Annotated in this window: 51 protein-coding genes (1 of these 51 only partly in view); 41 read left to right on the top strand and 10 right to left on the bottom strand. The window is 72.5% G+C overall.

Annotated elements, in window-relative coordinates; genetic code table 11:
* Positions 1–1028: the 5' portion of an alpha/beta hydrolase gene (locus ACFVXG_RS39940; RefSeq protein ID WP_387935134.1), read on the bottom strand. It extends 676 nt beyond the left edge of the window; only the first 1028 of its 1704 coding nucleotides appear in the window; its start codon is at positions 1026–1028; its stop codon lies beyond the left edge, outside the window.
* 3 nt (positions 1029–1031) lie between these two features.
* A complete protein-coding gene (locus ACFVXG_RS39935; protein WP_387935132.1) occupies positions 1032–1439 on the bottom strand; it encodes a hypothetical protein in 408 nt (135 codons plus the stop codon).
* A 188-nt stretch (positions 1440–1627) separates the two neighbouring features.
* Here ACFVXG_RS39935 and ACFVXG_RS39930 point away from each other — a divergent pair, with 188 nt between their 5' ends.
* The 4 genes from ACFVXG_RS39930 to ACFVXG_RS39915 all read left to right on the top strand — a co-directional run bounded on the left by ACFVXG_RS39930 (position 1628) and on the right by ACFVXG_RS39915 (position 6906).
* A complete protein-coding gene (locus ACFVXG_RS39930; RefSeq protein ID WP_387935130.1) occupies positions 1628–2026 on the top strand; it encodes a hypothetical protein in 399 nt (132 codons plus the stop codon).
* 110 nt (positions 2027–2136) lie between these two features.
* A complete protein-coding gene (locus ACFVXG_RS39925) occupies positions 2137–3753 on the top strand; it encodes a multicopper oxidase family protein (RefSeq protein WP_387935128.1) in 1617 nt (538 codons plus the stop codon).
* Between the two features lie 295 nt (positions 3754–4048).
* On the top strand, positions 4049–5983 hold the full coding sequence (locus ACFVXG_RS39920) for an amino acid transporter (RefSeq protein ID WP_387935127.1): 1935 nt from the start codon (positions 4049–4051) through the stop codon (positions 5981–5983).
* A 161-nt stretch (positions 5984–6144) separates the two neighbouring features.
* Entirely contained in the window at positions 6145–6906 is a 762-nt protein-coding gene (locus ACFVXG_RS39915; protein ID WP_387935125.1) for a class I SAM-dependent methyltransferase, read from the top strand.
* 127 nt (positions 6907–7033) lie between these two features.
* On the opposite strand, the gene ACFVXG_RS39910 is transcribed toward ACFVXG_RS39915, so the two are convergent.
* Complete coding sequence (locus ACFVXG_RS39910) at positions 7034–7735, bottom strand: transglycosylase family protein (protein WP_387935124.1); 702 nt, start codon at positions 7733–7735, stop codon at positions 7034–7036.
* A gap of 223 nt (positions 7736–7958) precedes the next feature.
* Between ACFVXG_RS39910 and ACFVXG_RS39905 the strand changes: the two genes are divergently transcribed.
* From ACFVXG_RS39905 to ACFVXG_RS39875, 7 genes are all read left to right on the top strand, one after another.
* Positions 7959–8795, top strand: a complete 837-nt coding sequence (locus ACFVXG_RS39905) for an S-methyl-5'-thioadenosine phosphorylase (protein ID WP_387935122.1) — start codon at positions 7959–7961, stop codon at positions 8793–8795.
* A 116-nt stretch (positions 8796–8911) separates the two neighbouring features.
* Complete coding sequence (locus tag ACFVXG_RS39900) at positions 8912–10534, top strand: purple acid phosphatase family protein (protein ID WP_387935120.1); 1623 nt, start codon at positions 8912–8914, stop codon at positions 10532–10534.
* 218 nt (positions 10535–10752) lie between these two features.
* Positions 10753–13128 carry a penicillin acylase family protein gene (locus ACFVXG_RS39895; protein WP_387935119.1) on the top strand — a complete coding sequence of 792 codons (2376 nt, stop codon included), beginning with the start codon at positions 10753–10755 and terminating at the stop codon, positions 13126–13128.
* A gap of 67 nt (positions 13129–13195) precedes the next feature.
* Positions 13196–13777 carry a CbrC family protein gene (locus ACFVXG_RS39890; RefSeq protein WP_387935117.1) on the top strand — a complete coding sequence of 194 codons (582 nt, stop codon included), beginning with the start codon at positions 13196–13198 and terminating at the stop codon, positions 13775–13777.
* A gap of 29 nt (positions 13778–13806) precedes the next feature.
* Positions 13807–14694: a phosphorothioated DNA-binding restriction endonuclease gene (locus ACFVXG_RS39885; protein WP_387935115.1), complete on the top strand. Its 888-nt coding sequence runs from the start codon at positions 13807–13809 to the stop codon at positions 14692–14694.
* A gap of 109 nt (positions 14695–14803) precedes the next feature.
* Positions 14804–15445, top strand: coding sequence for a ClpP family protease (locus ACFVXG_RS39880; RefSeq protein WP_387935113.1), 642 nt, complete (start codon positions 14804–14806; stop codon positions 15443–15445).
* Between the two features lies 1 nt (position 15446).
* Positions 15447–16037, top strand: a complete 591-nt coding sequence (locus tag ACFVXG_RS39875; protein WP_387935111.1) for a ClpP family protease — start codon at positions 15447–15449, stop codon at positions 16035–16037.
* A 48-nt stretch (positions 16038–16085) separates the two neighbouring features.
* Here the strand turns inward: ACFVXG_RS39875 and ACFVXG_RS39870 are convergent, their stop codons facing one another.
* Both ACFVXG_RS39870 and ACFVXG_RS39865 read right to left on the bottom strand, forming a co-directional pair.
* Complete coding sequence (locus ACFVXG_RS39870) at positions 16086–16454, bottom strand: helix-turn-helix domain-containing protein (protein ID WP_387935109.1); 369 nt, start codon at positions 16452–16454, stop codon at positions 16086–16088.
* An 81-nt stretch (positions 16455–16535) separates the two neighbouring features.
* Positions 16536–17117 (bottom strand): TetR/AcrR family transcriptional regulator, encoded by a 582-nt coding sequence (locus tag ACFVXG_RS39865; RefSeq protein WP_387935107.1) that lies wholly within the window; start codon positions 17115–17117, stop codon positions 16536–16538.
* A 57-nt stretch (positions 17118–17174) separates the two neighbouring features.
* Here ACFVXG_RS39865 and ACFVXG_RS39860 point away from each other — a divergent pair, with 57 nt between their 5' ends.
* Positions 17175–18092 carry an alpha/beta fold hydrolase gene (locus ACFVXG_RS39860; RefSeq protein WP_387935105.1) on the top strand — a complete coding sequence of 306 codons (918 nt, stop codon included), beginning with the start codon at positions 17175–17177 and terminating at the stop codon, positions 18090–18092.
* A 49-nt stretch (positions 18093–18141) separates the two neighbouring features.
* On the opposite strand, the gene ACFVXG_RS39855 is transcribed toward ACFVXG_RS39860, so the two are convergent.
* Together ACFVXG_RS39855 and ACFVXG_RS39850 are read right to left on the bottom strand one after the other, a co-directional pair.
* A complete protein-coding gene (locus ACFVXG_RS39855; protein ID WP_387935103.1) occupies positions 18142–19266 on the bottom strand; it encodes an NADH:flavin oxidoreductase in 1125 nt (374 codons plus the stop codon).
* 147 nt (positions 19267–19413) lie between these two features.
* Positions 19414–20376 (bottom strand): hypothetical protein, encoded by a 963-nt coding sequence (locus ACFVXG_RS39850; RefSeq protein ID WP_387935101.1) that lies wholly within the window; start codon positions 20374–20376, stop codon positions 19414–19416.
* 659 nt (positions 20377–21035) lie between these two features.
* On the opposite strand from ACFVXG_RS39850, the gene ACFVXG_RS39845 reads away from it, so the two are divergent.
* The 25 genes from ACFVXG_RS39845 to ACFVXG_RS39725 all read left to right on the top strand — a co-directional run bounded on the left by ACFVXG_RS39845 (position 21036) and on the right by ACFVXG_RS39725 (position 48387).
* On the top strand, positions 21036–22514 hold the full coding sequence (locus tag ACFVXG_RS39845) for an FAD-dependent monooxygenase (RefSeq protein WP_387935099.1): 1479 nt from the start codon (positions 21036–21038) through the stop codon (positions 22512–22514).
* 19 nt (positions 22515–22533) lie between these two features.
* Positions 22534–22860 carry a TcmI family type II polyketide cyclase gene (locus ACFVXG_RS39840; RefSeq protein WP_387935097.1) on the top strand — a complete coding sequence of 109 codons (327 nt, stop codon included), beginning with the start codon at positions 22534–22536 and terminating at the stop codon, positions 22858–22860.
* Positions 22857–24137, top strand: a complete 1281-nt coding sequence (locus tag ACFVXG_RS39835; RefSeq protein ID WP_350506488.1) for a beta-ketoacyl-[acyl-carrier-protein] synthase family protein — start codon at positions 22857–22859, stop codon at positions 24135–24137. Before ACFVXG_RS39840 ends, ACFVXG_RS39835 begins: the two co-directional genes overlap by 4 nt.
* Positions 24134–25363, top strand: coding sequence for a ketosynthase chain-length factor (locus tag ACFVXG_RS39830; RefSeq protein WP_387935095.1), 1230 nt, complete (start codon positions 24134–24136; stop codon positions 25361–25363). The genes ACFVXG_RS39835 and ACFVXG_RS39830 overlap by 4 nt, the downstream gene beginning before the upstream one ends.
* A gap of 59 nt (positions 25364–25422) precedes the next feature.
* Complete coding sequence (locus tag ACFVXG_RS39825; protein WP_350506486.1) at positions 25423–25692, top strand: acyl carrier protein; 270 nt, start codon at positions 25423–25425, stop codon at positions 25690–25692.
* Between the two features lie 114 nt (positions 25693–25806).
* The gene (gene fabG, locus ACFVXG_RS39820) at positions 25807–26592 is read left to right on the top strand and encodes a 3-oxoacyl-ACP reductase FabG (RefSeq protein WP_387935092.1); all 786 of its coding nucleotides are present in this window, start codon (positions 25807–25809) and stop codon (positions 26590–26592) included.
* A gap of 46 nt (positions 26593–26638) precedes the next feature.
* Positions 26639–27577, top strand: coding sequence for an aromatase/cyclase (locus ACFVXG_RS39815; protein WP_387935090.1), 939 nt, complete (start codon positions 26639–26641; stop codon positions 27575–27577).
* Between the two features lie 3 nt (positions 27578–27580).
* Positions 27581–29659, top strand: a complete 2079-nt coding sequence (locus ACFVXG_RS39810) for an SDR family oxidoreductase (protein WP_387935088.1) — start codon at positions 27581–27583, stop codon at positions 29657–29659.
* Positions 29659–30903, top strand: a complete 1245-nt coding sequence (locus tag ACFVXG_RS39805) for an MFS transporter (RefSeq protein WP_387935087.1) — start codon at positions 29659–29661, stop codon at positions 30901–30903. The genes ACFVXG_RS39810 and ACFVXG_RS39805 overlap by 1 nt, the downstream gene beginning before the upstream one ends.
* 53 nt (positions 30904–30956) lie before the next feature.
* A complete protein-coding gene (locus ACFVXG_RS39800) occupies positions 30957–32276 on the top strand; it encodes a nucleotide disphospho-sugar-binding domain-containing protein (RefSeq protein WP_387935085.1) in 1320 nt (439 codons plus the stop codon).
* Between the two features lie 84 nt (positions 32277–32360).
* On the top strand, positions 32361–33593 hold the full coding sequence (locus ACFVXG_RS39795; RefSeq protein ID WP_387935083.1) for a nucleotide disphospho-sugar-binding domain-containing protein: 1233 nt from the start codon (positions 32361–32363) through the stop codon (positions 33591–33593).
* A 4-nt stretch (positions 33594–33597) separates the two neighbouring features.
* Positions 33598–34170: a dTDP-4-dehydrorhamnose 3,5-epimerase family protein gene (locus tag ACFVXG_RS39790; protein ID WP_387935082.1), complete on the top strand. Its 573-nt coding sequence runs from the start codon at positions 33598–33600 to the stop codon at positions 34168–34170.
* 30 nt (positions 34171–34200) lie between these two features.
* Positions 34201–35343 carry a nucleotide disphospho-sugar-binding domain-containing protein gene (locus ACFVXG_RS39785; protein WP_387935081.1) on the top strand — a complete coding sequence of 381 codons (1143 nt, stop codon included), beginning with the start codon at positions 34201–34203 and terminating at the stop codon, positions 35341–35343.
* A 16-nt stretch (positions 35344–35359) separates the two neighbouring features.
* Positions 35360–36427, top strand: coding sequence for a glucose-1-phosphate thymidylyltransferase (locus ACFVXG_RS39780; protein ID WP_387935079.1), 1068 nt, complete (start codon positions 35360–35362; stop codon positions 36425–36427).
* Positions 36424–37410 (top strand): dTDP-glucose 4,6-dehydratase, encoded by a 987-nt coding sequence (rfbB, locus tag ACFVXG_RS39775; RefSeq protein ID WP_387935077.1) that lies wholly within the window; start codon positions 36424–36426, stop codon positions 37408–37410. The genes ACFVXG_RS39780 and rfbB overlap by 4 nt, the downstream gene beginning before the upstream one ends.
* Positions 37397–38392: an NAD-dependent epimerase/dehydratase family protein gene (locus ACFVXG_RS39770; RefSeq protein WP_387935075.1), complete on the top strand. Its 996-nt coding sequence runs from the start codon at positions 37397–37399 to the stop codon at positions 38390–38392. The genes rfbB and ACFVXG_RS39770 overlap by 14 nt, the downstream gene beginning before the upstream one ends.
* A gap of 2 nt (positions 38393–38394) precedes the next feature.
* The gene (gene rfbH / locus ACFVXG_RS39765; protein ID WP_387935073.1) at positions 38395–39699 is read left to right on the top strand and encodes a lipopolysaccharide biosynthesis protein RfbH; all 1305 of its coding nucleotides are present in this window, start codon (positions 38395–38397) and stop codon (positions 39697–39699) included.
* Positions 39700–39739: 40 nt separating this feature from the next.
* Positions 39740–40489, top strand: a complete 750-nt coding sequence (locus ACFVXG_RS39760) for an NAD-dependent epimerase/dehydratase family protein (RefSeq protein WP_387935071.1) — start codon at positions 39740–39742, stop codon at positions 40487–40489.
* 143 nt (positions 40490–40632) lie between these two features.
* On the top strand, positions 40633–42057 hold the full coding sequence (locus tag ACFVXG_RS39755) for an NDP-hexose 2,3-dehydratase family protein (RefSeq protein WP_387935069.1): 1425 nt from the start codon (positions 40633–40635) through the stop codon (positions 42055–42057).
* The gene (locus ACFVXG_RS39750; RefSeq protein ID WP_387935067.1) at positions 42054–43052 is read left to right on the top strand and encodes a Gfo/Idh/MocA family protein; all 999 of its coding nucleotides are present in this window, start codon (positions 42054–42056) and stop codon (positions 43050–43052) included. The genes ACFVXG_RS39755 and ACFVXG_RS39750 overlap by 4 nt, the downstream gene beginning before the upstream one ends.
* Before the next feature lie 164 nt (positions 43053–43216).
* Positions 43217–44779, top strand: a complete 1563-nt coding sequence (locus ACFVXG_RS39745; protein ID WP_387935065.1) for an MDR family MFS transporter — start codon at positions 43217–43219, stop codon at positions 44777–44779.
* 69 nt (positions 44780–44848) lie between these two features.
* Positions 44849–45493, top strand: a complete 645-nt coding sequence (locus ACFVXG_RS39740; protein WP_387935064.1) for a DsbA family protein — start codon at positions 44849–44851, stop codon at positions 45491–45493.
* A gap of 38 nt (positions 45494–45531) precedes the next feature.
* Complete coding sequence (locus tag ACFVXG_RS39735) at positions 45532–46119, top strand: NAD(P)H-dependent oxidoreductase (RefSeq protein WP_350506468.1); 588 nt, start codon at positions 45532–45534, stop codon at positions 46117–46119.
* 232 nt (positions 46120–46351) lie between these two features.
* On the top strand, positions 46352–47902 hold the full coding sequence (locus tag ACFVXG_RS39730) for an FAD-binding oxidoreductase (RefSeq protein ID WP_387935062.1): 1551 nt from the start codon (positions 46352–46354) through the stop codon (positions 47900–47902).
* A 164-nt stretch (positions 47903–48066) separates the two neighbouring features.
* The gene (locus tag ACFVXG_RS39725) at positions 48067–48387 is read left to right on the top strand and encodes an acyl-CoA carboxylase epsilon subunit (RefSeq protein ID WP_387935060.1); all 321 of its coding nucleotides are present in this window, start codon (positions 48067–48069) and stop codon (positions 48385–48387) included.
* 72 nt (positions 48388–48459) lie between these two features.
* Here ACFVXG_RS39725 and ACFVXG_RS39720 read toward each other — a convergent pair whose 3' ends face one another.
* From ACFVXG_RS39720 to ACFVXG_RS39710, 3 genes are all read right to left on the bottom strand, one after another.
* Complete coding sequence (locus ACFVXG_RS39720) at positions 48460–49113, bottom strand: response regulator transcription factor (RefSeq protein ID WP_387935058.1); 654 nt, start codon at positions 49111–49113, stop codon at positions 48460–48462.
* A gap of 499 nt (positions 49114–49612) precedes the next feature.
* Positions 49613–50416 (bottom strand): sirohydrochlorin chelatase, encoded by an 804-nt coding sequence (locus tag ACFVXG_RS39715; protein ID WP_387935057.1) that lies wholly within the window; start codon positions 50414–50416, stop codon positions 49613–49615.
* Complete coding sequence (locus ACFVXG_RS39710; protein WP_387935055.1) at positions 50416–51585, bottom strand: uroporphyrinogen-III synthase; 1170 nt, start codon at positions 51583–51585, stop codon at positions 50416–50418. Before ACFVXG_RS39710 ends, ACFVXG_RS39715 begins: the two co-directional genes overlap by 1 nt.
* Before the next feature lie 383 nt (positions 51586–51968).
* Between ACFVXG_RS39710 and nirB the strand changes: the two genes are divergently transcribed.
* The 4 genes from nirB to ACFVXG_RS39690 all read left to right on the top strand — a co-directional run bounded on the left by nirB (position 51969) and on the right by ACFVXG_RS39690 (position 56789).
* Positions 51969–54506 (top strand): nitrite reductase large subunit NirB, encoded by a 2538-nt coding sequence (gene nirB, locus ACFVXG_RS39705; protein ID WP_387935172.1) that lies wholly within the window; start codon positions 51969–51971, stop codon positions 54504–54506.
* Complete coding sequence (nirD, locus tag ACFVXG_RS39700) at positions 54503–54874, top strand: nitrite reductase small subunit NirD (RefSeq protein WP_387935053.1); 372 nt, start codon at positions 54503–54505, stop codon at positions 54872–54874. The genes nirB and nirD overlap by 4 nt, the downstream gene beginning before the upstream one ends.
* Entirely contained in the window at positions 54871–56205 is a 1335-nt protein-coding gene (locus ACFVXG_RS39695; RefSeq protein WP_387935051.1) for a nitrate/nitrite transporter, read from the top strand. The genes nirD and ACFVXG_RS39695 overlap by 4 nt, the downstream gene beginning before the upstream one ends.
* 134 nt (positions 56206–56339) lie before the next feature.
* Positions 56340–56789, top strand: a complete 450-nt coding sequence (locus ACFVXG_RS39690; RefSeq protein ID WP_387935050.1) for a hypothetical protein — start codon at positions 56340–56342, stop codon at positions 56787–56789.
* Positions 56790–56847 lie beyond the last annotated feature (58 nt).

The following is a 56847-nucleotide window of genomic DNA, read 5'->3' as shown; positions in this document are numbered from 1 at the left end:
ACGTAGGTCGAGACGTTGTCGGCGGTGTCGGGGTTGTTGACCGCGACGATGGCGTGGCCCTTGCCCTTGGTGTCGAAGCCGAGCAGGAAGGCGGGCGGGTGGTCGGCGTCGACCGGAGTGTTCAGCCGATCTTCGATGGTCTCGATGCCGTGCATCTTGTCCTCGAGGTCGTCGTGCTTTTGCTTCCAGTCGTCATAGTCGGGATTCTTGATCGGCTGACCGTTATAGGTCGCCAGGTTGTGCACCGGCTCGGGGCCGAGGGCATCGAGCTGACGCTGGATGCGCTCCTTGCCGCGCTGGAGGTTGATCAGGTTGGCCTGGTGCCGGGCGGTGGCCGGGATGCCGTCGAGGGCACCGACCTTGTCGTGTTCGGTCTGGATCATGTGCTGCTGCTGGGCGTCGGTGAGGCCGTTCCACCAGGCCTTGACGCTGTTGGGGTCGGTGCCGGCGGCGGGGACCTGGTTGAGGGCGTCGGTGGCGGTCTGGTCGGCCTTGGCGGTGGCGGAGTCGAGGCCGGTGCCGTTGGTGGCGTTGGTGGCGAGGTGGCCGAGCCGGGCGTTGATGGTCTGGTCGGTGTGGTCGGCCTCGGTGAGAGCAGCAGTGATGCGCTTGCCGATCTCCTTGGCGGTGGCCTCGGCCTTGTCCCCGGCGTAGTTGGGGGAGTTGGGGTCCTTGTCCCAGGTGATGCCGCCGTCGGGAGCGACGGTCATCTTGTTCTTCTTGGCGTCGTCCAGCGCGCTGATCAGGTGGGACTGCGCCGCCGCGATGCCCTCGGCGGCGTCGGTGAGTGCCTTGCTGATGAGGCCGAGTTCCTGCTTCGCGGCCTGGAGTTCGTTGCCCAGGAACTGGATCCGGGTGTTGGCGTGCCCGGCGGCCGTCCCGGTCCACTCGGAGTGGCCGAGGCGGTCGACGACGTCGTGCTGCCAGTTCTCGATGTGCTGGCCGAAGGCGCTGTAGAGGGTGTCGTAGGCGTTCTTCGCGACCGTGATGTTGTTGATGTTGGCGTCGTAGAGGGTCTTGATGTCCATCGGTTACTCGGCCGCCTTCGCGCTGCGGGGCTTGACCGGGCCCTGGGTGAAGTTGGTGTCGAAGGGGTCCGGCTCCGGTCCGTTCGAGGCGGGCGCGTTCGGGTTCCGCATGCTGTTGTGGGCGTTCTGCTCGGCCTGGCGGTAGTAGGTGGCCGTGGTGCCGAGCTTGGTGCCGACGTCGCCCATGTCGCTGCCGAGCTTGTCCAGCAGGGTCTTCCAGTTGGCGCTGCAGTTCTTGATGGCGGTCGCCGTCTGCCAGCCCTGGAGGGTGCCGGCGGCCTGGTTGGACGGTTCGGTGATCTTCGTCGTCTCCCCCGGTATGAGACCGCCGATGTGCTGTGCGCTCTGGCCGCAGCCGTCCAGTTCGGCCGGTTTGACCTTGAACTCCAAGCCTGCGTCTTGTGCTGCCATGGTTCCCCCCCATGTATGTGGCCCGGTTGGCGGCAGGGCCATGTGTTCGAAAACTAGTGACGTATGCTAACGGGTTCGATGCGGAGGAAGCTCGGCGGACGTGTGGGGGCGGTGTGGCGACCGTCTGCCCGTTATCCGGGATACCCTGCGGGGGTAAGTGGACGGGCGGGGCGGACGGGAGGCGGGGTATGGCGCAGCGGCGGCCGTGCGGTGTTTCGCTGCCTGGGGCGCTGCGCCTGCTGCTTCTCGCCGGGCTGGTGCTCGGCATCGTGACGATGCACACGCTCGGGCATCCGAGTGGTGGGCACGGTGGGCACGGGGCCCGGGTGACGGCGGTCCAGCAGATGCCGGAACACCATGGGGCGACCGCTGATCCCGCTGTCGCCGATGGGATGGACCCGATGGCGGTCTGCCTTGCCGTGCTGGCCGGCTGGACCGTGGTGCTGCTGGTCGCCGGGACGCTGTTGCGCCGTAGTGGTGATGCCGCTGCCGAGGTGCGGGCGCGGTTGTTGCGGGCCGTGCGGGCGTTGCCGCCGCCCGGGGGTGGGCGGGTCCTCCTCAGCAGATTGTCGGTGCTGCGTCAGTAGGCGCGTGCCGGCCGTTCCGTGCCCGCTCGCGCGCATTCGCGCCCGCGCACGGAGTGGCCGACGCGCCGTCCTGTACGTCCACACCACCCCTGTATGAGGTGCACTCCGTCATGCGCACACCCACCCGTCGTACCGTCCTCGGCGCCGCGCTCGCCGCCGCCGGGACCGGCCTGCTCACCGCCTGTTCCTCCGACTCGATGAAGGGGATGGACCACTCGTCCATGAGCCGGCCGCCGGTGAGCGGCTTCGTCGCCCCGAACGGTCCCGAGGCCGCCGCTGCCGAGGCCCGCCGCAAGCCCGGGCCCGAGCGCAAGGTCGCGCTCACCGCCACAGAGACCACCCTCGACCTGGGCGGACGCACCGTCCGCAGCTGGGCCTACGGCGACCGCCTGCCCGGCCGGGAGGTGCGCGCCACCGTCGGCGACACGCTCGCGGTCACCCTCGCCAACCACCTGCCGCAGCCCACCTCGCTGCACTGGCACGGCCTCGCGCTGCGCAATGACATGGACGGCGTGCCGGGCGTGACCCAGGAGGCGGTCCGGGCGGGCGCCTCCTTCGACTACCGCTTCGCCCTCGCCCACCCCGGCACCTACTGGTTCCACCCGCACTCCGGCGTCCAGCAGGACCGCGGCCTGTACGCCCCGCTGATCGTCGAGGATCCGAAGGAGCCGTTGAGCTACGACAAGGAGTGGGTCGTCGTCCTGGACGACTGGGTGGACGGGGTCGACGGCAGCACCCCGGACGCCGTCCTCGCCGAACTCGCCAAGGGAATGGGTGAGATGGGCGGGACGGGTGGCACGGGCGGCATGGGTGGCATGGACCACTCGGGGCACGGCATGCCCGGCATGGGCGCTGGGAGCGCCCCCAGCGCCCCCAGCGCCTCCGCCGCCCCCACCGGCCCGTCGCGGATGCTGATGGGCGCCGCCAGCCCGCTGCTCGGCGGCGACGCGGGCGACGTCTCCTACCCGTTCCACCTGGTCAACGGCCGCCTGGCGGGCGCCCCCGAGACCTTCGCCGCCAAGCCCGGCGACCGGATCCGGATCCGGCTGATCAACGCCGGCGGCGACACCGCCTACCGGGTCGCCCTCGGCGGGCACGAGCTGACCGTCACCCACACCGACGGCTTCCCGGTCGAACAGGCCACCACCCAGGCGCTGTTGCTCGGCATGGGCGAGCGCTACGACGTGCTGGTCACCGCCAAGGACGGCGCCTTCCCGCTGACCGCCCTGGCCGAGGGCAAGAACGCCACCGCGCTGGCCGTGCTGCGCACCGGCGGCGGCGCGGCGCCGGACGCCTCGACGCGCCCGGCCGAGCTGGACGGCCGGCTGCTGACCGCCGGGCAGTTGAAGGCCGACCGGAGCGTCCGCCTGCCGGACAGGGCGCCGGACCGCACGGTGGCGCTGGAGCTCACCGGCGGCATGGCGAAGGCCGATTGGGCGTTCAACGGCCGCCGGTACGACCCGGCGCAGCGCTACCCGGTCGCGGCGGGGGAGCGGGTGCGGCTGGAGTTCCGCAACAGCACGAGCATGTGGCACCCCGTCCACCTGCACGGACACACCTTCGCGCTGGGCGCGGACGGCCCGCGCAAGGACACCGCGATCGTGCTGCCGGGCACGACCCTGGCGGTGGACTTCGACGCCGACAACCCGGGCCTGTGGATGGTGCACTGCCACAACGTGTACCACGCGGAGACCGGCATGATGACGGTCCTCGGTTACCGGGCGTAACCTCGTCCGGTCCGTGAGACGCCGGGGCGGGTGGATCACCGCCCCGCCCCGGCGGTCGGAACCGCCGATCCCCGCCACCCGCCCCGACCTGCGAAGCCATGACGTTTTCTTAACGCGGGCCGATGACGACTCCTTAACGCATGTCGCATAGCCTGGCGCACTGCCGTCGCCCGACGGCGCTTTTACGGGGTCTTTAAACAAGAGGTGCAAGGTGGTTTCGTCGGGTTCGACGGAGGCGACGACGGAGGACCCGTCGTCGGCGCGAATACGGCTCCGCAGCTGGCTCCTGGAGGACATGTCCCCGGAGAAGGCCGCCAGGGACGCCGCCGCGAAGGCGCAACAGGACGGCGCGGAGCCGGGGGACTCCGCCGCCGAGGCCGGTCACGCTGCGCACACGGGCCAGTCGTGGTGGCGCGTGATGTGCCTGACCGGTCTGGACTACTTCTCGACGCTCGGCTACCAGCCGGGCATCGCCGCCCTCGCGGCCGGCCTGCTCTCGCCGATCGCCACGATCGTGCTGGTGCTGGTCACCCTGCTGGGCGCGCTGCCGGTCTACCGGCGGGTCGCCCAGGAGAGCCCGCGCGGTGAGGGCTCGATCGCGATGCTGGAGCGGCTGCTGTCGTTCTGGAAGGGCAAGCTGTTCGTCCTGGCGCTGCTGGGCTTCGCGGCGACGGACTTCATCATCACGATCACCCTCTCGGCCGCCGACGCCAGCGCCCACCTGGTCGAGAACCCGCACCTCACCGGTGCCCTCGGCGGCAAGCAGATGCTGATCACGCTGATCCTGGTCGCCCTGCTCGGTGCCGTCTTCCTCAAGGGCTTCAGCGAGGCGATCGGCCTGGCCGTCGGGCTGGTCGCGGTCTACCTGGCGCTCAACGTGGTGGTCGTGGCGGTCGGCATCTGGAAGATCATCCAGGCGCCGCACGTGGTCACCGACTGGTCCAACGCGCTGACCACCCAGCACGGCAACGTCTTCGTGATGATCGGCGTCGCGCTCGTCGTCTTCCCGAAGCTCGCGCTCGGCATGTCCGGCTTCGAGACCGGCGTCGCCGTGATGCCGCACATCAAGGGCGACGCCGACGACACCGAGGCGAACCCGGTCGGCCGGATCCGCGGCACCCGCAAGCTGCTCACCACCGCCGCCGTGATCATGAGCACCTTCCTGATCGCGACCAGCTTCATCTGCACCCTGCTCATCCCGGCCAAGGAGTTCGAGAGCGGCGGCCAGGCCAACGGCCGCGCCCTGGCCTTCCTGGCGCACGAGTACCTGGGCGGCGCCTTCGGCAGCGTCTACGACCTGTCGACCATCGCGATCCTGTGGTTCGCCGGCGCCTCCGCCATGGCGGGCATGCTCAACCTGCTGCCCCGCTACCTGCCGCGCTACGGCATGGCCCCGCACTGGGCCCGCGCCGTGCGCCCGATGGTGATCGTCCTGACCATCGTCGGCTTCCTGATCACCTGGCTGTTCGACGCCAACGTCGACGCCCAGGGCGGCGCCTACGCCACCGGCGTCCTGGTCCTGATCAGCTCGGCGGCGATCGCGGTCACCATCGCCGCCTACAAGAAGCGCCAGCGCGGCTGGACCATCGCCTTCGGGATCATCGCGGCGGTGTTCCTGTACACCACCGTGGTGAACACCATGGAGCGCCCGGACGGTGTCAAGATCGGTGCCTGCTTCATCGCCGGCATCATCCTGGTCTCGCTGCTCTCCCGCCTCAAGCGCGCCTTCGAGCTGCGCGTCACGGACGTGGTGCTGGACGACACGGCGGAGCGGTTCATCCGCGACTACGCCCACCGCCCGCTGCGCCTGATCGCCAACGAGCCGACCAACCGGGACGTCGCCGAGTACCGCGACAAGATCCGGCAGATCCGCGCCGACAACGACATCCCCGGCGAGGACGACCTGGTCTTCGTCGAGGTGACCGTCCGGGACGCCTCGGACTTCGAGTCCGAGCTGACCGTCCGCGGCGAGGTGCTGCACGGCCGGTACCGGGTGCTCACCCTGGAGAGCTCCAGCATCCCGAACGCGATCGCCGCGCTGGCGCTCACCGTCCGGGACCGCACCGGGCAGCGGCCGCACCTGTACTTCGAGTGGACCGAGGGCCACCCGTTCGCCCAGTTCCTGCGGTTCATCCTGTTCGGTCAGGGCGAGGTCGCGCCGGTCACCCGCGAGGTGCTGCGCGAGGCGGAGCCGGACCGGACGAAGCGTCCGCGGGTCCACGTCGGCTGACGGCCGCCGCCCGTAGTGCCCCGGCCCGTCCGGTCCACCAGGACCGGGCGGGCCGTCGGCGTTCCGGTGGGCGGCTCCGCCGTTCCACGGCTTTGTAAGCCCCCTCTAGAGTGCGGTCGGACCATCGGACCATCGGATCGTGAGAAGGGGCCCAGCCCGTCATGAGCACCGCACCCGAGCACTACGACCGTCTCCTCGCCGCCCACTACACCTGGATGCTGGGCGGCGACGTCCCCGCCCTGGCCGAGGCGCAGGCCGAACTGCTGGCCGGCCTCGGGGTCGAGCCCGGGGCCGCCGGCCGCACCGCCGTGGACCTCGGCGCCGGCCCCGGCACCCAGACCCTGGCGCTGGCCGCCCTCGGCTTCGACCCCGTCCTCGCCGTGGACACCAGCGCCCCGCTGCTCGCCGAACTGCGCGAGTCCGCCGACAAGGCCGGGTACGCCGGGGCCGTCCGCACCGTCGAGGCCGACCTGCGCGGCGCGCTGCCGCAGCACACCGGGCCGGGCACGGTGGCGGCCGTGCTCTGCATGGGCGACACCCTCACCCACCTGCCCACCCGCGCGGACGTCGCGGCGCTGCTGCACGACGCCGCCGCCGCACTCGCCCCGGGCGGGCGGCTGGTGCTCTCCTTCCGCGACCTCACCCGACCGCTGACCGGCACCGACCGCTTCCTGCCGGTGCGCGCCACCGCGGACCGGATCATGACCTGCTTCCTGGAGTACCCGGACGAGGAGACCGCCCTGGTCCACGACCTGATCCACACCCGCGCCGGCGAGGGCTGGACCCAGCAGGTCAGCAGCTACCCCAAGCTGCGGCTGGCCACCGGGTGGGTCACGGAGCAGGTGCGCGCGGCGGGCCTGGAGGTGAGCCACGACGAGACCGGCGCGCGCGGGCTGCACGTGCTGGCGGCCGTCCGGGCGTAGCCGGCGTCTGGTCGGAGCGGCTCCTGGTGATCCCGGGGTGCACTGCTGCGCCGAGACAGGAGCCGCTGGTGACGGCCGCCGCCCACGCCGGGACGCGGCGTGGGCGGCTGCCGTTCTCGCGGACGGCTCAGGACGGGACGCGCAGGACCAGTCCGGGCTGGATGAGGTCGGGGTCCTCGCCGACGGTGTCGCGGTTGAGCGCGTACAGCGCGGGCCAGCCGCCGGGGACGCGCAGGGTGGCGGCGAGCTGGTCCAGGGTGTCGTCCTCGCGGACGGTCCACCGGCCGTCCCCCGCCGCGCCCGGGGCGGGCGGCGGCAGGACGGCGTCGCGCCCGTGGTCGCGGGTGGCCTCGGCGGCCTCCTGGTCGCGGGTCCGGCCCCGGGCCCCCTCGCGGGCGTCGCCACGGGCCTCGTCGCGGTCCGGGGTGGCCGTCTGGTGGGGGCGGCCGCCGAGGGCGTGGGAGCCGCAGACCGGCCAGGGGGCGAGGCCGCGCCGCTCGGCGAGGTGCTGGGCCACCTTCACCTGCTGCTCGCGGCTGGCGAGGTCGGCGCGCGGGGCGTAGGCCAGGCCGCCGTTCTCCCGCCAGGTCGACTGGTCGAACTGGAGGCCGCCGAAGTAGCCGTTGCCGCTGTTGATGTGCCAGTTGCCGCTGCTCTCGCAGTCCGCCACCCGCTCCCAGTCGTACCGGCCGCCGTCCGACCTCCCGCCGGGGTCGGCCCCGCTGTCGCCGCCCGGGGGTGCGGCGTGGGCCGCGGGGGCGGCGAGGGCCACGGCGAGGGCGCAGAGCGCGGTGGGGACGAGGCGGCGGAGTCGAGCGGTGGGAGGCATGGGCGGCTCTCAGGTCCGGGGACAAGGCGTGCGCCGTCCGGAGGCGGCGCGTTCCAACCCAGGCACGCCGGATGGGGCGCGCCACCGCCGACACGTCCGAGAGGTCACCCGCTCGGCCGTCCCGCACCACCCCCGTGGCCCGCGGCCATCCGGCCGTACCCCCGCGCGGCAGTCCGCTCCTAGAGTGGCCGGGACGCCACTCGACGAAGGGGACGGACGGACGATGACGGTCGATCAGGACACCGCACGGGCCGAGCTGGGAGTGATCGGCGGGTCGGGGCTGTACGCGCTGCTGGACGAGGTGGTGGAGGTGCGGGTGGAGACCCCGTACGGGCCGCCGAGCGATGCGTTGTTCGTGGGGGAGGTGGCGGGGCGTCGGGTGGCGTTCCTGCCGCGGCACGGGCGGGGGCACGGGCTGCCGCCGCACGGGATCAACTACCGGGCGAACCTGTGGGCGCTGCGTTCGCTGGGGGTGCGGCAGGTGCTGGGACCGTGTGCGGTGGGCGGGCTGCGGGCGGAGTTCGGGCCGGGCACGCTGCTGGTGCCGGACCAGTTCGTGGACCGGACCTCCGGGCGGGTGCAGACCTTCTACGACGGGCGGGCGCTGCCCGACGGCACGGCGCCGGGGGTGGTGCACGTGTCGATGGCGGACCCGTACTGCCCGGCCGGGCGCTCGGCGGTGCTGGCGGCGGCCCGCTCGGCGGCCTGGGAGCCGGTGGACGGCGGCACGCTGGTGGTCATCGAGGGCCCGCGCTTCTCCACCCGCGCCGAATCCCGCTGGTTCGCCGCCAACGGCTGGTCCGCCGTCGGCATGACCGGCCACCCCGAAGCCGTCCTCGCCCGCGAACTCGGCCTCTGCTACGCCTCCTTGGCGCTGGTCACCGACCACGACGCGGGCGTGGAGGGCGATGCGGGCGTCACCCACGCGGAGGTGCTGGAGGTCTTCGCGGGCAATGTCGACCGGCTGCGCAGCGTGCTGTTCAAGGCCCTGGAGCGGCTGCCCGCCGAGCGGGACTGCGTCTGCTCGCACGCGCTGGACGGGCTGGACGCCTCGTACTGAACGACTGGTATGGACCAGCGTTCAACTGCCGTTCGCCGTAACCTCGGTTGGCGGTGGTGTGGACGTACCGTCCGACTGGGAACCTCCTGGGCGATCTCGGAGCCCAGGAGGCGGCAGTGGCACATCCCCCGGCACAACCCCCGGCACAACCTTCGCGCAGAACGGTCCTTCGGACGGGTACGGCGGCCGGCGCGCTCGCCGCGCTGCCCGCGTCCACCCTGCTGTGGACCCAGCCGGCCGTCGCCGGCACCCCCGGACCGGAGCAGATCCACCTCCAGTGGGGCAACGAGCCCTCCCGCGAGATGACGGTCTCCTGGGCGACCGGCGCCTCCGTGCAGCGCCCCCGGGTGCGGATCGGCACCCCGCGCGGCGGCGCCGGCCGCAGTGTCGACGCGAGCAGCCGCAGCTACGTCGACGGCCTCAACAAGGTGGAGACCTTCACCCACCACGCCCGCCTGGACGGGCTGCGCCCCGACACCACCTACGTCTACGAGGTGCTGCACGACGGGGCCCAGCCCGTCCGCGGCACCTTCCGCACCGCGCCCGCCCGCGGCCGCGCCGCCTTCCGGTTCACCAGCTTCGGCGACCTCGGCACCGGCGACAACGTGTTCGCGAAGTCCTCCATCCACGGCGCCGCCGCCGTCCGGCAGGTCGAACAGTTCAACCCGCTGTTCCACCTCCTCAACGGCGACCTCGCCTACGCCAACAACAACCCGCAGCTCCAGCCGCAGGCCTGGAACGCGTTCATGAACAACCTGTCCAAGTCCGCCGCCAACCGCCCCTGGATGCCGGCCCCCGGCAACCACGAGGTCGAGGCCGGCGGCGGCGATCTCGGGTACGCCTCCTACCTCACCCGCTTCGAGCTGCCCGACAACGGCACCCGCGACTACTGCGGCAACTGGTACAGCTTCCAGGTCGGTTCGGTGCTGTTCGTCAGCCTGGACGGCAACGAGATCGCGGTCGAGGACGACGCCAGCCTCGACCCGGCCACCGGCCAGTCCGTCTACATCAGCGAGTACAGCGAGGGCGCTCAACTCCGTTGGCTGGAGCGGGTCCTGTCGCGCGCGAGGGGCGGGAGCGCGGTCGACTGGATCGTCGTCAACCTGCACCAGTTCGCGATGTCCTCCTCCGCCGCCAGCCACGGCGGCGACATGGGCATCCGGGAGAAGCTGCTGCCGCTGCTCGACCGCTACTCCGTCGACCTCGTCCTGGCCGGCCACGACCACGACTACGAGCGCACCCACCCCGTCCGCGGCACCGAACCGGGCGGGCTGCTCACCCCCGCCGTCGTCGACGACGACCTGCGGCAGATCGACACCTCCGAGGGCACCGTCCACCTCATCCTCGGCGGCGGCGGCACCGCCGGCCACGACGACGTCTACCTGCCCGCCGACGAGGACGGCGTCCGGCAGGCCAGCGTCCGCACCCAGCGGCTCACCTTCAAGGCCGACCCGGACGCCAAGGAGAAGGCCCACTGGTCCGCCGTCACCGACCCCGACACCAAGTACCCGTACGGTGTCGCCGTCTTCGACGTCGACCCGGGCCGGTACCCCGGTGACCGCACCACCATCACCGTCTCGTACTACCACTCGGTGCCCGCCACCGTTGCCAACCCGCTTCCCACGCCCGTCCTGTACGACCGCTTCACCCTCTACCGCGACCGCAGCGACGGCTGGGGCGAGGACGGTCAGGGCGAGGACGAGAACGCCGACGCACGGGTGGCCGCCGGCCGGCGGTAGTGCGGCGGGCCCTGCACAGGAAGTCGACCCGATCGACTTCCTGTGCGGGGCGGGAAGTCGCCGGGTCATCCGCGGGAGTGTCATCCGTCCTGCGTACGCACTCCGGCCGACGCGGCGGTCCGAGGGCTCGCCCAGCGGGCTGATGTGAGGTCGGCGGTCGGGCTGGAACCGTGGGCCGGGTGAGAGAACTCAGTCAAGTCATGCTTCCGATACGGCGATTGGCGACGGTCGCCGCCGCACTCTGTCTGCTCGCGGTCCCGACCGCCGCCTCGGCTGCGGGCCCGGAGGGGAACCCGGTGGGCGACCACGGGTACACGGCCCGGATCCAGCGGACCGAGTACGGGATCCCGCACATCCGGGCGGCCGACTTCGGCGGTCTGGGCTACGGGTACGGCTACGCGTTCGCCCAGGACAACCTGTGTGCCATGGCCGACCAGGTGCTGACGCTCCGGGGCGAGCGCTCGCGGTACCTCGGCCCGGCCGCCACCTCCAACGACGTGCTGGCGCACGGGACCACCAACCTCGCCAGCGACACCTACCACCAGGGCCTGCGGCAGGCGGGTACCGTCCAGCGGCTGCTCGACCGCCCGGCACCGCTCGGCCCGACGGAGCAGGTGCGCCGACTGGTCGACGGCTATGTGGCGGGCTACAACCGCTATCTGCGCGACACCGGTGTGGCGAAGCTGCCGGACCCGACCTGCCGGGGCAAGGACTGGGTCGGCCCGATCACCGCGCTGGACGTCTGGACCGGCGTGTACGAGTTCGGCCAGGTGGAGGGGGTCACGCCGTTCCGGCAGGACATCGCCACCGCGATCCCGCCGGCGCCGACCAATGGCGCGCATAGTGTCGGGGCGCCGCGCGCGGAGGCCCTCCCGGCCCTCCCAGCTCTCCCGAAGGTGCTCGCGGACGACACCGGCAGCAACGGCTGGGCGATGGGCCGCGACGCGACCCGCGCCCACGACGCGATGCTGCTGGCCAACCCGCACCTTCCGTGGATCGCCAACGCCCGCCTCTACCAAGTGCAGTTGACGATCCCCGGGGTGCTGGACGTCTCCGGTGCTAGCTTCTACGGCTCGCCGGTGGTGGAGCTCGGCCACAACCGGAGCCTGGCCTGGACGCACACCGCCGACCACTCGCAGCACGCCTCCGTCTACCGGCTGTCCCTGGTCCCGGGCGATCCGACCAGCTACCTGGTCGACGGCAAGGCCGTGCCGATGACCCGGCAGACCGTGCCCGTCACCGTCCGGGGAGCCGACGGGAAGCTGTCCACCGTCACCAGCACCCTCTACGCCTCCCGCTACGGCCCGGTGCTCGGCACCCACTGGACGGCCACCACCGCGTACGCCGTCCGCGACGCCAACGCCGACAACCTGCGCTTGGTGAACGAGTGGCTGGCGATGGGCAGTTCACAGAACCTCGCGCAGTTGCAGAGCGCCCAGCACACCTACCAGGGCATGCCCTGGATGTACACGTTCGCGGTGGACACCAGCGGCACCACCTACTTCACCGACTCCTCCCGCGTCCCGCACCTCACCGACGCGCAGGGCGGGCGCTGCATCCTGCAAGCCGACCCGGAGCGGGCCGACATCGTGGACGGCTCGACGGCGGCCTGCGACTGGGGCAGCGACCCGGACGCCGTCGAGCCCGGCGTCTTCGGACCCGGCAGCGCCCCGACCCTGACCCGGACCGACTACCTGGCCAACTCCAACAACAGCCCGCTCTACACCAACCCCGCCGCGCCGCTTACCGGCTACCCGGGCGTCTACGACAGCCGTTCCCAGCTGGAACTGCGGCCCCAGCTCGGGCTGCAGATGATCGCCGGCCGGCTGGACGGCGGCGACGGACTCGGCACGCCCGGCTTCACCCTGCCCACCCTCCAGGCGGCGATGTTCGGCGACCGCAACTACAGCGGCGAGTTCGGCCGGGACGCCGTGGTCGCCCTGTGCCGCGCCGACCCGGCCCTCACCGCGAGGGACGGCACGACGGTCGACGTCCGCGCGGCCTGCGCCGCCCTCGCCGGCTGGGACCTGCGGGACGACGCCGACAGCCACGGCGCCGTGCTGTGGGCGGCCTTCTTCTCGCACCTGCTCGAGGACTTCCCGTCCACCTGGTGGCAGGTCCCGTACGACCCGGCCCACCCGGTCACCACCCCGCGCGGCATCAACGGCGACGACGTGAACGTGCGGACGGCCCTGGCGGACGCCGTGCAGGGGCTCACCGCCGGCAAGGTCCCGCTCGATGCCGCCCCCGGCAGCCTCCAGCGCTGGGCCGGGATCCCGCTGCCGGGCTGCGGCGAGGAGCAGGGCTGCTTCAACGTCGTCGCGGCCTCGCCGACCTCGGGCCACGCGGGCGGAGTCGAGCTCAGCGGCGGCAACCTGGCGCAGGGCACCAGCTTCGTCATGGCCGCCGAGCTGACGCCGGACGGCCCCCGCACCCGCACGATGCTGTCCTACGGCGAGCCCGCCAACCCCGCCTCGCCCCACTACTCGGACCAGACCGCGCTGTTCTCCCACCGGCAGTGGGTCACCGAACGGTTCACCGAAGCCGAGATCACGGCCGACCCGCAGCTGCGGACCACGACCCTGCGCGGCTGACGGCACGGCGATAACGGATACCCGCTCTGCACGGGAAGTCGGCCCGACCGACTTCCTGTGCAGAGGCATGCCGACGAAGATTCAAGCGGGCGGAGCGGCAGTGGTACGGTCGCTGGCCGTGGCAGAGCCGCTTCCCGTGTTTCCGTACCATCCCGACCCGGTGGCCACCGGCGCCGTCGTCCGGTCCGAGGCTGAGTGCAGCTGCTGCAACCGGGCCCGCGGCTACATCTACACCGGCCCGGTCTACGCGGTGGAGAACCTCAGGGGCCGGCTGTGCCCCTGGTGCATCGCGGACGGCAGTGCGGCCGACCGCTTCGAGGCCGTGTTCACCGACGTCCTCGACGACGTCCCGATGGATCGACTCCACGCGATCACGCAACGCACACCGGGCTTCAGCGGATGGCAGCAGGAGCGCTGGCTGGTCCACTGCGGAGACGGCGCGGCCTTCCTGGGCGCCGTCGGAGCCGCCGAACTCGCCGACCACCCCGAGGCATGGACGTCACTCCGGGAAGAACTCGGCCACGGACCCTGGCCCTCGCCACAGGGCGATCAGTACCTCATGGCGTTGACCAGGAACGGCCAGCCGACCGCCTACCTCTTCCGCTGCCGGGCCTGCGGCACGCACCTCGCCTACTCGGACGCCACGTAGGCCTGGGGCGCGTGGCTACCCTGACCCGCATGGACTGGCTGGAGCGGGTGGCGAATCTCAGGCGCTGGACGAACAACGGTGTGCGGGCGCCGCACAAGCCGTTGTTGCTGTTGTACGCCCTCGGCAGTTACCAGCGGGATGCGGACGGGGAGTTGCGCTACAGCGCGGTCGAGGAGGAGCTGAAGCGGCTGCTCGTCGAGTACGGGCCGTCGAATCCGACCACCCCCGGCTACCCGTTCCACCACATGGTCAGCGACGGCGTGTGGGAGGTCCGGACCGACCACGGGCAGGGGAGCCCCGGCAGTGGGGTGGGGGTTCTCCGCGCGAGCGGGGCGACGGGCAGGCTCGCGGCGGAACTGCGCCTGGCGCTGGGGGAGGAGCCGGCGTTGTTGGGGCGGATGGCCAGGGTGCTGCTGGACGCCCACTTCCCCTCCTCCCTGCACGCCGATCTCTGCGAGGCGGTCGGTCTCGACCTGGAGCAGGCCGAGGCCACCGCGACCGCCTCCGCCCGGCGGCAGCGGGACCGGCGGATGCGTGAACTGATACTCACCGCCTACGAGTTCCAGTGCGCGTTCTGCGGCTACGACGGAGCCCTCGGCGCGAGCGTGGTGGGCCTGGAGGCCGCGCACGTGCGCTGGTGGTCGTATGACGGGCCGGATGACGTCGACAACGGCCTGTGCCTGTGCTCGCTGCACCACAAGCTGTTCGACAAGGGTGTCCTGGGCCTGGGGGAGGGGCGGCGGATCCTGGTGTCCCAGCGGTTCGTCGGCCGTAGTGAGGCCAGCCGGCAGCAGGTGCTCGCACTCGCCGGACGACCCGTCATCGGCCCGCAGCCGGGAGTCCCGCCGGTCGCGGACCGGCACCGGGAGTGGCATGCGCGGGAGGTGTTCCGCGGGGCTCCGCGTCCGGTGGCGTAGCCGCGCTCTGCCCGTGGCGAATCTGCGGTGGGCAGAGAAACGGTGGGCGGGGGGCGGTGCGGGGTGAGAGTGGAGGGGACGGCAGCTCCGCCTCGACCAGGAGGACCAGATGACTCCATTCGCCACCGCGCTCGCGCCCCGCGCGGGGGACGGTGAGACCCGGCCCGGGCCCTTCGACGACCAGCTCGCGGCCCAACTGCTGGCCCAGCGAATCGTGTTGTTGGGCACGCAGGTCGACGACGTGTCGGCGAACCGGGTGTGCGCCCAGTTGCTGTTGCTGTCGGCGGAGGACCCGCGCAGCGACATCGGCCTGTACATCAACAGCCCCGGGGGGTCGGTGTCGGCCGGGCTGGCCGTCTACGACACGATGCGGCTGATCCCCAACGACGTCTCGACGCTGGCGATGGGGTTCGCGGCGAGCATGGGGCAGTTCCTGCTCACGACGGGGGCGCGCGGCAAGCGGTTCGTGCTGCCGAACGCGCGGATCATGATGCACCAGCCGTCGGCGGGCATCGGCGGTACCACCGCGGACATCGAGATCCAGGCCGAGAACCTGGAGTACACCAAGCGGACCATCGAGCGGATCACCGCCGAGCACACCGGGCAGAGCGAGGAGACGATCCGGCGGGACGGCGACCGGGACCGCTGGTTCACGGCCGAACAGGCTGTGGCGTACGGCCTGGTGGACCAGGTGGTGGAGTCGGTGGCCGACATTCGTCCGGCCTCCTCGCGGCGACGGATGGGGCTCTGACATGGGGTCGTACACGGTTCCGTACGTGATCGAGCGGACGGCGAAGGGCGAGCGGACGTACGACGTGTTCAGCCGGCTGCTGAACGAGCGGATCATCTTCCTCGGCACCGAGATCGACGACGGGGTCGCGAACGTGGTCATCGCGCAGCTCCTGCACCTGGAGTCGGAGAACCCGGAGCGGGAGATCTCGATCTACCTCAACTCGCCCGGGGGGTCGTTCACTTCGCTGATGGCGATCTACGACACGATGACCTTCGTGCAGGCGCCGATCTCGACGTTCTGCGTCGGACAGGCGGCGTCGACGGCGGCGGTGCTGCTGGCGGGTGGGGACGCGGGGCGGCGGTTCGTGCTGCGGCACGCGCGGGTGCTGCTCGGGCAGCCGGCCAGTGGTGGGCGGCAGGGGACGGTCTCCGACCTGAGCCTCGCGGCCAAGGAGATGGTGCGGATCCGCGCGCAGGTGGAGGAGGTCCTTGCCCGGCACACCCACCACGACGTGGCGACGCTGCGCGCGGACATGGATCGGGACAAGGTGCTCAGTGCCGAGGAGGCCGTCGCGTACGGGCTCGCGGACCAGGTGTTGAGCCGGCGGTGAGCGTCGGCGGTGGCCGGTACGACGGGGGTGTACCGGCCACCGCTGCGGTCAGGCCGCCATGCAGAGCCCGTCGTACTGCGCCCGGGGCCCGCTCGTCCGGTTCGGCCGGGTGTGCCGGACCAACTCGTCCTGGGCGAGCGAGAGGAGGTCGCCGAGGCCGAGGCCGAGGGCCTTGGCGGCGGCCGCGAGCACCTCGGAGGAGGCCTCCTTGCGGCCGCGCTCCAGCTCCGACAGGTACGGGACCGAGATCCGGGCGGTCTCCGCGACGTCCTTCAACGTCCGCTCCTGGGCAAGCCGTTCGCGCCGCAGCACGTCGCCGACGAGGTCGCGCCAGAGCGGTTCCTTCGGCGCGGGCGGCGAGGCCTGCGGGCGGCGCAGCGGGATGACGCGGGCTTCGTTCGGCGCATGAGTGCTCACCCCTCCAGCCTAGGGATCCGGGCGGTGGGGGGAAGGGGGTGGCGTTCTGCCCTGGGTGAAGCCGGGGGAGGCGGTGGGGCGTCAGCCGGGGAAGACCCGGCCGAGGTGGTAGCGGAGGACGGCGGTGGCGTCCTCCGCCGTGCGCTGGTCGAGCAGCACGCTGAGGCCCAGGCCGGCCGAGACGGCCAGCAGGACGACGGCTTCCCGGCGCGGGTCGGCGGCGCCGGCGGTGGCGAGGTGGGCGGCGAGGAAGGCCTCCATCTCGGCGGGGGCGGCGAGGAAGGGCTGTCCGCCGAGGGCGGGGTCGGTGACGGAGAGGACGGCGTACTCGGTGTGGATGAGGTGGAAGGCGCGGCTCTCCTCGTCGGTGGGGACGGCTTCGAGCAGTACCGCCTCGATGACGGCGCGCGGGTCGCCGCCCGCGCCGGTGGCGCGGACGCGGCGCTGGACGCGCTCGCCCATCCGGGTGGTGAGGCGGGTCATGGCGGCGAGGAGCAGCTGCTCCTTGGTGTCGAAGTAGTACTGGACGAGCCGTACGGAGACGCCGGCCTCGGTCGCCACGGAGCGCATGGTGACGGAGTGGAGGCCGCTGCTCGCGGCCGAGCGGAGCAGGGCGTCGATGATGTGGGCCCGTCGCTCCTCGTGGTCCACCAGCTTGGGCATCGGGTTCCTTCCGGATATTTTTGTGGTACAACCATACCATCAAAAACGGGAGGGATCATGACCAGGACCAGCGTCGGACGCTTCACCAGCGAGACGGCGAAGGCGAAGTTCCTCGAGGCGTACGACCGGGCGATGGAGCTCTGGCCCGGCCCGCGGCAGGAGCTGGACGTCGAGACCGCGTACGGGAGCGTGCACGTCCACCGCTACGGCGCGACGACCGGCGAGCCGATCGTGCTGCTGCACGGCCACGCCGGGCACCCGTCCAACTGGTACCCGCAGATCGCGGCGCTGGGCGAGCACCACCCGGTGTACGCCGTCGACACCCTGGACGACCCCGGCCGCAGCGTGCAGCGCGCCGTCGCGGCCGGGTCGGCGGAGAACGCGGCATGGCTGGGGGAGGTGCTGGCGGGGCTCGGACTGGAGCGGGTGCACCTGGTGGGGGTCTCGTACGGCGGCTGGCTGGCCCTCAACCAGGCCGTCCACGGGCCCGAACGGCTCGCCTCCGTCGCCTCCTTGGACCCGGGCGGCATCGAGAAGGTCCCGGCGCGGTTCTACGCCCACATGGTCGGCGGGCTGTTCGGCATGCTCGCCCCGCGGCCGCTGCGCCCCGCGGTCGGGCGGCTGCTGGCGAACCCGGCGCTCAGCGCGCCGCGGGAGATGATCGCCCCGCTGATGCTCGCGATGCGCAGCTACAAGCCGGGCAGCCGGCCGCCGGCCCGGCCTTTCACGGACGGGGAGTTGGGGTCGATCGGGCTGCCCGTGCTGGTGCTGGTGGGGCGGCGCAGCGCGCTGCTGCGGCCGCGCCAGGTGGTGGAGCGGGTCACGGCGCTGATCCCGGGCGTGCGGGCCGAGATCCTCGAACGGGCCGGCCACGGGCTGAACCTGGAGCAGCCCGAGGCGGTCAACGAGCGGCTGCTGGCCTTCGTCGGAGCGGTCCAGGCGTCGGTCCAGGAGTCGGAGCCGGTCGGGGAGTAGCGGCCCGGCCCGCGCCCGCCGTGCGGCGGGCGCGGGTCCGGCCGGTGGCTCAGGTGAGGGAGCCGAGCACCCGCAGGTCGAAGGGCTTGATCTCGTCGACGCGGCCGCTGAGGATCTTCGCGGCCCACTCCGGGTCGCCCAGCATCGAGCGGCCGACCGCCACCAGGTCGAACTCGTTGCGCTCCAGCCGGTCCAGCAGCGGCTCGATGTCCGTGGCGCTGACGGGCGCGCCCTCGAACAGCGCCTTGGTGAAGTCGATGTCCAGGCCGACCGACCCGACGCTGATCGTCGCCTTGCCGGTGACCTTCTTCGCCCAGCCCGCGAGGTTGAGGTCCGAACCCTCGAACTCCGGCTCCCAGAAGCGGCGGGTCGAGCAGTGGAAGGCGTCGGCGCCCGCCTCGGCGAGCGGGGTGAGCAGCGCGTCGAGCTCCTGCGGCGATTCGGCGATCTTCGCCTCGAAGTCGCCCATCTTCCACTGGGAGAGCCGGAAGATGATCGGGAACTCCGGCGACACGGCCCGGCGGCAGGCGGCCACGATCTCGGTGGCGAACCGGGCCCGGGAGGCGACGTCGCCGCCGTAGCCGTCACTGCGCTGGTTGGTCCGGGCCCACAGGAACTGGTCGATGAGGTAGCCGTGGGCGCCGTGCAGCTCGATGCCGTCGAAGCCGTGGGCCTCGGCGGCGGCCGCGCCGGCGGCGAAGGCCGCTATCACGTCGTCGATGTCCTGCCCGGTCATCGAGTGGCCCGGCTCGGTGCCGTCGATGGCGATCCCGGAGGGGCCGACCCGCGGGGCGTCCGGGACGGGCGGCGCGCCGGCGGCGCGCGTCATGCCGACGTGCCACAGCTGCGGCACGATCTTCCCGCCCTCGCGGTGCACCGCCTGCGCCACGTCGCTCCAGCCGGCGAGCGCCGCCTCGCCGTGGAACCGGGGGACGCGGTCGCTGCTGCCCGCCGAGTCGTGGCCGATGTACGTCCCCTCGGTGACGATCAGGCCCGCGCCGCCCGCCGCGCGGCGGGCGTAGTACTCCGCCACATCGGCGCCCGGCACCCCGCCGGGGGAGGACTCGCGGGTCATCGGCGCCATCACGATCCGGTTCCGGAGGGTGAGGCCGCCCAGCGAGAAGGGACGGGCGAGGACGCTCGTGGTGCGCGCGGTCGAGTCACTGGTAGGCAAGACATTCACTCTCTATCGAGGGGTGGCCACACCTCTGGGCGGCACGGCCCGGTCCACTCCCGCCAACTGCGGGACGGCCGCAACAGTTCCCGTTTCAACAAGTACTTTTGATGAAACGTCAGGCGGCAGCGGCTGCAGGTGCGCTGATCAGGGAAGTCCCTGTTCTCGGCCCTTCCGGGCGGGCTGCTTGCGCCCGTCCAGCGTCCGGCGGACGTCCGCGTCGTGGTAGTAGGTCCGTCCCTGGGCGGCGCGGCGGCGCCACTGCTGCTCGCTGGCGTGGCGGTAGACGCTGCCGGGCGCGATGCCCCACAGCCGGGCGATCTGACCGGCACTCACCCAACGCACGTCGTCCTGCTCGGCGACCGAGGTGACCGAGGCGACCGAGGTGACCGAGGTGACTGAGGCGACCGCGGCGACGGTGGACGTGGGGGCGCCCGACCCGCGCTGCGCGAGGAGCCTGCTCAGCATGAGCCACTCCTCCGCCGGCCACCGGTGGGACGGTACGGCGTCGCAGCTGATCTCGGCCGGCCGACCGGGCCGTCGGTCCTGCGGCACGGCGGTCAGCCCGCCGCTGCAGTCCGCCTCCACGCAGCCGCCGACCGCCACCCGGCGGGCGGGGGAGGGGTCGATCACCCGCCGCGCCCGGCGCACCAGGGCGGCGACCTCCTCGGAGAGCTCACCGGCGGCGGAGTGGGCGGCCAGCCAACCCGAGTGCGGGAGCAGGAAGTCGACGAGTCCGGCCGTCGAGCCGCGGGGAACGCCGACCCGCCGCTCATCCACGACCAGGGACGCCCAGGCGCGCAGCACCGCGAGGATCGAGGAACGGGCTTCGGCCGCAGCGGTGTTGAACGGCATGCCGGGCAGCGGCCCGCCGGAGGTCCGCTCGTGCGACTGCTCCGGTCCGCCGAGGCGCAGGCCGCACTCCTCGTACAGCCGGGGCAGCCGCCGCAGCTCCACCACCAGGCGGTCGCCGCAGGCGGGGCAGAGTCCGGAGCCGGCGGCGGCGAGGCGCCGGGCCCGGCCCGCGTCCTCCGCCCCGCGGCAGGCGGCGCCCGCGCAGACCCGAATCGCCGTTCCCCCTGCCGCCGAGTGCGCCGGATCCCGAGTCATGGCCTCTCCCCGCCCGTCCGAAGTGCCGCTTCGAAGTACTGCTCCGAAGCGCCGCTCCGGTGTACCGTTCCGAAGTCCTGCTCCGAGCACCGCGAAGCTATTTCACCGATTCGTGGACGAGCAAGACTGAGAGCCGTTATCTGTACCTTCCATGTAGTTGATTTCGCCTTCCCCTGGGAAACCTGTCCCGCCTCTGAGTCGAAGCCATCCGGAGGCCGTCCGGGGCCGTGCGAAGTGGCCCCGGAGCGACCCGGAGCGGCCCCGCCTCGATCCTCACGCGATCCTGACGCGATTCCGCCTCGAATCGGCGCACGGCCGCCACATCCGTCCCTGACCTGCGGGTACTTCCGGCCCGGCGAAGCGGACTTGACATCGATCTGACGAAAGCTTGTGGCTCCCCTGGAAAAGCGACCTTGACATGACCGGAGCTTCCGAAGAGGCTGTTGATTAGTCTCCGCAGCACTGTGTTGAATCACCGACGGGTGTTCTACCGGCCTCTCTGAATGGCCGCTCCCGCGATACCCCGAGTAACACCCGAGTATCCGCGGAATCGCCCGTCGAGGGAATCACCGAGCCGCCCGTGCCGCCGCCCCACCCGAAGACCGGCGCCGGTGCACTGCGTTGACGTCCAGATCATTCCGACCCCCGAGGGCAGGCACATGGATGCTTCAGTCATAGTCGCCGGCGCTGGCCCGGCAGGACTCACGCTCGCCGCCGAGCTGCGTCTTGCGGGCGTAGACGTCATCGTTCTGGACCGCCTGGCGGAACGGACCGGGGAGTCCCGCGGGTTGGGGTTCACCACGCGCACGATGGAGGTCTTCGACCAGCGCGGGCTGCTGTCCCGCTTCGGTGACATGGGGACCAGCAACGCGGGCCACTTCGGCGGCCTGCCGGTGGACTTCGGGGTGCTCGACAGCATCCACCAGGCGGCCAAGACCGTTCCGCAGTCGACCACCGAGACGATCCTCGAGGAGTGGGTGGTCGGTCTGGGGACCGACCTGCGGCGCGGCTGGGAGCTGCTCTCGCTGCGGGACGACGGGGACTCCGTCGAGGTCGTGGTCCGCGGGCCGGAGGGCGAACAGCGCCTGACCGCCGCCTACTTGGTGGGCTGCGACGGCGGCCGCAGCACCGTGCGCAAGGCTGCGGGCTTCGACTTCCCCGGCACCGCGGCGACCATGGAGATGTTCCTCGCCGACGTGCGGGGCGTCGAGATCGCGCCCCGGCTGATCGGCGAGACCCTGCCGGGCGGCATGGTGATGGCCGGCCCGCTCGGCGACGGGGGCTTCACCCGCATCATCGTCTGCGAGCACGGGGCCCCGCCCCGGCAGCGGACCGAACCGCCCACCTACCAGGAGGTGGCCGCCGCCTGGCAGCGGATCACCGGCATCGACATCTCGCACGCCGAGCCCGGCTGGGTCAGCGCCTTCGGCGACGCGACCCGCCAGGTCACCGAGTACCGGCGGGGCCGGGTCCTGCTGGCCGGGGACTCCGCGCACATCCACCTGCCGGCCGGCGGCCAGGGCATGAACACCGGCATCCAGGACGCGGTCAACCTCGGCTGGAAGCTGGCGGCCGTGGTCCGCGGCACCGCCCCGGCGGCGCTGCTGGACACCTACCACAGCGAGCGCTTCCCGGTCGGGGAGCGGCTGATGCTGAACACCAAGGCCCAGGGGCTGCTCTTCCTCAGCGGCCCGGAGATCCAGCCGCTGCGCGACGTGCTGCGCGAGCTGATCCGCTACGAGGAGGTCAGCCGCCACCTCGCGGGCATGGTCAGCGGCTTGGAGATCCGCTACGACGTGGGCCGGGGCGGCCACCCGCTGCTCGGCCTGCGCATGCCGCACCTGGAACTGGTCGGCGACACGTACAAGACCAGCAGCACGGCCCTGCTGCGCCCGGCCCGCGGCGTGCTGCTGGACCTGGCGGACAACGCCGAACTCCGCAACCGGGCGGCGGGCTGGTCGGACCGGGTGGACATCGTGACGGCGGCGCCGCACGGAGTCCCGCAGGACAGCCCGCTGCTGGGCACGGCGGCCGTGCTGATCCGCCCCGACGGGCACGTGGCGTGGGCCGCGCCCGGCAGCCACCACGACCTGCCCATGGCACTGGAGCGCTGGTTCGGCCCCTCCCGAATCCGGTAGGCCTGAGAAGGAGATTCAGATGCACAGCACATTGATCGTGGCGCGGATGGAGCCCGGTTCGCTCGGGGACGTCGCCCGCCTGTTCAGCGAGTTCGACGGCAGCGACATGCCGCACCGGATGGGTACCCGGCGCCGTCAGCTCTTCTCGTACCGGGGGCTCTACTTCCACCTCCAGGACTTCGACTCCGAGGACGGCCGGGAGCGGATCGAGGAGGCCAAGACGGACCCGCGGTTCGTCGGCATCAGCGAGGACCTCAAGCCCTTCATCACCGCCTACGACCCGGCGACCTGGCGTTCCCCCGCTGACGCGATGGCGCAGCGCTTCTACCACTGGACGGCACGGTGACCGCGCCGCACGGCCGGCGGGTCGTGATCACCGGTATCGGCGTCACCGCGCCCGGCGGGGTGGGGACCAAGGCCTTCTGGAGCCTGCTGACCGACGGCCGCACCTCGACCCGGCGGATCAGCCTCTTCGACCCGTCCCCGTTCCGCTCCCAGGTCGCGGCGGAGGTCGACTTCGACGCCGACCTGCTCGGGCTGAGCCCGCAGGAGGTCCGGCGGATGGACCGCGCCGCGCAGTTCGCGGTGCTCACCGCCCGCGAGGCGGTGGCGGACAGCGGGCTGGAGTTCACCGCCCTGGACCCGCATCGCACCGGGGTGACCATCGGCAGCGCGGTCGGCGCGACCATGGGCCTGGACCAGGAGTACCGGACGGTCAGCGACAGCGGCCGGCTCGACCTGGTCGACCACACCTACGCGGTGCCGCACCTGTACAACTTCCTGGTGCCCAGCTCCTTCGCGGCCGAGGTCGCCTGGGCGGTGGGCGCCGAGGGGCCGAGCACGGTGGTCTCCACCGGCTGCACCTCGGGCCTGGACTCGATCGGGTACGCCACCGAGCTGATCCGCGAGGGCACGGCGGACGTCATGGTCGCCGGGGCGGCCGACGCCCCGATCTCACCGATCACCGTGGCCTGCTTCGACGCGATCAAGGCGACCACCCCGCGCAACGACGACCCGGAGCACGCCTCGCGCCCCTTCGACGGCACCCGCAACGGGTTCGTCCTGGGCGAGGGCGCGGCCGTCTTCGTGCTGGAGGAGATGGAGAGCGCCAAGGCACGGGGCGCCCGCATCTACGCCGAGATCGTCGGCTACGCCAGCCGCAGCAACGCCTTCCACATGACCGGGCTGCGCTCCGACGGCCGCGAGATGGCCGAGGCGATCCGGGTCGCGCTGGACGAGGCCCGGCTCAACCCCGAGGACATCGACTACGTCAACGCCCACGGCTCGGGCACCAAGCAGAACGACCGGCACGAGACCGCCGCCTTCAAGAACAGCCTGGGCGAGCACGCGTACGCGGTGCCGGTGAGCTCCATCAAGTCGATGGTCGGCCACTCCCTGGGGGCGATCGGCGCGATCGAGATCGCCGCCTCGGCGCTCGCCATCGAGCACAACGTGGTGCCGCCCACGGCGAATCTGAGCACCCCCGACCCCGAGTGCGACCTCGACTACGTGCCGGTCACCGCGCGCGACTGGCGCACCGACGCCGTCCTCTCAGTGGGCAGCGGCTTCGGCGGGTTCCAGAGCGCCGTGGTGCTCGCCCGTCCGGAGAGGAGCGCCGGATGACCGCCGGTACCGCCAGGGCCGTCGTCACCGGCCTCGGGGTGGCCGCCCCCAACGGCCTCGGCGTGGCGGACTACTGGGCGGCCGCCCGGGCCGGCCGCAGCGGCATCGGCCGGGTCTCCCGCTTCGACCCGTCCGGCTACCCGGCCCGGCTGGCGGGCGAGATCACCGGGTTCGACGCCAAGGACCACCTGCCCGGCAAGCTCCTCCCGCAGACCGACCGGATGACCCAGATCGCCCTGGTGAGCACCGACTGGGCGTTCGCCGACGCCGGGGTGGACCCGGCGGCGCTGCCCGAGTACGACATGGGCGTGATCACCGCCAGCACCTCGGGCGGCTTCGAGTTCGGCCAGCGCGAGCTGAAGGCGCTGTGGAGCCAGGGCAGCCGGTACGTCAGCGCCTACCAGTCCTTCGCCTGGTTCTACGCGGTCAACAGCGGCCAGATCTCCATCCGCAACGGCATGCGCGGGCCCAGCGGCGTGGTCGTCAGCGACCAGGCCGGCGGGCTGGACGCCATCGCCCACGCCCGGCGGCAGATCCGCAAGGGCACCGGGCTGATGGTCTCCGGCGCCGTCGACGCCTCGATCTGCCCGTGGGGCTGGGTGGCCCAGCTGGCCGCCCAGCGGTTGAGCACCAGCGACGACCCGGAGCGGGCGTACCTGCCGTTCGACCCGGCCGCCCGCGGGCACGTGCCCGGCGAGGGCGGCGCGCTCCTGGTGCTGGAGGACCTCGACCGGGCCCGCGACCGGGGCGCCCGGCAGATCTACGGAGAGATCGCCGGCTACGGGTCCACCTTCGACCCGAAGCCGGGCAGCGGGCGCCCGCCCGGTCTGCGCAAGGCGATCGAGCTGGCGCTGGCGGACGCCGGGATGGCACCGGACCAGGTCGACGTGGTGTTCGCCGACGCGGCGGCCATCCCCGAACTGGACCGGATCGAGGCCGAGGCGATCACCGCGGTCTTCGGGCCCCGGGGGGTGCCGGTCACCGCGCCCAAGACGATGACCGGCCGGCTGTACTCCGGCGCGGCCCCGCTGGACCTGGCCACCGCCTTCCTGACCCTGCGGGACGGGGTGATCCCGCCGTCCATCCGGGTGTCCCCGTCCGAGGACTACGACATCGACCTGGTCACCGACCGGCCGCGCACCGCCCCGGTGCGCTCCGCCCTGGTGCTCGCCCGCGGCTACGGCGGCTTCAACTCGGCCGTCGTCGTGCGCGCCGTCGAGCAGTGACCACCGGACCCGCCCGCCGCGACCACGCGGACGTCCGCGACCCCACCGAAAGGACAGCCATGCCTGCTCGTGAATTCACCCTCGAGGACCTCAAGCGCATCCTGCGCGAGGGGGCCGGCGCGGACGAGGCCGTCGACCTCGACGGCGACATCCTCGACACCGACTTCTTCTCGCTGGGCTACGAGTCCCTGGCGCTGCTGGAGACCACCGGCCGGATCGAGCGCGAGTTCGACATCTCGCTGGAGGACGACGCCCTGACCGGCGACCGGACCCCGCGCGGCCTGATCGGGGCCGTCAACGAGCAGCTGGCGCCCGCGCCGACCCGCTGAGACCCGTACCGCCGAAAGACCCGCCGAGAGGCCCGTACCGCCGCCGTGCCCGGTCCCGCGCACGGCGGCGGCGCGGAGCCGGCCGTCGCCCAACGATGTTTCCAGGAGAAGGACATGACGCAGCAGAATCCGAGGGTCGCCGTCGTCACCGGCGCGACCAGCGGCATCGGCCTGGCGGTCGCCAGGCTGCTCGCCCAGCAGGGGCACCGGGTGTTCATCTGCGCCCGTACCGAGGAGGGCGTGTCCCGGACGGTCAAGGAGCTGCTGGACGAGGGGCTGGACGTCGACGGCGCGCCCTGCGACATCCGCTCCGCCGAGGACATCCAGCGCTTCGTCGCCCAGGCGGTCGACCGCTTCGGCACCGTCGACGTGCTGGTCAACAACGCGGGCCGCAGCGGCGGCGGCCCCACCGCGGGGATCAGCGAGGAGCTCTGGCACGACGTCATCCGGACCAACCTGGACAGCGTCTTCCTGATGACCCGCGAGGTGCTGAACGCCGGCGGCATGTCCGCCAAGGACCGCGGCCGGATCATCAACATCGCCTCCACCGCCGGCAAGCAGGGCGTCGTCCTGGGCGCCCCCTACTCGGCCTCCAAGCACGGCGTGGTCGGCTTCACCAAGGCGCTCGGCAACGAGCTGGCGCCCACCGGCATCACGGTCAACGCCGTCTGCCCGGGCTACGTGGAGACCCCGATGGCGGAGCGGGTGCGCCAGGGGTACGCGGCCGCCTGGGAGGTGTCGGAGGAGCAGGTGCTGGAGAAGTTCCAGGCCAAGATCCCGCTCGGCCGCTACTCCACCCCGGAGGAGGTGGCCGGCCTGGTCGGCTACCTCGTCTCGGACACCGCGGCCTCCATCACCGCCCAGGCGCTCAACGTCTGCGGCGGCCTGGGCAACTTCTGAGCCCCCGCGCAGCCCCGGTGCAGACCACCCAGACAAGGAGAGAGCGATGACCGTGCGCGAGGTCGAGCACGAGATCACCATTGCCGCGGCCGCGGCCGAGGTGTACCGGCTGATCGCGGAGGTCGAGAACTGGCCGCTGATCTTCCCCCCGTCCGTCTACGTCGACCACGTCGAACGCGGCGAGCGCGAGGAGCGGATCAGGATCTGGGCCACCGCCAACGGCGAGGCCAAGGGCTGGACCTCGCGCCGCACCCTCGACCCGGAGGGGCTGCGGATCACCTTCCGGCAGGAGGTGCCCGCGGCTCCGGTGGCGGCGATGGGCGGGACCTGGATCATCGAGCCGCTCGGCGCCGACGAGTCCAGGGTCCGGCTGCTGCACGACTACCGGGCCGTCGACGACGACCCGGAGAAGCTCGCCTGGATCGACCGGGCGGTCGACCGCAACAGCCGCTCCGAGCTGGCCTCGCTGAAGAGCAACGTCGAGCGGGTCACCGGCGCCGCCGAGCTGACCCTCTCCTTCACCGACACCGTGGAGATCAAGGGCTCGGCCCGGGACGTCTACGACTTCATCAACGAGGCCCAGCTCTGGAGCGAGCGGCTGCCGCACGTCGCCGAGGTCTCGCTGACCGAGTCCACTCCGGGGCTGCAGACCCTGCGGATGGACACGACGACCAAGGACGGCTCCGTCCACACCACCGAGTCGGTCCGGGTCTGCTTCCCCCACCACCGGATCGTCTACAAGCAGACCACCCTGCCGGCGCTGATGAACCTGCACACCGGGTACTGGCAGCTCGACGAGGGCGACGACGGCGTCACCACCGCCACCTCCCAGCACACCGTGGTGCTCAACACCGAGAACATCACCAGGATCCTGGGGGAGGACGCCGGGATCCCGCAGGCCCGCGAGTTCATCCGCAACGCGCTCGGCGCCAACAGCCGGGCGACGCTCGGCCACGCCAAGGAGTACGCGGAAGCGCGGCGCTGAGCGGTGGGCACCCGGAGCGACGGTGCGCTGGACACCGATGTGATCGTGGTGGGCGCCGGCCCGGTCGGGCTGCTGCTCGCCGGCGAACTGCGCACCGGCGGTGCGCGGGTGGTCGTCCTGGAGAAGCTGACCCGGCCCACCACCGAGTCCCGGGCCTCGGTCCTGCACGCCCGGACGATGGAGATCCTCCACGACCGCGGCCTGCTCGACCGCCTGGGCCCGCCGCCGGACGCCGGCCCCGGCCACTTCGGCGGCATCCCGCTCGACCTGACCCTCGCGGGCGACAGCCCGTACGCGGGGCAGTGGAAGGCGCCGCAGACCCTGATCGAGGCGGTGCTCCAGGAGTGGGCCACCGGGCTCGGCGCCGAGGTCCGGCGCGGGCACACCGTGACGGGCCTGGTCACCGACCCCGACCGGGTGCTCGTCGCGGCCACCGGGCCGGACGGCGTACGGCGGCGGCTGAGCGCCGCCCACCTGGTCGGCTGCGACGGCGAGCAGAGCACGGTGCGGTGGCTGGCCGGGTTCGAGCTGGCCGGCGCGCTTCCCACCAAGGAGCTGCTGCGTGCCGACCTCGCGGGCGTCGACATCCCGGACCGCCGCTTCGAACGGAACGCCAAGGGGGTCGCCAACGCCCGCCGGGGGCCGCGCGGGATCACCCGGATCATGGTGCACGAGTTCGGCCGGGTGCCCGAACCGGACGGCCCGCCGGTGGAGTTCGCCGAGGTCGCCCGGGTCTGGGCCCGGGTCACCGGCGAGTCCCTGGACGGCGCCGAGCCGGTCTGGGTGAACGCCTTCCACAACGCCCGCCGGCAGGCCACCCGGTACCGGCGGGGCCGGGTGTTCCTGGCCGGGGACGCCGCCCACGTCCAACTGCCGGTCGGCGGGCAGGCGTTGAACCTCGGGCTGCAGGACGCGGCCGACCTCGGCTGGAAGCTCGCCGCGTACGCCACCGGCCGCGCGGACGGCGAACTGCTCGACACGTACCACGCCGAGCGCCACCCGGTGGGCGCCCGGGTGCTCGGGAACATCGAGGCGCAGGCCCAACTGATGTTCGGCGGGCCGGACATGGACGCGCTGCGGGCGGTCTTCCGGGAGCTGCTGGCGACCGGCCCGGCCCGCCGCCACCTCGCCGCCATGATCAGCGGCCTCGACCGCCCCCGCTCGGACCGCCCCCACGCCGAGCACCTCAACACCGAGAACCCCCACACCGAGAACCCCCACCCGGACCGACCCCGTACGGACCGACCCCACGCGGACCGTCCCCACTCGGACCACCCCCGCCCGGAGCACCGCCGGACCACGTACAGGAGGGACACCACCATGGGCAAGCTCAACGCCAGGACCGCACTCGTCACCGGCTCCAGCCGGGGCATCGGACGGGCGATCGCGCTGCGGCTGGCACGCGAGGGCGCGCTGGTCGCGGTGCACTGCTCGCACAACCTCGAAGCCGCCGAGGAGACCGTGGCGACGATCGAGAAGGACGGCGGCCGGGCCTTCGCCGTGCAGGCCGAACTGGGCGTCCGCGGCGACGTCCACGAGCTCTTCCTCGCGGTGGAGCGCGGCCTCAAGGAGCGCACCGGCGCGACGACGCTCGACATCCTGGTGAACAACGCCGGGATCATGGGTGGGGTCGCCCCCGAGGACGTCACCCCCGAGCAGTTCGACCGGCTCTTCGCCGTCAACGCCCGGGCGCCGTTCTTCATCATCCAGCGGGCGCTGGGCCTGATCCCCGACGGCGGCCGGATCGTCAACATCTCCTCCGGGCTGACCAGGGTCGCCAACCCGCAGGAGGTGGCGTACGCGATGACCAAGGGCGCGATCGACCAGCTCACCCTGCACTTCGCCAAGCACCTGGGCCCGCGCAACATCACCGTGAACAGCGTGGGCCCCGGCATCACCGACAACGGCACCCCGATCTTCGACAACCCGGAGGCGGTGGCGCAGATGGCGCAGCTGTCGGTGTTCAACCGGGTCGCGCAGACCTCCGACGTCGCCGATGTGGTGGCCTTCCTGGCGAGCGGTGACGCCCGCTGGATCACCGGCTCCTACCTCGACGCCAGCGGCGGCACCCTGCTCGGCTGATGACCACCCTCCCCGTCGACTCCGCCACCGCCGCCACCGGCCGGCCGCCCCGGCAGCGGGCCCTGCTGTTCGTGCTGGCCGGGAACATGCTCATCGACGCGCTGGAGGTGTCCGTCCTGCTGGTGGCGACGCCGGCCGTCCGGGACGACCTCGGCCTGTCGCTGTGGAACACCCAGTGGGTGATGAGCGGCTTCGCACTCGGCTTCGCCGCCCTGCTGCTGCTCGGCCCGTCCGTCACCGCCCGTTGGGGCCGGCGCCGGGTCTACCTCGCCGCCCTGGTGGTCTTCGTCGCCGCCTCGGTGGCGGGCGGACTCGCGGACCAGGGGCTGCTGCTGGTCCTCACCCGCGTGGTCAAGGGGATGTGCGCCGCGCTGACCGCCCCCACCGGTCTGGCGATCATCGGCACCACCTTCCGGGAGGGGCCCGAGCACCGGCGGGCGGTGTCGGTCTACTCCCTGTTCGGGGCGGTCGGCTTCACCGCGGGCCTGCTCTGCTCGGGGCTGCTCACCGGGCTGACCTGGCGCTGGAGCGTGGTCTGCTCGGCGCCGGTGGCGCTGGTGCTGTTGGTCTTCGCGCTGCGGCTGATCCCCGCCGACCGGGAGCCTGCGGGCGGGGAGCCCGTAGGCGGCGGCCCGCGGCTGCGGCTGCGGCCGGCGCTGCTGCTGCGCAACGGCCCGCTGCTGCGGTCCGCCCTGTGCGCGGCCTCGCTCAACGGCGCCTACCTGGGCCTGCTGCTCCTGGTCACCTTCCAACTGCACGACGAACTGGGCTGGAACTCCTGGCAGACGGCGCTGGCCTACCTGCCCGCCTGCGTACCGCTGGCGCTCTCGCTGCCCTTCTCCGGGCAACTGGTGGGACGCGTCGGCACCGACCGGCTGATCGTGGCCGGCCTGCTCTCGGCGACCCTCGGCGACGCCCTCTACCTGTGGCGGGGCACGCCGGACTCGTACCTCACCGGGGTGCTGCCGACCATGCTGCTGGTCGGCGCGGGCTTCGTGCTCTCCTTCGCGGCCCTCAACATCCAGGCCACGTCGGGGATCCCGGCCGCGGAGAAGCGGCTGGCCGTCCCGCTCTACCAGACCGCCGTCCAACTCGGCGCCGTGCTGGTGCTGCCCGCCGTCGCCGCACTGATCGGCGACCACGGCCGGTACCGGCCCGCGCTGCTGCTCATCACCGCCGTCGGAGCCGCCGGCTCGCTCGTCGCGCTCACCGGGGTCCGACGGCGGCCCCGCACCGACGCCTGATCCACCCCCACTACCGGCCGAACCCGGCTGCACCGTCTGAATGGAGCTCATCGATGCGTGTCCTGTTCACCGTCTTCCCGGCCTCGGCCCACCTCTACCCGGTCGTGCCGCTCGCCTGGGCGCTGCAGGCCGCCGGGCACGAAGTGGTGGTGGCCGCCCACGAGGGCGTCGTCGACCCGGACGTGATCAACAACATCACCAAGGCCGGCCTCACCGCGCTGCGGCTCGGCCGCAAGGAGGAGCTGCCCGACGCCCTCGGCCGGCACACCGGCGAGATCAAGCCGGACCGCCCGACCCTGGCCTTCGACCCCAAGGACGACGACCCGGACACCTGGCGGCTGGCCCGGTTCTTCGTCGCGGGGATGCTCAACCTGCACTACCCCACCAAGCTGACCGAGGACGGCCGCCGCCCGATCGTCGACAACCTCGTGCAGTTCGCCAAGGACTGGCGCCCCGACCTGATCCTCTGGGACCCGCTGGTGCTGCCCGCCCCGATCGCCGCGAAGGCCTGCGGCGCCGCCCACGCCCGCCTGCTCTGGGGCACCGACAACATCGGGGTGATCCACGAGCGGACGAAGGCGGAGCTGGCCAACCCGATCCCGCCGAAGCCGGACGAGGACCCGCGGCTGACGCTGACCGAGGACCCGCTGGAGGCGTGGATGCGCCCGCTCCTGGACGCCCACGGCCTGGAGTTCAGCGACGAGATGCTGCTCGGCCAGTTCAGCCTGGACCTGACCCAGTCCCGGATGCGCCAGCCGCTCGACCTGACCTACGTCCCGGTCCGCCGGGTCCCGTACACCGGCGCGGGCGAGTTCCCGTCCTGGCTGCACAAGCGGCCGGAGCGGCCCCGCGCGGTGCTGACCCTGGGCATGAGCCGGCGCAACATCTACGGCAAGTACAGCGGCTTCCCGATGCGCGAGCTGTTCGACTCGGTGGCCGACCTGGACCTCGAGCTGATCGCCACCCTGAACAGCGACCAGCTGGCCACCGTGGGTGCCGTCCCGGACAACGTCCGCACCGTGGAGTACATCCCGCTCAACCAGGTCATGCCGACCAGCTCGGCGGTCATCCACCACGGCGGCGGCGGCACCTTCGCCTCGGCGGTGGCCTTCCAGGTGCCGCAGCTCGTGGTGCCGCTGCCGATGTGGGACGAGATGGTCACCGCCCGGTACGTGGTCGACCGGGGCGCCGGACTGGTGGTCGACCCGGAGGGGCTGGACGTGGCCGACATGGCCAAGCAGCTGGTCCGGCTGATCGAGGAGCCCTCCTTCCAGGACGGCGCCCGCGGCCTGTACGAGGACATGCTGTCCGCCCCGGCGCCGAAGGACATCGTCCCGGTCCTGGAGCGGCTGACCGAGCAGCACCGCGGCTGAGGCCCCGTCTACGAACTCCCGCCACCACCCGGGACCGACGTGCCGACCTGACGCGGCACCTCCGCGTCGAGAGGACGCCCTGCCATGCGTGTGCTCATCGTCTCCACCCCGATCGCGAACCACTTCCTGCCGCTCGTCCCGCTGGCCTGGGCCCTGCGGGCGGCCGGCCACGAGGTGATGGTGCTCGGCCAGCCGGACGTGCTGCGCTCGGTGCGGGCCGGCGGCCAGACCACGGTCACCGTGGGGGAGCTGTTCAACTGCGACGACATGCTGCTCAACGGCCTGGGAGAGGAGGAGCGGCCGCTCCAGGTGCGGCCGCGCCCGGCCCGGGAGGTGCTCGGCGGCTACGGCCGGCTGTGGATGTTCCACGCGAAGGCCGTGTTCGCCCGCTACCTGGAGTACGCCGAGGCGTACCGCCCGGAGCTGATCATCGCCGACCCGTTGGAGTACTGCTCCCTGATCATGGGCACGGTGCTGGACGTCCCGGTGGTCCACCACCGCTGGAGCGTCGACGAGATCTCGGGGGTGGCCCGCCGGTCGATCCGGCCGGACCTCCAGGAGCTGTGCGACAGCCTCGGCGTGCCCGCGCTGCCCGACCCCGACCTGCTCATCGACCCGTGCCCGCCGAGCCTCCAGGTGCCGGGCGTCGAGCAGGGTGTGCCGATCCGCTACCTGCCGTTCAGCGGCAGCGGCCAGCAGCCCGACTGGCTGTGGGAGCGGCGGGCGCCGGGCGGGCCGCGGCGGGTGGCCGTCTCGCTCGGCAACACCTTGGAACTGAACGGCGCGCCGTTCACCCGCCGGCTCCTGCACGCGCTCGCGGCCGTCCCCGACACGGAGATCGTCGCCACCGTCGGCGCGGAGCACCGGGCGCAGATCGGCGAGGTGCCCGCGCAGGTGCGCATGATCGACCCGCTGCCGCTGCAACTGCTGCTCGGCAGCGCCGACGTGATGGTCCACCACGGCGGCTCCGGCACCGCGATGTCCGGCAGCTACTTCGGACTGCCTCAGCTGACCCTGCCCCAGCTGACCGACCACTTCGCCATGGGCGACCGGCTCACCGCGGTCGGGGTCGGCCTCACCTTCCAGGAGGCCGCCCAGCAGGACGACCCCGCGGTGGTCGGCGGGGCGCTGGAGGAACTGCTGACGAACCCCGGGTACCGTGCGGCCGCGCGCGAACTGGCGGCGGAGATCCACCGGATGCCCTCGCCCGCCCGGGTCGCCGCGGACCTGGAACAACTGGCCCTGGAACAGCTACCCCCGGATCGGCCGGCTCCGGCCCGCGCGGCAGGAGTCGGCGCCCCGGAGAGAGGTGAATGAACCCGTGCGCATCGAGGAAATGACCATCCCCGGCACGTTCCTGATCACGCCGGACCACATCCCCGACGAACGGGGCGTGTTCTACGAGTCGGTCCGGCGCGACGACCTGGAGAAGGCCAGCGGGATCCCCTTCCGAGCCGAGCAGATCAACTACTCGGTGTCCAAACGCCACACCCTGCGCGGCATCCACAGCGTGACCATCCCGCCGGGCCAGGTGAAGCTGGTCTCCTGCGTCCGGGGGGTGCTGCGGGACATCGTCGTCGACCTGCGGGTCGGCTCGCCGACCTTCGGCCGGCACCAGGTGACCGCCCTGGACGCCGCCGAGGGCCGCTCCCTCTACCTGCCCGAGGGCGTCGGCCACGGCTTCCTCGCGCTCACCGACGACGCCTGCATCTGTTACGTCAACTCCAGTGCCTACGTGCCCGGGACGCAGATCGACATCAACCCCCTGGACCCGTTCCTCGACCTGCCCTGGGACTGCCCGGAGGAGCCCGTGATCTCGGCGAAGGACCTGCGGGCCCCCACCGTGGCCGAGGCCGTCGAAGCCGGCCTGCTGCCCGAGTTCAGCGCGGTCTGAGCCGGTGGCGCCACCCGAGAAGGAGAGACCGTGAGGATACTTTTCGTGGCCGCCGGCAGCCCGGCGACGGTGTTCGCGCTGGCCCCGCTGGCCACCGCCGCGCGCAACGCCGGACACCAGGTCTTCATGGCCGCCAACGCGGACATGATGCCGGTCGTCGTGGAGGCCGGCCTGCCCGGACTGCCGACCACCGAGCTGCCGATCAAGCACTTCATCACCACCGACCGCAACGGCGAGCCCGAGGCGATCCCCGCGGACCCGGTCGGCCAGGCGCTGTTCACCGGCCGCTGGTTCGCCAGGATGGCCGCCGCGAGCCTGGCCGGCATGCTGGAACTGACCAGGGACTGGCGCCCGGACGTCGTGGTCGGCGGCACCATGTCCTACGTCGCCCCGCTGCTCGCCGCCCACCTCGGCGTCCCCCACGTCCGGCAGACCTGGGACGCCATCGACGCCGACGGCATCCACCCCGGCGCCGACGCGGAACTGCGGCCCGAACTGGCCGAACTCGGCCTGGACCGGCTGCCCGACCCGGACCTGTTCATCGACGTCTGCCCGCCCAGCCTGCGCCCCGCGCACGCGGCCCCGGCCCGGGCGATGCGGTACATCCCGGCGAACCGGCAGCGCCGGCTCGAACCCTGGATGTACACCAAGGGCGAGCGGCCCCGGGTCTGCGTGACCTCGGGCAGCCGGGTCGCCAAGGAGAGCTACGACAAGAACTACGCCTTCCTGCGCGACCTCGCCGACAGCATGGCCGCCTGGGACGTCGAACTGATCGTCGCCGCGCCCGAGGAGGTGGCCGCCTCGCTGCGCGCCGAACTGCCGGGCGCGGAGCTGCGGGCCGGCTGGGTGCCGCTGGACGTCGTCGCGCCCACCTGCGACCTGCTCGTCCACCACGCCGGCGGCGTCAGCACCCTCACCGGACTCAACGCCGGCGTGCCCCAACTGCTCATCCCCAAGGGGGCCGTGCTGGAGACACCGGCCCGGCGCATCGCGGACTACGGGGCCGCCGTCACCCTGCTGCCCGGCCAGGACACCTCCGACGGCATCGCGGCGGCCTGCCAGGATCTGCTGGCGCAGCCCGCCTACCGCAAGCACGCGCAGGAGCTCTCCCACGAGATCTCCGCAATGCCGCAGCCCGCGCAGCTCGTGGCCGCACTGGAACAGCTCACATGAGTCGAGAGGACCTCTGATGAAGGCGCTCGTGTTGTCGGGCGGGTCCGGCACCCGCTTGCGACCGTTCAGCTACTCCATGCCGAAACAGCTCATACCCATCGCCAACACCCCGGTGCTGGAACACGTCCTGAAGAACATCCGGGACCTGGGTGTGACCGAGATCGCCGTCATCGTCGGCAACCGCGCCCCCGAGATCTCCGCCGCGCTCGGCGACGGGTCCCGGTTCGGCGTGCGCCTCACCTACATCCCGCAGGCCGAGCCGCTCGGCCTGGCCCACACCGTCACCCTCGCCCGGGACTTCCTCGGCGACGAGGACTTCGTGATGTACCTCGGCGACAACATGCTGCCCGAGGGGATCGTCGGCATCGCCGAGGACTTCGCCGCGCAGCGCCCCGCCGCCCAGGTCGTGGTCTACAAGGTCCGCGACCCGCGGTCCTTCGGCGTCGCCGAGCTGGGGCCGAACGGCGAGGTGCAGCGCCTGGTCGAGAAGCCGCAGCAGCCGCGCAGCGACCTCGCCCTGATCGGCGTCTACTTCTTCACCCCGGCCATCCACGAGGCGGTGGCCGCGATCGAGCCCAGCGCCCGCGGCGAGCTGGAGATCACCGACGCCATCCAGTGGCTGGTCACCGCGGGCGCCGACGTCCGGGCCAGCCAGTACGACGGGTACTGGAAGGACACCGGCAACGTCGAGGACGTGCTGGCCTGCAACCGGCACATGCTCGCGGACCTGCGGCCCGCCGTCGAGGGCGAGGTCGACGACGCCAGCGTGCTGACCGGCGCGGTGGTCCTCGGGCCGGGGGCCCGCGTGGTGCGCTCGCGGATCGAGGGGCCGGTGATCATCGGCGCCGGCACGGTCGTCGAGGACAGCACCGTCGGTCCGAACACCGCCATCGGCCGCGACTGCCTGGTGACGGGGAGCGAACTGGAGGACTCCATCGCCCTGGACGGGGCCTCGGTCGCCGGCGTCCGCGGCCTGCGCAGCTCCCTGCTCGGGCGCTCCGCCTCCGTCGGCACCACCGACCGTGGTGCCGACCACTACCGCCTGGTCATCGGAGACCACACCCGAGTGGAGGTTTCGGCATGAGGATCCTGGTCACCGGAGCTGCGGGCTTCATCGGCTCGCACTTCGTCCGCAGCCTCCTCGCGAACGCGTACGCGGGCTGGGAGGACGCCCAGGTCACCGCCCTGGACAAGCTCACCTACGCGGGCAACCGGGAGAACCTGCCGGCCTCGCACCCCCGGCTGGTGTTCGTCCGCGGCGACATCTGCGACCGCGACCTGCTGCGCGAGCTGATGCCCGGCCACGACGCCCTCGTCCACTTCGCGGCCGAGACCCACGTGGACCGCTCCCTGGAGGGCCCGGGCGAGTTCTTCCGGACCAACGTGCTGGGCACCCAGACGCTGCTCGAGGCCGCCAAGGACAGCGGCGTCGGGCGGGTCGTGCACGTCTCCACCGACGAGGTGTACGGCTCGATCGCCGAGGGCTCCTGGACGGAGCAGCGGCCGCTGGAGCCCAACTCCCCGTACGCCGCCTCCAAGGCGAGCTCCGACCTGGTCGCCCGGGCCTACTGGCGCACCTACGGGCTGAACCTCTCGGTCACCCGCTGCTCCAACAACTACGGGCCGTACCAGCACCCCGAGAAGCTCTTCCCGCTGTTCATCACCAACCTCCTGGAGGGCAAGCAGGTCCCGCTGTACGGGGACGGCCGCAACATCCGGGAGTGGCTGCACGTGGACGACCACTGCCGGGCCATCCACCTGGTGCTCGACCACGGCCGGGTCGGCGAGATCTACAACGTCGGCGGCGGCAACGAGCGGACCAACCTCGCCATCACCGAGCGCCTGCTCGAACTGCACGGCGCGGGCCCCGAGATGCTCCGCTACGTCGAGGACCGCAAGGGGCACGACCTGCGCTACTCGATCGACGACAGCAAGATCCGCGAGGAGCTGGGCTACGCCCCGCGGATCGCCTTCGAGGACGGACTGGCCGCCACCGTGGCCTGGTACCGCGACCACCCGGACTGGTGGAAGGCCGTCAAGTACGGGGCGAGCCGTGGCACGCACTGACGAGGGGACGGCGGCCGGGCTCTCGGTCGTCGTCCTGGGCGCCACCGGATACCTGGGCCCGCACATCACCTCCGCGTTCGGCGCGGCCGGGGCCCGGGTGCACCCGGTCTCCCGCAGCGCCGTCCAGGACCCGGACCCGGAGCTGCGCCCGCTGCGGCTGGACCTGCTGGAGACCGGCCCGGCCGAGCTCGCCGATCTGCTCGGCTCGCTCCGCGCCGACGTGGTGGTCAACGCGGCCGGCCGGGTCTGGGGGGCCGACGAGGCCGAGATGGCCCGCGGCAACGGCGACCTGGTCGGCCGGGTCGCCGAGGCGATCGCCGCCCTGCCCCGCCCGGTACGGCTGGTCCAGCTCGGCACCGTCCACGAGTACGGGGCGGGCACGCCGGGCGCCGGCACCCCGGAGGAGCAGCCGCCGGCCCCGGTCACGCCGTACGGGCGCACCAAGCTCCTCGGCACCGAGCAGGCCCTGCGGGCCGCCCGGGACCGGGGCGTGGACACGGTGGTGCTCCGGCTCGCCAACGCCGTCGGCGCCGGAGCCCCGCGCGGCAGCCTCTTCGGCATGGTCGCCGCGCACCTCGGCGAGGCCGCGCTCGCCGCCTCCCGGGGGGAGCGGCCGGCCGAACTGCGGCTGCCGCCGCTGACCGCCCGCCGCGACGTGGTGGACGTGCGCGACGCGGTGGACGCCATCGTGGCCGCGGCCACCGCGACCGGGGCGGACGTGCCCGGTCGGGTGATCAACATCGGCCGGGGCGAGGCCGTCCCGATGGGCGGGCTGATCGACCGGATGATCGCCCTCAGCGGACTGGAGGTCCCGGTGGTCGACCCCGGTGACCAGGGACCGCGCCGCACCGACGTGGAGTGGCAGCAGATGGACGTCACCCGGGCGCGCAAGCTCCTGGACTGGCAGCCGCGGCGCACTCTCGACGACTCACTGCTCCACCTGCTCGGCGCCGTGACGCCGCCACTCGACCGGAGGAACTGACGATGACCGATCGCAAGGAACTGGTCCTGGACGAGGTCCGCCGTTACCACCAGGAGACCGAGCCCAGCGGGGAGTTCGTGCCCGGCACCACCGAGATCTGGCCGTCCGGGGCGGTGCTCGACGAGGCGGACCGGGTGGCCCTGGTGGAGGCCGCCCTGACCATGCGGATCGCCGCGGGCCGCAGCTCGCGCAAGTTCGAGTCGGCCTTCGCCCGCCGGCTCAAGCGCCGCAAGGCCCACCTGACCAACTCGGGCTCCTCGGCGAACCTGCTGGCCGTCTCGGCGCTGACCTCCCACCTGCTGGAGGACCGCCGGCTCAAGCCCGGCGACGAGGTGATCACCGTCGCCGCGGGCTTCCCGACCACCGTCAACCCGATCCTGCAGAACGGCCTGATCCCGGTCTTCGTCGACGTCGACCTGACCACCTACAACGCGACCGCCGAGCGGGTCGCGCGGGCGATCGGCCCCAAGACCCGCGGGATCATCCTCGCCCACGCCCTCGGCAACCCCTTCGAGGTCGCCGAGATCGCCCAGCTCGCCACCGACCACGACCTGTTCCTCATCGAGGACAACTGCGACGCGGTCGGCTCCACCTACGACGGCCAACTCACCGGCACCTTCGGCGACATGACCACCGTCAGCTTCTACCCCGCGCACCACCTCACGATGGGCGAGGGCGGCTGCGTGCTCACCTCGAACCTGGCGCTGGCCCGGATCGTGGAGTCGCTTCGCGACTGGGGCCGGGACTGCTGGTGCGAGCCCGGCGAGAACGACAAGTGCCTCAAGCGCTTCCAGTACCAGATGGGCACCCTGCCGGCCGGCTACGACCACAAGTACATCTTCTCGCACGTCGGTTACAACCTGAAGGCCACCGACATCCAGGCCGCGCTCGGGCTCACCCAGCTCGACAAGCTGGACGGCTTCATCGAGGCCCGCAAGAACAACTGGCGGCGGCTGCGCGAGGGCCTGGACGGCGCACCGGGCCTGCTGCTGCCCGAGGCCACGCCGCGCTCCGACCCGAGCTGGTTCGGCTTCGTGATCACCGTCGACCCCGAGGCCCCCTTCAAGCGCGCCGAACTGGTCGACTACCTGGAGGAGCGCAAGATCGGCACCCGGCGGCTGTTCGCCGGCAACCTCACCCGCCACCCCGCCTACATCGACCAGCCGCACCGGGTCGTCGGCGAGCTCACCAACAGCGACATCATCACCGAGCAGACCTTCTGGATCGGCGTCTACCCGGCACTCACCGACGAGATGCTCGACTACATGGTCTCCACGATCAAGGAGTTCCTGGCCGCCCGCAGTTGACCACCCCCGGCCACCCCCTCCGAGGAGTACAGGACGGCGCATGGAAATCGTGGGAACCGGATTCCTGGCACGGAATCTGCGTCCGCTGGCCGACAGCTACCCGGACACCGTCGCCCTCGCGGCCGGCGTCTCCTGGGCGAGCGGAACCTCCGCCGCCGACTTCGCCAGGGAGGCCGAACTGCTGCGGCGCACCGCGCGCCGGTGCGCGGCCGAGGGCCTGCGGCTGATGTTCTTCTCGACCGCGGCCACCGGGATGTACGGCCTGGCCGAGGGCCCCGGCCGGGAGGACGGCCCGGTGACGCCCTGCACGCCCTACGGAGCGCACAAGCTCGCGCTCGAAGGGCTGCTGCGCGACACCGGCGCCGACCACCTGATCCTGCGGCTCGGCCACCTCGTGGGGCCGGACCAGCCGGAGCACCAGCTGCTCCCGACGCTGCTGCGGCAGCTGCGCGAAGGCACGATCCGCATCCAGCGCGGCGCCGCGCGCGACCTCATCGACGTCACCGACGTGGTCACCGTGGTCGACCGGCTGCTCGCGCTGGACCTGCGGGCCGAGACGGTCAACGTGGCCTCCGGGGCGGCCATCCCGGTCGAGGAGATCGTCGACCACCTCCAGCACAGCCTCGGCCTGGCCGCCGAGCGGGTGTACCAGTACGCGGGCCGCCAGCACGACATCTCGATCGAGAAGCTGCGCGCCCTGGTGCCCCAGGTCGAGCGGATGGGCTTCGGCCCCGACTACTACCGCCGGATCCTCGACAACTTCACCGCCGGCACCGGCACCCGGGTCTGACCCGGCCCACCCGGGCCCGACCCGGGCCCGACCCGGGTTCGATCCGGGTTCGATCCGGCCGACCCGACCGATCCGACAGGAGCGAGCAGGGCCATGACCTACCCGACCTCCGAACTCACCACCCAGGAACAGGGGGAACTCTGATGCCGTCCCAGACCGACCGGCCCAGCGCGGCCGGCAGCGCGGTGCAGCCGCGCGAGGACGCCGAGCTGTCCGCCCGGATCGCCCGGTCGGCCGGCGCCGCCGAGGGCGCGCACCTGCGCACCGAGGACTTCCGCGACTGGCTGGCGGAGCGCGGCCGGGCCAACACCTTCCGGGTGGACCGCATCCCGTTCGCCGACCTGGTCGGCTGGTCCTTCGAGGAGACCACCGGCAACCTGGTCCACCGCAGCGGCCGGTTCTTCACCGTCGAGGGCCTCAAGGTCACGGAGGAGGCCGAGCCCTACGGCGACGGCCCGTACGGCCAGTGGCACCAGCCCATCATCAAGCAGCCCGAGGTGGGCATCCTGGGCATCCTCGTCAAGGAGTTCGACGGGGTGCTGCACTTCCTGATGCAGGCCAAGATGGAGCCGGGCAACCCGAACCTGCTCCAGCTCTCGCCTACCGTCCAGGCCACCCGCAGCAACTACACCAAGGCCCACCAGGGCGGGGACGTCAAGTACATCGAGTACTTCGTCGGCCCCGGCCGCGGCCGGGTCATCGCCGACGTGCTGCAGTCCGAGCACGGCTCCTGGTTCTACCGGAAGTCCAACCGGAACATGCTGGTCGAGGCGGTCGGCGAGGTGCCGCTGCTGGACGACTTCTGCTGGCTCACCCTCGGCCAGATCAACGAACTGCTGCGCGCGGACAACGTCGTCAACATGGACTCCCGCACGGTGCTCTCCTGCCTGCCCTACCCGGACACCGGTGCGGGCGCGCTCTGGTCGGACATCGAGCTGCACTCCTGGATCACCGAGCAGCGCTCCCGGCACGCCGTCCGGGCCGAGTGCGTCCCGCTGGACGGCATCCCCGGCTGGAAGCGCGGCGAGACCGTGATCGAGCACGAGGCCGGCCGCTACTTCAAGGTCATCGCCGTGAACGTGACGGCCGGAAACCGTGAGGTGACCGGCTGGACCCAGCCCCTGTTCGAACCGGTCGGCCTGGGCGTCGCGGCCTTCCTGCTCCGGGAGTTCGACGGCGTGCCGCACCTGCTGGTGCACGCCCGGGTCGAGGGCGGCTTCCTGGACACCGTCGAGCTGGGCCCCACCGTCCAGTACACGCCCACCAACTACGCCCACCTCGCCGAGCGGGACCGCCCGCCGTTCCTGGACGAGGTCCTGGCGAGCGGCGCGGACCGGATCCGCTACGAGGCCGTGCACTCCGAGGAGGGCGGCCGCTTCCTCAACGCGGAGAGCCGCTACCTGATCGTCGAGGCCGACGAGCGGACCGCCCCGCAGGACCCGCCGCCCGGCTACGCCTGGGCCACCCCGGCGCAGCTCACCTCGCTGGTCCGGCACAGCCACTTCATCAACGTCCAGGCCCGCACCCTGCTGGCCTGCCTGGAGGCCGCGGGGGTGCGTTCCCGGTGAGCGCCCCGATCCGGATCGGGGTGATCGGCTGCGCGGAGATCGCGCTCCGCCGGATGCTCCCCGCCTTCGAGGACTGCCCCGACCTGGAGATCGCCGCCGTCGCCAGCCGCGACCGGGACAAGGCCGAGGAGGCCGCGAAGCGCTTCGGCTGCGAGCCGGTGCACGGCTACGCCGAACTCCTCGCACTGGACGGGGTGGACGCCGTCTACGTGCCGCTGCCGGCGGCGCTGCACGCCGAGTGGGTGGACGCGGCGCTGGACGCGGGCAAGCACGTGCTCGCCGAGAAGCCGCTCAGCACCGACCGGGAGCGGACGGAGCGACTCCTGGCGAAGGCCGGGAACCTCGGCCTGGCGCTGATGGAGAACGTGATGTTCGTCCACCACACCCGGCACGAGGCCGTCCGGCGGCTGGTCGCCGACGGCGCGATCGGCGAACTCCGCTCCTTCCACGGGGTCTTCGCGATCCCCGCCCCGCCGGACGGCGACATCCGGTACAGCGCGGAGCTCGGCGGCGGGGCGCTCGCGGACATCGGCGTCTACCCGCTGCGCGGCGCCCTGCACTTCCTGGGGCCGGAGTTGGACGTGGTCGGCGCCCAGCTCAGCACGGGGCCGGGCCGGGAGGTCGAGACCGCCGGGGCCGTCCTGCTGCGCACCCCTGCCGGGGCCACCGCCCAGCTCACCTTCGGCATGGACCACGCCTACCGCTCGGCGTACGAGCTGTGGGGCAGCCGGGGCCGGATCACCGTCGACCGGGCCTTCACCCCGCCGGCCGACCAGGTCCCGGTGATCGGGCTGTACCGGGGCCTGGACAGCGAGGAGATCCGGCTGGAGCCGTGCGACCAGGTCGCCGCCACGGTCGAGGCGTTCGTCGCCGCCGTACGGGCCGGTTCGGCCCCCGCCGGGGACACGCTCCGGCAGGCGGAACTGCTCGACGAGGTGCGTCGATCGTCGACGGAGCATGCCGTGCCACCTCGCGGTCCGGGGTCCGGTCGATGATCGGGTACGCCTTGACGGCGAACCCTCCCGGTCAGCATGATTGAGTCCAACTCGCGGACGAATTTGCCTGATTGATGTTGTGTCAGAGAAGCTCGTGAGGTGGCGTCGCGGCACTCGGGCGCCGGGTGCCGGCCTGCCGATCGACGACAGAAGGCGAGAGGGCGATGTCCCAGGACCACGTGACGGCGGAGCCCCAGGGCCCGTTACCCCAACCGCGAGGTCTCTGGGTCTCCCTGATCGCCCTGCTGATCGCGATGCTCCTCGCGACGCTCGACAACCTCATCCTCTCCGCCGCGATGCCGACCATCGTCCGGCAGCTGGGCGGCCTGGCGGACCTCTCCTGGGTCGTCACCGCCTACTCGCTCGCGACCGCGACCTCGACGCCCATCTGGGGCAAGCTGAGCGACATGTACGGCCGCAAGGGCGTCTTCATCGCGGCGATCGTCGTCTTCCTGATCGGTTCGGCGCTGGCCGGCTCGTCCCAGTCGATGGGCCAGCTGATCGCGTTCCGCGCCGTCCAGGGGCTCGGCGGCGGCGGTCTGCTGGTCGGCTCCTACGCGATCATGGCCGACCTGGTGCCGAGCCGGGAGCGCGGCAAGGCCCAGGGCCTGTTCTCCAGCGTGATGGGCCTGGCCATGGTCTCCGGGCCGCTGGCCGGCGGCCTGATCACCGACCACCTCGGCTGGCGCTGGGGCTTCTGGGTCAACCTGCCGCTGAGCGTGCTCGCCCTGGTCATGGTGATCATCGGGATCCGGCTGCCGAAGCGGCGCTCCCCGGCCCGGGCGGACTACCCGGGCGCCGTGCTGCTGACCGTCGCCATCGCGACGATCGTGCTGGTCACCAGCTGGGGCGGGCACCGCTACGCCTGGGACTCGCCGATGATCCTCGGCCTGATCGCACTGGCCCTGGTGGCCGGGGTCGCCTTCCTCCAGGTGGAGCGCACGGCCGTCGAGCCGGTGCTGCCGCTGCAGATCTTCCGGAACGGCAACTTCTCGCTGGGCACCGTGATCGGCTTCCTGGCCGGGATCGGGATGTTCGTCGGGATGACCTTCCTGCCGCTGTTCCAGCAGGCCGCCCAGGGCACCTCGGCCACCTCCTCCGGACTGCTGCTGCTGCCCGTGTTCGGCGCCATGATGGGCATCAACCTGGTCGTGGGACAGGTCATCACCAAGACCGGCCGGTACAAGCTGTTCATCGTGGCCGGCAGCGTCCTGCTCCCGCTGGGCCTGCTGCTGATGGCCCAGATGGACCCGGGCACCCCGAAGCTGCTGTCGGTGCCGTACATGGCGGTGTTCGGGGCCGGCATGGGCTGTCTGATGCAGACCGCGATGCTGATCGCGATGGAGAGCGTCCAGCTGAAGGACATGGGCGTCGCCTCCTCCACCGTGACGCTCTCCCGCACCGTGGGCGGTTCCATCGGCGTCGCGGTGATGGGCTCGCTCTTCGCCCAGCGGCTCCAGGACAGCCTGAGCGAGCAGGGCGGCGCGGCGGCGGGCATCCCGGCCGGGTCGGCGCAGCTGGACGTCACCGGGCTCCCGGCGGCGGCCCGCGCGGTGTACGCGAACGCGGTCACCTCCGGCATGAACCTGGTCTTCCTGATCAGCGCGACGATCACCGCGACCGGGATCGTGGCCGCGTGCTTCATCCGGGAGATCCCGCTGCGGAGTTCGCCGGTCCCCGGGGCGAAGGCCCCCGAACCGGCGGTCCCGGCACCGGAGAAGGCCTGATCCTCCGGGCGGACGCCCGGTGACCACGAGAACCACGAGCCCGACACCGACAGCCGGAAGGCAGCAGCAATGACCCAGCAGGCGCAGCGCACCACCGTGCGGGCGGAGATCGTCCTGGACGTGATCTGCGTGCACTCCTACCTCGGCTACACCCGCTTCGCCCGGGCGGCCGAGCGCCTGCGCGCCTCCGGCGTCGCGGTGGAGGTGGACTTCCTCCCCTTCGAACTCGCCCCCGGGGCGGGGACGGTGGGGGCGCCGCTGCTGGAGGTGCTGGAGCGGACCTTCGGCCCCCAGGCGGTGGCCGGGATCTCCCAGCTCGCCGCGGCCGCGACCCAGGACGGCCTGGACCTCCACTACGAACGGGCGGTGGCGACCGGCACGTTCGAGGCCCATCAGCTGATCGCGCTGGCCGCCGCCCAGGGCCGGGCCGAGCAGATGGTGGAGCGCCTCTTCCGGGCCCACTTCACCGACGGGCTGCACATCGGCGACGCCGCCACGCTCGCCGCCCTGGCGGCCGAGGTCGGCGTCCGGACCGACGGCGCCGCCCCCGGCCCCGAGCAGCTGCAGGCCCGGCTCGACCTGGTGCGCCGGCGCGGCATCACGTCCATCCCGGTCTTCCTGATCGACGGTGTCCCGCCGTTGACCGGATCCCAGTCCGAGAGCGCGCTGTTCGCGGCGCTCCAGGCCGCGGCGGGCGCCGCCCGCACGGCCTGACCCACCCCATCCCACCACCGGCCCGAGGAGCACAACGCGTGTCCGACAACCGACTGAAGCTGGCCGTCATCATCGGCAGCGTCCGAGAGGGGCGCTTCGGCCCGACCGTGGCCAACTGGTTCGTGGGCGAGGCCGAACGCCGTGACGACGTCGAGGTGGACCTGGTGGACCTGGCCGAGGTGGCACTCGGCCCGGACGCCCCGTCGGCCTCGCCGTCCGCCTCGGTGATCGGCGCCCTCGGCGGTCTGACGCCGCGGCTGGACGCCGCCGACGCGTTCGTCGTGGTGACCCCGGAGTACAACCACAGCTACCCGGCGGCGCTGAAGAACGCCATCGACTGGCACAACTCGCAGTTCCACGCGAAGCCGGTCGCGTTCGTGTCCTACGGCGGGCTCTCCGGCGGCCTGCGGGCGGTGGAGCACCTGCGGCTGGTCTTCGCGGAGCTGCACGCCGTCACCACCCGGGACACCGTGAGCTTCCACGGGCCGTGGGAGCAGTTCGACGCCGACGGCAAGCTCCGCAACCCGGAGGGGCCGGCCACCGCGGCCAAGACCCTGCTCGACCAGGTGACCTGGTGGGCGCGGGCGCTGCGGGACGCCAAGGCCGTTCACCCGTACGGTTCCTGAGGGTACGTCACGTTCAGCGCACGCCCCTCATTGCTAACTTTCGTATCACCCAAGGACAGATCCGCGTCAACTGCATGACGACACCGTTCGTCGACTGCTTGGCTGAGGCTGACCCCGGGGAGCCCGCAACGGCGGCCCCCGGGGGTTCGTACGCCCTCCAGACAGTTAGAGGTTCGACATGGTTTCGAGACGCGGATTCATAGGCTCCGCGGCGGCCGCGACAGGTGCCGTCGTGGGCCTGTCCGGTGCGGCGACGCCGGCCTTCGCGGCCGGGAGCCGGCACGTGGCGCCGCCGCCGGCGCCCGCGGTGATCGTCCGGCCGGGTGACATCCAGTACGCGGCATTGGCCTCGCGCGGTTACAACACCCGCTTCGTCGCCACGCCCGACGAAATCTGGCTGGTGCATTCCGCGGACCAGGTGAAGAAAGCGGTGGACCAGGCGGTCAGCAAGAAGCAGCGCATCACCGTCCGCAGTGGCGGGCACTGTTTCGAGGACCTGGTCGACAATCCGGATTTCCGTCTGCTGGTCGACACCAAGGAAATGAACCGGGTCTATTTCGACCCGGACATGAATGCCTTCGCGGTCGAGTCCGGTGCGACGCTGGGCCAGGTGTACGCGGCGCTGTACCAGGGCTGGGGGGTCGTGCTGCCGGGCGGTGTCTGCCCGGAGGTCGGCGCCGGCGGCCACGTCGCCGGGGGCGGCTACGGGCCGCTGTCCCGCCGCTTCGGCCTGTCCGTCGACCACCTGTACGCGGTCGAGGTCGTGGTGCCGGGCTGCGAGGGCGACGCGCGGGTCGTGGTGGCCACCCGTCGGCCGGACGACCCCAACCACGACCTGTGGTGGGCGCACACCGGCGGTGGCGGCGGCAACTTCGGGATCGTGACGAAGTACTGGTTCCGGACGCCGGGCGCCACCGGCACCGATCCGTCCGGGCTGCTGCCCAAGCCGCCGGCGCGGGTCCTGAAGACCATGGTGACCTGGCAGTGGTCCGAGCTGACCGAGGCCAACTTCACTCGGCTGGTGATGAACCACGGGGCCTGGCACGCGGCCAACAGCTCGGCGGACTCGCCGTACGCGATGATGCACAGCTCGTTCCAGCTGTTCTCCTCGATGGCGACCATCGTCCAGTTGGACATCACGATGGACAACACGCTGCCGAACACCAAGAGCCTGCTGGACGCGTACATCGCCGCGCTGTCGGCCGGGGTGTCCGCCACCCCGAAGGTCGACAGCCAGGACCAGGCGTGGCTCGACTTCGCGCTGACCCCCTCGGTCACCTACGCGAACTGGACCCGCCACAAGTCCATGGGCGGGTACATGCGCAAGCCGTTCACCCAGACCCAGGTGGGCGCGCTCTACCGCAGCCTCACGGACCCCAGCCACACCGGTGGGGGCCTGGTCTACCTGGCCGCGTACGGCGGGAAGATCAACACCGTCGGCTCCGCGGACACCGCGATGGCCCAGCGGGACTCGATCCTGAAGATCTGGTACGCCTCCAACTGGCCCGACGCCGCGCGGGACCAGTCCGAGGTGGACTGGATCCGGGGGGTGCGCGAGGGCGTCCACGCCTCGACGGGCGGCTTCCCGGTGCCCAACGACCAGCAGGACGGTCTGTACATCAACTACCCGGACGTGGACTCCCGGGACCCGAAGTACAACACCAGCGGCGTGCCGTGGTCGACCTTGTACTACAAGGACAACTATCCGAGGTTGCAGCGGGTGAAGCGGGCCTACGACCCGAAGAACGTCTTCCGCAACCCGTTGTCGATCGACCCGGCCTGATCCGCCCCCGCTCACCCCGACGAGACCGGTCACGGTTCTCCCCTCGGCGCGGCGGGCGGAGTTCGACGTGATGACAGAGGGCCCGGCCCCCGATGGGCCCTCTGCCTGACCGTCGGCCCCGGCGAACCCGACGAGCGACCGGTCAAGGGGAGGAATCCATCGCGATGGGAGCGGACAACACGGCGCAGGACCCGTACGGGCCGAACGCGCCCGGGGCGGAGGCGCCCGAGGAGAACGCGGCAGAGGACCCGACCGAGGTGCTGCCGGAGCAGGCCTGGCGGATCGTCCGGGGCGTCCTGGACGCGGAGGAACTGGCGGCCCTGACGGCCGTGCTGGTCCGCTGCTACGGCCGGGCGGGCGCGCAGGCCGCCGGTGCGGCTGAGCTGCGGCGCGTCGACGCGAAGTGGTCCCCGGCCGAGGCCCGGCGCAAGGCGGCAACCTCGTGGGCGGCCGGGCCCCGGCCGAGTTGGCGTACGGCGGCCTGACCGGCGTACGGCGGTAGCGCGGCCTGAGCGGTGGCCGGCCACCCACGAGGTTGCCGTGGTGCGGGACGCTTCCTAGGCGGGGCTCCGTTGCCCCAGGCGGAAGCCGACACCGCGGACCGTGGTGATCCAGCTGCTGGATCCGAGCTTGCTGCGCAGGCTGCTGACGTGGGTGTCGATCGTGCGGCCCGGCTGGGAGCGGGAGTCGTCCCAGACCTGGGTCATGATCTGCCTGCGGGAGATGATCCGTTCGGGCTGGGAGGCGAGCAGGTACAGCAGGTCGAACTCCTTGCGGGTCACGTCGATGCGCCGGTCGCCGAGGCGGACCTCCCGGGTGCTCAGGATGATGCTCAACGGGTCGATGATGATGTCCCCGGCGACCGGCCCCTGGGAGTGGACCCGGCGCATGACCGCGTCGATCCGGGCCAGCAGCTCCGGGAAGCAGTAGGGCTTGGCGACGTAGTCGTCGGATCCGGCCTGGAGGCCGAGGACCCGTTCGAGCGCGCTGTCGCGGGTGGTGACGACGATGATCGCGGTGTTGCAGACGGAGCGGATGGCCCGGCAGACTTCGATGCCGTCCAGGTCGGGCAGGTCCGGGTCCATCAGTATCAGGTCGGCGTTCCGGTGTTGGTGGAGGGCCTTGGTGCCGGTGTCCACGCTTTCGGCCTGATGTCCCTGCCGGCGCATCTCGTGAACGAGTGTTCCGGCGGCTTTCGCATCGCTTTCCACGACGAGTACGCGGAGCGATGATTTGGTCTTCCGTGGTGTTGTCGGCGGCAGTCTTCGCCGATCGGAGTGGCTACGTAAGAGTTGAGGTTCAAGAAGATTGGCTCGTTGCTGATCCATCGCTGCCCCCCCGGAAGTCTCGCGATACTTAGATCACAAAGCAGGCCCCCAAACAGGAAGCAAGACTAATATGATCAAACACGCGGGTCAATGTGGTTCAATTGTTAACCAGTGCTCCGGTTATGGATTCGATCTTCATGACCTGTCGATCATCGGCCTACCAGGGGCTGGATCCGGTCGCTGAGGCCTGAAGTGGCGAGCGGCCGGCCGCCCGTCGGGCCGGGGTTCAACGTTTTCCTGTGATGAAGCCCATAGTTCGTCGGGGTGCGGTGTGACCGGATTGTGGGACCGGCCGGGTGGCGGTCTGTCGGGTGAACGAACGTCAGCTCCCGTTCGTTTCCGGTCACTTCATGACTTCTGGATGTCGTGCGGGTGGCGATCTTCATCGGGCCGACATGAACCCGCCGGTGGCCGGATTTCGGCGGCCCGGTCCGAAAGGGAGCCCGGGTGGATCCGGCGCGCGCGGGAATTCACCCGGGCAATGGCGGCGGAATCCGGGGGACGCGGCCGCGAGGGCCTCGTCGTAGCGGTGCAGCACCAGCCGGGCGACGGCCGGGTGGGCCCCCAGCGGGCGGCCCGTCCAGGCGGCCGGGGTGGTGGCCGCGCGGCGCGCGAAGAAGCCGGGGGAGAGCAGGTAACTGGCCACCGCGACCCGGGAGTTCCCGGCGGCCCGGAGGTCGGCGACCGCCCGGTGGGGCGTGGGGGCGGCGGCGGAGAGGTGCGCGGCGGTGACCGGGCGGCCGAGGCGGGCGGCGAGGAGCCGGGCCATCGCGCCGGTGTCGGCGACGGCCGCGGGGTCGGAGGAGCCGGCCCCGGCCAGCACCACGGGAGCCCCGGGCGGGGCGCCGGCCTCGGCGAGGCGGTCGGCGAGGGCCGCGGCGAGCAGCGGGTGGGGGCCGAGGGCCCGGGCGAGCCGGGTGCGGGGCAGGCCGGCGGCGGCGAGCGCCTCGGGGAGGTCGACCCGTACGTGGTAGCCGGTGCCGAGCAGCAGGGGGACCAGCACCGGCCGCTCGCCCGCGAGGTGGGCGAGGGCCCGGGGCAGGGACGGCTCGGCGAGGTCCAGGAAGCAGCAGCGGACGGTCAGTTCGGGCCGGAGCGAGCGGACGAGGCGCAGCAGGGCGCGGGTCGAGCTGACGGCCGCCTGGTCGCGGCTGCCGTGCGCGACCGCGAGCAGCACCGGCGGCATCAGCCCGCCGCCAGTCGGTAGCCGCGCTTGGGGACGGTGCGGATCAGGGCCGCGTGCGGTCCGAGCGCGGCCCGCAGCCGGCCGACGGCCGCCTCGACGGCGTGCTCGTCGGCGGCCGCGTCCGGCCAGGCGGCGCGCAGCAGGTCGGCGCGGCTGAGCACCCGGCCGGGGTGCTCGGCGAGGGCCCGGAGCACGGCGGCGCCGCGCGGGCTGAGCCAGTGGCTCTCGCCGTCGACCAGGGCGGCGTTCCCCTGGAGGACCAACTCCTGCCCGGCGAGGTCGAGGGCGCGGCTGGAGCGGCCCGGCAGGACGTCCGCGAGCAGCCGGACCAGGGAGCCGAGCCGGCCGCGCTCGGGGTGGACGGCGGGCACGCCGAGGTCGGTGAGCGGCCGGGCGCACAGGGTGCCGACGCAGACCGGCAGCACGTCGGCGCGCAGGGCGTCCAGCAGGGCCTCGTACTGGTCCTCGGCCCGGGCGGCGTCGAGCAGCGCGGTGATCGCGGGGGCGCTGGTGAAGGTGAGCGCGTGCACCTGGCGGCGGACGGTCTGGTCGATCAGCCGGCGCACCGCGCCCCGGTCCTCGGGCGGCGCCCAGCGGTAGACGGGGACGGAGATCACCTCGGCGCCGCGCTCGCGCAGGGCCGCCGCGAAGGCGTCCAGCCGGACGCCGTGCTCCTGGACGGCGATCCGGCGCCCGGCGAGCGGGCGGGCCAGCAGCCAGGTGAGCAGTTCGTCGGTGGCCTCGGTGTCGGGGGAGTAGCCCTCGCGGAGCCCGCTGGCGCGGACCGCCCCGGTGGCCTTGGGGCCGCGGCTGAGCACCGAGGCGTCCCGGCAGGTCTCGGCGAGGACGGCGCCCCGCCCCCAGCCCTCGGCGGCGCTCATCCAGCCGCGCCAGCCGACGCCGGTGGTGGCCACCACGTAGTCGAGCGGGGCGGCGAGGCAGCGTTCGGTGGCCTTGCGCAGGTCGAGGTCGTCGGCGAGCGGCAGGATGCGCAGCACCGGGGCCTCGACCACCTGGGCGCCACGCCGGGCGAGCAGGGCGGTGAGCTCCTCGCGGCGGCGCGCGGCGGTGACGCCGACGGTGAAGCCGGTGAGCGGTCCCGGCGGTCCGGCCGGTCGTGCCGGTTCCGGCAGTGCTGCCGGTTCCGGCGTGGTGGGGGTTGCTGCCATGCGGCTCAGCCTGCGGGTCGGGTGTTTCGGGGGCGTTGCCCACCCGTCACCCGCCGGTAAGCAAGGGGGACGCCGTTGTTACGGCAGATGTCCGCGCGTGCACCCCGCCGACCGGGCGGTGTGAGCGACGTGTACCGCCTCCGAAACCTCCGCGACCCGGTCGCGAAACAGCGGGCCGCGACCGTTCTCGGCATGACGCCGACCAGCCCCGCCGCCCCCGCCGCGGCCACCGACACGCACTGCCCGTCGGGAGGCGCGCGATGACCGGACGTACCGGGACGGCCGCAAGCGCCGCCACGACCACCGGTGACCACGCCGTCCGAAAGCCCGGCACCGTCCGGGAGCCGGGCGCCGTCCGGGACCTCGTCCTGGTCGGCCACGGCATGGTCGGCCAGCGCTTCCTGGAGGCCTGGAGCGAGCAGCCTGCCGCACGCGACTGGCGGGTCACCGTGCTAGCCGAGGAGCCCCGGCCCGCCTACGACCGGTTCCACCTCAGCTCGCTGTTCTCCGGCGGGACGACCGGGGACCTCGCGCTCTGCCCGCCCGGCTTCCTCGCCGAACACGGCATCGACCTGCGGCTCGGCGACCCGGTCGCCGCGATCGACCGGGCGGCGCGGCTGGTCCGCACCCGCTCCGGCTCCGAGGTCCGCTACGACGTCCTGGTGCTGGCCACCGGCTCGGTGCCGTTCGTGCCGCCCGTCCCCGGCACCGACGCGCCCGGCTGCCACGTCTACCGCACCATCGAGGACGTCGACGCGATCCGTGCCGAAGCCGCCCACGCCGCCACCGGCGTGGTGGTCGGCGGCGGACTGCTCGGCCTGGAGGCGGCCGGCGCCCTGCGGGCCGGCGGACTGGCCACCCACGTGGTCGAGTTCGCGCCCCGGCTGATGGCCGTCCAGGTCGACGACGGCGGCGGCGCCGCGCTGCGCCGCAAGATCGAGGAACTGGGCGTCACCGTCCACACCAGTGCCGGCGCCAGCGGCGTGCTGACCGGCCCGGACGGCCGGGTCCGCGGCCTCGCCCTCTCCGACGGCCGCGAACTGCCCGCCGACCTGGTGGTCTTCTCCGCCGGGGTGCGCGCCCGCGACCAGCTCGCCCGGGACTGCGACCTGCCCGTCGGCCAGCGCGGCGGCATCGTGGTCGACGCCCACTGCCGCACCGAGGACCCGGCCGTCCTCGCCATCGGCGAATGCGCCCAGGCCGTCGACGGACGGGTGTACGGGCTGGTCGCCCCCGGCTACCAGATGGCCGAGACGGCGGCCCGCACCATCGCGGAGCAGTCCGGCCCGGGCTTCACCGGCGCCGACACCTCCACCAAGCTCAAGCTGCTCGGCGTCGACGTCGCCAGCTTCGGCGACCCGCACGGCAGCGCCGAGGGCGCGCTCGACGTGCTGTACAGCGACAGCCGCAGCGGCGTCTACCGCAAGCTGGTGATCGGCACCGACGGCGCCCTGCTCGGCGGCGTCCTGGTCGGCGACACCGAGGGCTACGGCGCGCTGCGCCCGCTCGCCGTGGCGGGCAAGCCGCTCACCGTCGCCCCCGAACAGCTGGTGCTGCCGGCCGGGTTCGCCTCCGCCGGACCGCTCGCGCTGCCCGACGACGCGGTGCTCTGCTCCTGCCACAACGTCACCCAGGGCGCCGTCCGGGCCGCCGTCCGCGACCAGGGCGCCGACGGCGTCGCCGCCGTGAAGAAGTGCACCCGGGCCGGCACCGGCTGCGGCAGCTGCCTCAAGCAGCTCGGCACCGTGGTCTCCGAGGAGTTGGCGGCCGCCGGGGTCGACACCGTCCAGGGCCTGTGCGAGCACTTCGCCCACAGCCGCGCCGAGTTGTACGAGATCGTCCGGGTCACCGGGCTGACCACCTTCTCCGAACTGCTCGCCAGGCACGGCACCGGCGGCGAGGGCTGCGAGATCTGCAAGCCGACCGTCGCCTCCATCCTGGCCAGCCTCGGAAACGGCCACATCCTGGACGGCGAGCAGGGTTCCCTCCAGGACTCCAACGACCACTTCCTCGCCAACCTCCAGCGCAACGGCTCCTATTCGGTCGTGCCCCGGGTGCCCGGCGGCGAGATCACCCCCGCGGGCCTGATCGCGATCGGCGAGATCGCCCGCGACCACGGCCTCTACACCAAGATCACCGGCGGCCAGCGGATCGACATGTTCGGCGCCACCGTCGACGAACTCCCGGTCATCTGGCGCAAGTTGGTCGACGCCGGCTTCGAGTCCGGACACGCCTACGGCAAGTCGCTGCGCACCGTGAAGTCCTGCGTCGGCGAGACCTGGTGCCGCTTCGGCGTCCAGGACTCCACCACCCTCGCCATCGAACTGGAGCTCCGCTACCGGGGGTTGCGCTCCCCGCACAAGCTCAAGGCCGCCGTCTCCGGCTGCGCCCGCGAATGCGCGGAGGCGCAGAGCAAGGACTTCGGCGTCATCGCCACCTCGGCCGGCTGGAACCTCTACGTCGGCGGCAACGGCGGGATGACCCCCCGGCACGCCGACCTGCTCGCCGCCGACCTCGACCGCGAGACCCTCATCCGCACCATCGACCGCTACCTGATGTTCTACATCCGCACCGCCGACCGCCTGGAACGCACCTCGGTCTGGCTGGAACGACTGGAGGGCGGACTCGACCACCTGCGGGCCGTCATCCTGGACGACTCGCTGGGCATCGCCGCCGAGCTCGACGAGCTGATGGCCCGTCACATCACCGGCTACCAGGACGAATGGGCCGCGACCCTGGCCGACCCCGACCGGATGCGGCGGTTCGCCTCCTTCATCAACGCCCCCGGCACCCCCGACCCCGCCGTGACCTTCGTCCCCGAACGCGACCAGATCCGCCCCGCCCGCCCCGGCGAGGCCGGCCACCCCCTCAACTCCCCGGTGCTCGTGGCCGGGACCCGACTGGAGGTGCTCACCCCGTGACCGTACAGATCCACGACGGCAGCCACTGGCAGACCGTCTGCGCCCTCACCGACCTCCAACCCGGCCGCGGCGTCGCCGTGCTGCTCCCCGACCCCGACCGGGTCGCCCACCAGGTCGCCCTCTTCCGCGGCCGCGGCGGAGAGCTGTACGCCGTCGACAACCTCGACCCGTTCAGCGGCGCCCCCGTCCTCTCCCGCGGCCTGCTCGGCAGCCGCGGCGACCGCCCCACCCTCATCTCCCCGATGTACAAGCAGGTGTACGACCTCACCGACGGCCGCTGCCTCGACGAGGACACCGCCCCCGACGGCACCCCCGCCGTGCTGCGCCGCTGGCCGGTCCGCGCCCTCGCCGAGGAGGCCGCCGCGTGACCGCCACCGTCCTGGACGCCAGAACCCCCGCCCCGCTGGCCGGTTGGGACCCGGAGGACGAGGAGCTGTGGGCCCGCGGCGGCGCCCGGATCGCCCGGCGCAACCTGGTCTTCTCCGTCCTCTCCGAGCACATCGGCTTCTCGGTGTGGAGCCTGTGGTCCGTCCTGGTGCTCTTCCTCGGGCCCGAGTACCACATCGACACCGCCGGGAAGTTCACCCTCACCGCGCTGCCCACCGCGCTCGGCGCCCTGCTCCGGCTGCCCTACACCTTCGCCGTCGCCCGCTTCGGCGGCCGCACCTGGACGGTGGTCAGCGCCCTGCTGCTGCTCGTGCCGACGGCCCTCGCGGCCGTGGTGCTGCAACCCGGCGTCTCCTACGGCACCCTGCTCGCGGTCGCCTGCACGGCCGGCGTCGGCGGCGGCAACTTCGCCTCCTCGATGGCCAACATCAACGCCTTCTACCCGCACCGGCTCAAGGGCTGGGCCCTGGGGATCAACGCGGGCGGCGGCAACCTCGGCGTCCCCGCCGTCCAACTGCTCGGCCTGCTCGTCCTGGCCACCGCCGGCGCCACCCACCCCCGGCTGCTGCCGCTGATCTACCTGCCGCTGATCGTGCTCGCGGCGGCCGGGGCCCGGTGGCGGATGGACAACCTGCCCAAGTCGCCCACGGGAGAAGGACGGGCGCTGCGGGAGGTCGCCCGCGACCCCTACGGCTGGGCGGTCTCCACCCTCTACATCGGCACCTTCGGCTCCTTCATCGGCTTCGGCTTCGCCTTCGGGCAGGTGCTCCAGGTCCAGTTCCACGACCGCTTCGACACCCCGGTCAAGGCCGCCGCGCTCACCTTCCTCGGGCCGCTGCTCGGCTCCCTGCTGCGGCCCGTCGGCGGTCGCCTCGCCGACCGCTACGGCGGGGCCAGGGTGACCCTGGCGACCTTCGCCGCCATGGGCGCCGGGACGGCGGTCGTGCTGTTCGCCTCCCGGGCCGGCTCGCTGCCGCTGTTCCTCGGCGGGTTCATCGCGCTCTTCGTGCTCAGCGGGATCGGCAACGGGTCCACCTACAAGATGATCCCGGCGCACTACCAGTCCCTCGCCCGGACGGCGGTCGCGGCCGGCGCCGACCCGGCCGCCGCCGAGGCCGACTCCCGGCGGCGCACGGCGGCCCTCATCGGGCTCGCCGGGGCGGTCGGGGCCTTCGGCGGGGTGCTGGTGAACCTGGCCTTCCGGCAGTCCTTCCTGGCCAGCCACAACGGGGACGCCGCGTACGTCGGCTTCCTGGCGGCGTACCTGCTGTGCTCGGCGCTCACCTGGGTGGTGTGGCTGCGGCGGCGGTGAGGGGGTGTCGGCTCAGCCGCGCCGCCGGGGCCGCCGCCGGGTCGTTCGTACGACGATCGGACGACCCGGCGCGCGGGCGGGCGGTGCGCCGGTTAGCGTCGGCCGCACCACGTCCCACACCCCCGGAGGTTGCAGTGCAGCGGTGGATCGTCCTGACGGTACTGACCTCGGCCCTCACCGGCCTCGCCGCCCCGGCCCAGGCCCTCGGCCCGGCCCCGGACGACGATGCGCCCGTCATCACCGTCACCCTCGGTGACGTCGTGATCGACCCGAAGGTCCCCAGCAAGGCCCGGGTGAACGTCAGCTACCTGTGCTCGGTCGCCGACGGGGCCCGCTCGCTCACCGTCTCGGTCGAACAGCAGGACCCGGAGGACTCCTCCTCCAAGGCCTTCGGCTCCAGCCGCACCCCGGACACCGACATCGTCTGCGACGGCACCGTCCAGCAGCGCCAGCTGCCCGTCCAGTCCAAGACCGTCAACTGGATCCCCGGCGTCGACGCCGTCGTCATCGCCACCGTCTCCAACATCGGCACCACCCCCTCCGCCGCCGCTGACTCCCGCCAGGTGAAACTCGCCGTCGGCTGACCTGTGCTGATCGCCCCGCACCTGAGGAGGGGTCGGCGGTCGGTACCCACCGGGTACC

It is taken from the genome of Kitasatospora sp. NPDC058162, assembly GCF_042884005.1.
Lineage (GTDB): Bacteria > Actinomycetota > Actinomycetes > Streptomycetales > Streptomycetaceae > Kitasatospora.
The sequence above is the reverse complement of the archived record's forward strand: the minus strand, read 5'-3'. Positions and strand labels throughout refer to the sequence as shown.

What these genes read in the sequence shown, in the direction of transcription:
- ACFVXG_RS39830 (WP_387935095.1), top strand. Translation starts at nt 24,134, where the DNA reads ATGACCGCCGGTACCGCCAGGGCCGTCGTCACCGGCCTCGGGGTGGCC.
- ACFVXG_RS39850 (WP_387935101.1), bottom strand. Translation starts at nt 20,376, where the DNA reads ATGACTCGGGATCCGGCGCACTCGGCGGCAGGGGGAACGGCGATTCGG.
- ACFVXG_RS39935 (WP_387935132.1), bottom strand. Translation starts at nt 1,439, where the DNA reads ATGGCAGCACAAGACGCAGGCTTGGAGTTCAAGGTCAAACCGGCCGAA.
- ACFVXG_RS39920 (WP_387935127.1), top strand. Translation starts at nt 4,049, where the DNA reads ATGTCCCCGGAGAAGGCCGCCAGGGACGCCGCCGCGAAGGCGCAACAG.
- ACFVXG_RS39880 (WP_387935113.1), top strand. Translation starts at nt 14,804, where the DNA reads ATGACTCCATTCGCCACCGCGCTCGCGCCCCGCGCGGGGGACGGTGAG.
- ACFVXG_RS39885 (WP_387935115.1), top strand. Translation starts at nt 13,807, where the DNA reads ATGGACTGGCTGGAGCGGGTGGCGAATCTCAGGCGCTGGACGAACAAC.
- ACFVXG_RS39865 (WP_387935107.1), bottom strand. Translation starts at nt 17,117, where the DNA reads ATGCCCAAGCTGGTGGACCACGAGGAGCGACGGGCCCACATCATCGAC.
- ACFVXG_RS39840 (WP_387935097.1), top strand. Translation starts at nt 22,534, where the DNA reads ATGCACAGCACATTGATCGTGGCGCGGATGGAGCCCGGTTCGCTCGGG.
- ACFVXG_RS39800 (WP_387935085.1), top strand. Translation starts at nt 30,957, where the DNA reads ATGCGTGTCCTGTTCACCGTCTTCCCGGCCTCGGCCCACCTCTACCCG.
- ACFVXG_RS39795 (WP_387935083.1), top strand. Translation starts at nt 32,361, where the DNA reads ATGCGTGTGCTCATCGTCTCCACCCCGATCGCGAACCACTTCCTGCCG.
- ACFVXG_RS39915 (WP_387935125.1), top strand. Translation starts at nt 6,145, where the DNA reads ATGAGCACCGCACCCGAGCACTACGACCGTCTCCTCGCCGCCCACTAC.
- ACFVXG_RS39815 (WP_387935090.1), top strand. Translation starts at nt 26,639, where the DNA reads ATGACCGTGCGCGAGGTCGAGCACGAGATCACCATTGCCGCGGCCGCG.
- ACFVXG_RS39860 (WP_387935105.1), top strand. Translation starts at nt 17,175, where the DNA reads ATGACCAGGACCAGCGTCGGACGCTTCACCAGCGAGACGGCGAAGGCG.
- ACFVXG_RS39930 (WP_387935130.1), top strand. Translation starts at nt 1,628, where the DNA reads ATGGCGCAGCGGCGGCCGTGCGGTGTTTCGCTGCCTGGGGCGCTGCGC.
- ACFVXG_RS39740 (WP_387935064.1), top strand. Translation starts at nt 44,849, where the DNA reads ATGACCCAGCAGGCGCAGCGCACCACCGTGCGGGCGGAGATCGTCCTG.
- ACFVXG_RS39875 (WP_387935111.1), top strand. Translation starts at nt 15,447, where the DNA reads ATGGGGTCGTACACGGTTCCGTACGTGATCGAGCGGACGGCGAAGGGC.
- ACFVXG_RS39825 (WP_350506486.1), top strand. Translation starts at nt 25,423, where the DNA reads ATGCCTGCTCGTGAATTCACCCTCGAGGACCTCAAGCGCATCCTGCGC.
- ACFVXG_RS39925 (WP_387935128.1), top strand. Translation starts at nt 2,137, where the DNA reads ATGCGCACACCCACCCGTCGTACCGTCCTCGGCGCCGCGCTCGCCGCC.
- ACFVXG_RS39760 (WP_387935071.1), top strand. Translation starts at nt 39,740, where the DNA reads ATGGAAATCGTGGGAACCGGATTCCTGGCACGGAATCTGCGTCCGCTG.
- nirB (WP_387935172.1), top strand. Translation starts at nt 51,969, where the DNA reads ATGGTCGGCCAGCGCTTCCTGGAGGCCTGGAGCGAGCAGCCTGCCGCA.
- fabG (WP_387935092.1), top strand. Translation starts at nt 25,807, where the DNA reads ATGACGCAGCAGAATCCGAGGGTCGCCGTCGTCACCGGCGCGACCAGC.
- ACFVXG_RS39890 (WP_387935117.1), top strand. Translation starts at nt 13,196, where the DNA reads ATGCCGACGAAGATTCAAGCGGGCGGAGCGGCAGTGGTACGGTCGCTG.
- ACFVXG_RS39715 (WP_387935057.1), bottom strand. Translation starts at nt 50,416, where the DNA reads ATGCCGCCGGTGCTGCTCGCGGTCGCGCACGGCAGCCGCGACCAGGCG.
- ACFVXG_RS39755 (WP_387935069.1), top strand. Translation starts at nt 40,633, where the DNA reads ATGCCGTCCCAGACCGACCGGCCCAGCGCGGCCGGCAGCGCGGTGCAG.
- ACFVXG_RS39910 (WP_387935124.1), bottom strand. Translation starts at nt 7,735, where the DNA reads ATGCCTCCCACCGCTCGACTCCGCCGCCTCGTCCCCACCGCGCTCTGC.
- ACFVXG_RS39780 (WP_387935079.1), top strand. Translation starts at nt 35,360, where the DNA reads ATGAAGGCGCTCGTGTTGTCGGGCGGGTCCGGCACCCGCTTGCGACCG.
- ACFVXG_RS39725 (WP_387935060.1), top strand. Translation starts at nt 48,067, where the DNA reads ATGGGAGCGGACAACACGGCGCAGGACCCGTACGGGCCGAACGCGCCC.
- ACFVXG_RS39805 (WP_387935087.1), top strand. Translation starts at nt 29,659, where the DNA reads ATGACCACCCTCCCCGTCGACTCCGCCACCGCCGCCACCGGCCGGCCG.
- ACFVXG_RS39710 (WP_387935055.1), bottom strand. Translation starts at nt 51,585, where the DNA reads ATGGCAGCAACCCCCACCACGCCGGAACCGGCAGCACTGCCGGAACCG.
- ACFVXG_RS39845 (WP_387935099.1), top strand. Translation starts at nt 21,036, where the DNA reads ATGGATGCTTCAGTCATAGTCGCCGGCGCTGGCCCGGCAGGACTCACG.
- rfbB (WP_387935077.1), top strand. Translation starts at nt 36,424, where the DNA reads ATGAGGATCCTGGTCACCGGAGCTGCGGGCTTCATCGGCTCGCACTTC.
- ACFVXG_RS39905 (WP_387935122.1), top strand. Translation starts at nt 7,959, where the DNA reads ATGACGGTCGATCAGGACACCGCACGGGCCGAGCTGGGAGTGATCGGC.
- ACFVXG_RS39745 (WP_387935065.1), top strand. Translation starts at nt 43,217, where the DNA reads ATGTCCCAGGACCACGTGACGGCGGAGCCCCAGGGCCCGTTACCCCAA.
- rfbH (WP_387935073.1), top strand. Translation starts at nt 38,395, where the DNA reads ATGACCGATCGCAAGGAACTGGTCCTGGACGAGGTCCGCCGTTACCAC.